Here is a 55,562-nt window from a genome sequence, read left to right as displayed (position 1 = left end):
CGACGGATCGATCTGCAACGCAGGGCTGGGTCAGTTCTCCCAGCTCAGCGCACCCAGGACGCCGTCCGGCGGTGCGTGGCCCACCACCAAGGTGAACGGCGGTCAGAGCTACACCTTCCGCTGGCAGTTCACCGCGATGCACGCCACGACCGACTTCAAGTACTACGTCACCAAGCCGGGCTGGAACCAGAACCACAACCTGTCCCGCTCCGACCTCAACCTCACGCCGTTCTTCACGGTCCCGTACAACGGGCAGCGGCCGCCGTCCACGCTCTCCCACACCGGCACCCTGCCGTCCGGGCTGAGCGGCCACCACGTGATCCTCGCGGTGTGGACGATCGCCGACACGAGTAACGCGTTCTACGCCTGTTCGGACGTCACGTTCTGAGCATGATGTGAGCCATTCCGGCGTCCCCCACGGGTACGGTTCCCCTGCGCCGACATGACCATGACGGTGCGGGGGAGCGGTACTCGATCGCGGGCCTCATGGAAGAAGCGGTGTTCTTCATCACCGTCGCCCACTGGGGCTTCTCGGAAGGCTCCTGGGTCTCCACATCTGACGGTATGTCAACTAACGTGCGCGGCCATGGAGCCCAGGGCACGCACGGTCGCGGAACTCGTCTCGGCGGGCTGGGGTGACCACCGGCCGGGGCTGTGGTGCGAGGACGGGACGCTCACCCGGCACGAGGTGGCCGCCGGTGCCGCCGCCCGTGCGGCGCTGCTGGCCGACCTGCTGCCGCCCGGCGCCGAGCCGCACATCGGGGTGCTCCTCGACAACACCCCGGAGTACCCGATGTGGCTGGGCGCTGCGGCCCTCGCCTCTGCCGCCGTCGCCGGGATCAATCCCACCCGCCGGGGCCCCGAACTCGCCCGCGACATCCGGCACACCGAGTGCCGCGTCCTGATCACCGAGCGGGCCCATCTGCCGCTGCTGGAGGGCCTCGAACTGCCCGGCGTGCGCCCGCTGCTGACGGGGACACCGGAGTACGACGCCCTGCTCGCCCCGTACGCCGACGCCCGGCCCGACCCCTTCCGTGCCGCCCCGCACGACCGGCTCCTGCTGTACTTCACCTCCGGCTCGACCGGCGCCCCCAAGGCCGCGATCTGCACCCAGGGGCGGCTGGCCGCGGCGGGGTACTCCCTGGCGGACCAGTTCCGGGTGCGGCCGGACGACGTGCACTACGTCTGCATGCCGATGTTCCACGGCAACGCGGTCATCGCCGACTGGGCGCCCGCCCTCGCGGCCGGCGCGGGCGTGGCGCTGCGGCGCCGGTTCTCGGCGTCGAACTTCCTCGCGGACGTCCGGCGCTACGGGGCGACGTACTTCACGTATGTGGGCCGGGCGATCCAGTACGTCCTCGCCACCGAGCCGCGCCCCGACGACCGGGACAATCCGCTGCGGCTCGGCTTCGGCACGGAGGCGGGCGCCGTGGACGCCGCCGCCTTCGAGGCCCGGTTCGGGGTGCGGCTGGTGGAGGGGTACGGCTCCTCCGAGGGCGGGGCCGCCGTGCAGTGGTCGCCGGGGACGCCGCCGGGGGCCGTGGGGCGGGCGTCGCCCGGTCTTGTCGTACTCGATCCGCAGACCCGCGCGGAGTGTCCGCCGGCGGTCTTCGACGCGGGCGGGCGGCTGGTCAACGGGGACGCGGCCATCGGTGAGCTGGTCAACCGGGGGCCGAGCCCCTTCGAGGGGTACTGGCGCAATCCCGAGGCGGAGGCGGAGCGGCGGCGCGAGGGCTGGTACTGGACCGGGGACCTGTTCTGCCGGGACGCCGACGGCTATCTGTACTTCGCGGGGCGCGGTGACGACCGGCTGCGGGTCGACGGGGAGAACCTGTCCGCGGCGATGATCGAGAACATCCTCGCCCGGTACGAGGGGGCGGCCGCCGTCGCCGTGTACGCGGTGCCGGATCCGGTGACCGGGGACCAGGTCATGGCGACGATCGCCGGAGAGTTCGACCCGGTTGCCTTCGCCACGTTCCTGCTGGCCCAGCCGGATCTGGGGACGAAGATGGCGCCCCGGTTCGTGCGGGTGGTGGAGCGGATGCCGGTGACGGCCACGAACAAGATCCACCGCGCGGGGCTGAGGCGGGAGGGGCCCCGCTGCGCCGACCCGGTGTGGTGGCGCCCCCCGGGGGAGACGGCCTACCGGAGACTCACCGAGAGGGATGTCCTGACATACGTCGAAGGGCCCCTCGCTCCCACGAGAGGCCCTTCGTCTGTGCGCCGCCAGGGACTCGAACCCCGGACCCGCTGATGCTGCATCTCCCGGGGGATGACCCCCGGACCCCCAGCCGCTCCTGCTCGACCCGGTAATAGCGAAGGGCCCCTCGCTCCCACGAGAGGCCCTTCGTCTGTGCGCCGCCAGGGACTCGAACCCCGGACCCGCTGATTAAGAGTCAGCTGCTCTAACCAACTGAGCTAGCGGCGCATGACTCGTGCCGACCGCGATCGTGTGCCTTTCGCGGTGGCGACGAAGAAAATACTACCTGGTCCGAGAGGGTGCTTCGGACCACCGCGGAGCGGGCCCGTCAAGACTGGATCGCCAGCGACAGCAGTACCGGCGCCGCGCTGCGGTTCAGGGCGTCCGCCGCCTGGCGCAGCCGGTGCGCGTGCTCCACCGGGAGGGACAGGGCGAGACAGCCCACCGAGGAGTCGGCCGTGATCGGGACGGCCGCGCACACCGTGCCCACCGCGTACTCCTGGAGGTCGAGGTGGGGGACCGTCGGCGGCTGGGACTCCAGGCGGGAGAGCAGCACCTTGTCGTTGGTGATCGTGCGCGAGGTGAGGCGGGCCATCTTGTGCCGTGAGAGATGGTCGCGCCGGCCGTTGTGGTCGAGCTGGCCCAGCAGGCTCTTGCCGATCGCGGTGGCGTGGGCGGAGAAGCGGAAGTCGACCCACTCGTTGACCACCGGGGTGGCCGGACCGGCCGCGAACTGGTCGATCCTGACCTCGCCGTCGATGTACCGGCTGATGTAGACGGCGGCACCGACGGAGTCCCGCAGCCGGTCCAGGGTGTGCTGGAGCTTGTCCCGCAGGGCCTGCTCGCGGCCCTGGGCGGAACCGAGGCGGGCCAGGGCGTCGCCCGTGACGTACGCCCCGCCCGCCACCTGCTCGACATAGCCCTCGCGGCGCAGCATCCGCAGGAGGCCCGTCAGACGCTCCGGGTCGATGCCCGTGTGCCGGGCGAGCTCGGCGTCGGTGACTCCGGTGCCGTGCCGTGCCACGGTCTCCAGGACGCGCAGGGCGTCCTGGACCGAGTGGTACGGCGTCATCGACTCGTGCTGGAGCGCCACGGTTCCCCCTGCGGTCGCACGTCGCTTCTCGCGTTCTTGTTGGCTGGGCCGGGTTCGAGCGAGTCAGTCCCCTTCACGATAACGGGCAAGGGGCCCCGATCGAGCGGTTGTTGACGAGATTGCGACGCCCTCAACTGCGGCACCGGCACTCTGGCATATGCCGCAGTCAAGAGCCTCGCGAGGAGTCACAGCACAGCGCTGAGGAACTCCCGGGTGCGGTCGTTCTCGGGGTCGTTGAAGATCTTCTCCGGGGTGCCGGACTCGATGACCCGGCCGGAGTCGAACATCAGCACCTGGTCCGAGATGTCCCGGGCGAAATTCATCTCGTGGGTCACACAGAGCATGGTGATGTCGGTGCTGCGGGCGATGTCCCGCAGCACGTCCAGGACACCGGCGACCAGCTCCGGGTCCAGCGCCGAGGTCACCTCGTCGAGCAGCAGCACCTGGGGGCGCATGGCCAGCGCCCGTGCGATCGCCACCCGCTGCTGCTGGCCGCCGGACAGCTGGGTCGGGCGGGCGTCGCACTTGTCGGAGAGGCCCACCATCTCCAGCAGCTCACGGGCGCGCGCCTCCGCCTCGTCCTTGGACAGGCCGAGCACGGTGACCGGGGCCTCGGTGATGTTGCGCAGCACGGTCATGTTCGGGAACAGGTTGAACTGCTGGAACACCATCCCGATCTTCTTGCGGACCTCGCGGATCTGCTTCTCGGGAGCGGGGAACAGCTGCTGCCCGTCCACCGTGATCCGGCCCTCGTCGGGCTTGGTCAGCGTCATCAGCAGCCGCAGGATCGTCGTCTTGCCCGATCCGGACGGCCCGATCAGCGTGACGTGCTTGCCGGCCTGGACCGAGAAGTCGAGGTGGTCGAGGACGGTGTTGTCGCCGAACCGCTTGGTGACCTGCTCGAGACGGATCAGTTCGCCGTTGGAGCGGTTCTCGGCGGGGTTCTTCTCGGGGTTGTGCTGGATGTCAGTGGACAAGACGTCGCTCCAGGGCTCGCAGGAGGAGGGAGGCCAGGTAGGAGATGAGGATGAAGGCCACGCCGATCACGGTGAGGGGCTCGGTGAACTGGAAGTTCTGCTGGGAGAACAGCCGGGCCCGGCCGAGCATGTCGAGGACGGTGATCGCCATGAGCATCGGCGTGTCCTTGAGCATCGAGATCACGTAGTTGCCGAGTGCCGGCACGACGCGGCGGATCGCCTGCGGCAGGATCACCATCCGCCACGTCCTGACCATCGGCAGGTTCAGCGCCGTCGCGGCCTCCCACTGGCCGACGGGCACCGCCTCGATGCCGGCGCGGTAGACCTGCATCGTGTACGTCGAGTAGTGCAGGCCGATCGCGAAGACGCCGGTGGTCAGCGCCGAGAAGGTCAGACCCCACTCGGGCAGCACGTAGAACAGGAAGAACAGCTGCACCAGCAGGGGAGTGTTACGGATGAACTCGGTGACCACTCCCACCGGCCAGCGCACCCAGCGCGACGGCGTCCGCATCAGCAGCGCCCACACCAGGCCCAGGGCGAACGAGATCAGCGAGCCGAGGGCGAGTGCCTGGAGGGTGACCAGCAGACCGTCCCAGAAGTACGGCATGAAGTCGCCGACGGCGTTCCAGTCCCAGTTCACACCGCACCTCCGACGCCGGTGGTCTGCGCGCGCTTGAACTCATCGGCGGTCACACCGCGCGCCGGGGTCTTCCCGACCCCTGCCTTCAGCTTCTTCTCCAGCCCGCGCATCACACGGGTGAGCAGGAAGGCGATCACGAAGTAGATGAGCAGGATGTAGGTGTAGATCTCCGCGCTCTCCTGGAGCGCCAGGCGCACCAGGTTGCCGCTGAAGGCCAGGTCGCCCATGCCCATGATCGACACCAGGGCGGTGCCCTTGAGCAGCTCGACCAGCAGGTTGGAGAACGGCGGAATCATCTCCGGCACCGCCTGCGGCAGCAGGACCAGCCGCATCCGCTGCCAGGGCGTGAAGCTGAGCGCGATCCCGCCCTCCTTCTGCGCCGGGTCGACCGCGTTCAGCGCACCGCGCACGATCTCCGAGCCGTAGGCGCCGTACGTCAGGCCGAGGGCCAGCGTGCCCGCCCACAGGGGCACCAACTGCCAGCCGAAGGCCGGGGGCAGCACGAAGAAGACCCAGAAGATCATCACGAGTGCGGAGGTCCCGCGGAACACCTCGGTGTAGAAGCCCGCGAGGAAGCGCACGATCCACAGCCGATGGGTGCGCGCGACACCGACCACGAAGGACACCGCGGCGGCCAGCAGCGCGCTGAGGACGAGGAGCTGGACGGTGGTCCATATCCCCTTGAGTACGAGTTCCCAGAGTCCCGGAGTCATCCGCCGCACAGCTCCTTCGCGGTCAGATCCGTCATCTCGTTCTCCGTGAAGCCGAACGGCTTCAGGATGCGGAGCAGTTCGCCGCTCTTCTTGAGCTTGGCCAGCTCGACGTTGAAGGCGTCCCGGAGCTTCGTCTCTCCCGGGCGGAACGCGAACGCGCCGCCGTCGACGTGCGGTTTGCCCTCGACGAGCGGTGCGAAGGCCTTGGTGGACTCCGCCTTGGCCGACTTCTTGACGACCTCACGGGTGGTCAGCGCCGTACCGGCGAAGACGTCCACACGCCCCGCCTCGACGGCGTTCAGCCCCGCGACCTGGTCCTGCACGATGAGGATGTCGCTCTCCTTGTACCCCGCCTCGACGGCGTACTGGATCTCGGCGTAGCCGGTCCCGGTGGCGAACCTGGCCTTCTTCTCGACGACGTCCTTGTAGTCGTGCAGCCCCTTGGGGTTCCCCTTGCGCACGATGAAGGAGTCGAGCATCTGGTAGTCCGGATCGGCGAAGATGACCTGTTCACAGCGCTCGGGGTTGACGTACATCCCCGCGGCGACGACGTCGAACTGCTGGGATTTCAGACCCGGGATCAGCGACCCGAACTCGGTCGGCACGGGCTGCACCCTGTCGACGCCCAGCCGTTTGAAGATGACCTTGGCCAGTTCCGGCGCCTCGCCGGTCAGTTCTCCGTTCTTGTCGATGTAGCCGAAGGGGATCTCCCCCGCGATACCGAGGCGGACGACGCCCGCCGCCCTGAGGCGGTCGAGCAGGTCGCCGCCGTCCTCGGTCGATGCCGTGGCCACGCGCGAGCAGCCGGCGGCCCCCAGCGCACCGAGCGCCGCCACCCCCGCGAGCAGCGACCGGCGCGTGGGCCCAGGTGTGTCTCTGTCGTTCCCATTAGGTGGAGCCATGGCGGCGCGGCTACCCGGGACGATGCGATGTATGCACCCTGGAACGCATGACTGATCGGTTCATCGAGGTGTCACTGGTCAAGCGCGAAATCCACTGCACGGCCAAACTCCTGGACGACCGCGCCCCGCTCACCTGCGCGGCCGTCTGGGACGCCCTGCCCCTGACCGGCGACGTCTATCACGCCAAATACGCCCGCAACGAGATCTACGCCCTCTTCCCGCCCTTCGCGGAAACGGAGCCGCCGCTGGAAAATCCGACGGTCACCCCCATTCCGGGCGATCTGTGCTATTTCGCCTTCGCCGGTACGGAACTGGGCACCAAGTCCTACGGCTACGACCGTGAGGTCCGCCCCGGCACCACGGTGGTCGACCTGGCCCTGTTCTACGAGCGCAACAACCTGCTGCTGAACGGCGACGTGGGCTGGGTGCCCGGCATCGTCTGGGGCCAGGTCGTGGAGGGCCTCGAAGAGATGGCCCGGGGCTGCAACGACCTGTGGCGGTCGGGGGCGCTGGGCGAGTCGCTCAGCTTCCGGAGGGTGTGAGCCGGGCCACGCCGGCCTCGTAGAGCGTGTGGGCCGCCCGCAGGACGAGTTCGTCGCGATGGCGGGCGGCCACGATCTGCAGGCCGATCGGCAGACCGTCCCCGTCCGTGCCGACGGGGACGGTGGCCGCCGGCTGCTGGGTCAGGTTGAAGGGGTAGGTGAACGGCGTCCAGCCGGTCCACCGGCGATGCCCCGAGCCCTTCGGGACCTCGGCGCCCGCCTCGAACGCCGTGATCGGCAGGGTCGGGGTGAGCAGGAGGTCGTAGGAGTCGTGGAAGCGGCCCATCCGGCGGCCCAGCTCCATACGGACGTCCACCGCGGCCAGATAGTCCAGCGCCGACATCCGGGCGCCCGCGCCGCAGATCTCCCGCAACCCCGGGTCGAGCAACTCCCGCTGGTGCGGGCCCAGATGCTGGGTCACCCTTGCCGCCCCGGTGAACCACAGGGTGTGGAAGGCGTCCACCGGGTCCGTGAAGTCGGGGTCGGTCTCCTCGACGTACGCTCCCAGCCCGGCAAGACGCTCCACCGCCCGCCGGACCGCGGCCGCGACCGCCGGGCGCACCGCCACCTGGCCGCCCAGGGACGGCGAGTAGGCGACGCGCAGCCCGCGCACCCCGCCGGACAGGGCCGCGGCGAAGGGGCCGGGCGCCGGCGGGAGCGCCGACCAGTCGCGGGAGTCGGGCGCGCCGATGACGTCCAGGAGCAGGGCCGCGTCGGCCGCGTCACGGGTCATCGGACCGACGTGCGCCAGCGTGCCGAAGGCGCTCGCGGGGTACAGCGGGACCCGGCCGTACGTCGGTTTCAGGGCGAAGATGCCACAGAACGCGGCCGGGATACGGACGCTGCCGCCGCCGTCCGTGCCCAGCGCCAGCGGCCCCGCGCCGAGCGCCACGGCCGCCGCCGCACCACCGCTGGAGCCGCCCGCGGTGCGGGTGGGGTCGACGGGGTTGCGGGTGACACCGGACAGGGGGGAGTCGGTGACACCCTTCCAGCCGAACTCGGGCGTGGTCGTCTTGCCGAGGAAGACGGCGCCGTGCGCGCGCAGCCGGGCCACCGAGGGGGCGTCCTCCTGCCAGTGGCCCTTCTCGGCGATGGTCTTCGAGCCCCGCAGGGTCGGCGCCCCCCGCATGAGCAGGATGTCCTTCACAGTGACCGGGACGCCGTCCAGCAGCCCGGCCGGCTCGCCACGCCGCCAGCGCTCGGCCGACTCGCCGGCCCGCGCGAGCGCCTCGTCCGCAGTGAGCCGTACGAAGGCGTTGACCTCCGGCTGGATCCGCTCGGCCCGCTCCAGGGCCGCGCGGGTGGCGTCGAGGGGGCTGAAGTCTCCCTTGCGGTAGCCGTCGAGGAGTTGTACGGCGGTCAGTGCGGTGAGATCCGTCATGGGGCGCCCTCCAACCGTTGACGTCAGCGTCCGGGTACATACCCGCGCTGTTTGTCGACCACGTTCAGCAGTGGTCTGCCCGCCTCCCACCGCTCGTACAACTCCACGAACTGACGCCCGAGTTCATCGCGCCAGCCGATGGTGTCCCCGCTCATGTGCGGGGAGACGATCAGGCCCGGCAGCTCCCACAACGGGCTGTCCGGGGTGAGCGGTTCATGCTCGAACACATCGAGCGCGGCCCCCGCGATCCAACGCTTGGTCAGGGCCTCGGCCAGCGCCTCCTCCACCACCAGCTGCCCGCGCCCGATGTTGATGAACCGGGCCGAGGGCTGCATCACGCCGAACCGGCGCAGGTCGAACATGCCGTGCGTCTGCTCGGTGAGCGGCGCGGCCGAGATCACCCAGTCGGCGCGGGACATCAGCCGGTCGAGATCGTCGGGGCCATGGATCCCGGTGCGCGGCACCCGGCCGACCAGCGCGGTGGTGATGTCGAGTGCCTTGAGCGTGCGGGCGATCGTCCGCCCGATGGGCCCGGACCCGACGACGCACGCGCGCGTACCGGCCACCCGCATGCTCTCCCGGTGCCGCCACTCCCGGGCGCCCTGAAACTTCAGGGTCCGCGGGAGGTCCTTCGCCATCGCCAGCACCAGCGCGGCGACGTACTCGGCGATCGGCTGGTCGAAGATCCCGCGCGCGTTGGTGACCACGGTGTCGGACTCGGTCAGCTCCGGGCACATCAGATGGTCCACGCCCGCGCTCGCCGTGTGCACCCAGCGCGGCCGCGGGCCCTCGCCGGGCCAGGCGTGGCGCACGGCGTGCGAGGTGAAGTCCCAGACCAGCAGGACGTCGGCGTGCGGCAGCCGCCGCGCGAGCGTCGACTCGTCCGCGTGCTCGACCCGGGCGCGACCGGTCAGGCTGCCGAGGCGCGGCAGGGGCTCGGCGTCGAGGACCAGGAGCGTGGGCGGCGGGCCGGAGGCGGGGGAGGGACCGGGGGCGGGGGAGGTCATTCGGGGTCGCTTCTCCAGGGGGTGCGAGGACTGTGCCCCGGGGGTGTGCGAGGGCTGTGCCCGGGGGTGTGCGGGGGCCGATTCTCGGAGTTTTACTGGAAGGGATGGCCGTCTGACATGCGAGGTTTGACCACGCTCGCACCCGAACCTACCTTCGTCAACACGGGCGTTGTGTACGGTCCGTTCCCCACCTGTTTCTCGTAGTGAGGACGGTGCCTGCCATGGAAGCCATGGACATCTCCTTCCTCGGCGGCCCACGCCCGCAGCGCGGAGTCGGAGTCGTCGCCCCATTCGACTTCGCGCTGGACCGGGAGTTGTGGCGCTGGGTCCCGGACGAGGTCTCGCTGCACCTGACCCGGACGCCCTTCGTCCCGGTCGAGGTCAGCCTGGACCTGGCCCGACTGGTCAGTGAGCACGAGACGCTGAGCGAGGGCGTGCGCACCCTGACCGCGATCTCGCCCGAGGTCGTCGCCTACGCCTGCACCTCCGGCAGTTTCGTCGGCGGCATCGCCGGTGAGCGGGCGATGTGCGAGGCGATGACCCGGGCCGGCGCGGTGCCGTCGGTCACCACGTCCGGGGCGCTGCTGGAGGCGCTGACCGAGCTGGAGGTGCGGCGGGTGGCGCTGGTGACGCCGTACACCGTCTCGGTGACCCGTGCGCTGGAGCAGTACGTCGCCGAGGCGGGCGTCTCGGTCACCGGCTGCGCGTTCATGGGACTGACCCGGCACATCTGGAAGGTGCCCTACCGCGATGTGGCCGACATGGCACGCAGGGCCGTGGGCCGCCGCCGGGTCGACGCGCTGTTCATCAGCTGCACCAACCTGCCGACCTACGACGTGATCCCCCAACTGGAGGCGGAGCTGCGCATCCCGGTTCTCTCCGCCAACCAGGTGACGATGTGGGCTGCGCTGCGCAGGCTGGGTACTCGCGCCGTGGGGCTCTATCAGGCGCTGATCGACCCGACGGCGCGGGTCGATCCGGCGACACCGAGCGGGCCCGTGCTCCCGGACGTGCCGGATGTTCCCGAGCAGGAACAGCAGTAGAAAGGCTGACATGACCGCACTCGGATTTCTCTACCCGGGCCACTCCGCCGAGGACGACTATCCGCGCATCGAACAGCTGCTCGCCAGCGACATCCGGATCGACCTGGTGCACACCGACATCGGCGAGGACGCGCACCGGGTGGACGCCCTGCTGCGGATGGGCTCCGCCGAGCGGCTCGCGGCGGGCGTCGAGGCGCTGCGGCTGACGGGTGCCGAGGCGGTGGTGTGGGCGTGCACGAGCGGCAGCTTCGTCTACGGCTGGAAGGGCGCCCACGAACAGGTGCGCAGCCTCGCCGTCACGGCGGGCATGCCGGCGTCGTCGACGTCCTTCGCGTTCGCGCACGCGGTGCAGGAGCTCGGTGTGCGTCGACTCGCGATCGGGGCGACGTACCCGGACGACGTGGCCGAGCTGTTCGCCCGCTTCCTGACCGACGCGGGCGCGGAGGTCGCGGCGGTGCGCGGCTCCGGGATCATCACGGCGGCGGAGGTCGGCACCTGGGGGGAGGCCGAGGTGTTCGCCCTGGCCAAGGAGGCGGACACGGCCGACGCCGAGGCGGTCCTGCTCCCGGACACCGCCCTGCACACGGCCGCCCACATCCCCGCCCTGGAGGCCGAACTCGGCAAGCCGGTCCTCACCGCCAACCAGGTCACGGTCTGGGAGGCCCTACGCCTGACGGCCCGCCGAGTGAACGCGCCGGCCCTGGGCGCACTGTTCACCAGGGAACCGATCGTCCAGGTGTAGCGGGGGCGCCTTTCAGCCCGCCCGCAGCCCTCTCAGCCGGTCCGCAGTCTTTTCAGCCCGTCCGGCGTTTGAGGACGAGGCCGTTCAGGCCGATGCGGGGGTCCGGGGGCGGCAGCCCCCGGGGGACGGGACGGGTAGGGGCGGCGGGGGCGAGGGAATAAACCGGAGACGGCCTCCTGTTACACGCTGACGCACACCGCACAGCGAATCGGCAGGAGGCACCGGTGACGGCAGACGAGATCCGAGGCGAGGTACAGGGCACCGCCCCCGTCCCCCTCTCCGTGCTGGACCTGGTCACGGTCAGCGCCGGCCACACCGCCACGGACGCCCTGCGCACCAGCGTCGACCTGGCCCGCCTCGCAGAGTCCCGCGGCTTCCACCGCTTCTGGGTCGCCGAACACCACTCCATGCCCGGCGTCGCCTCCTCCTCACCCGCGGTCATCCTCGCCCACCTCGCCGCCCACACGCACCGCATCCGCCTCGGCTCCGGCGGCGTCATGCTCCCGAACCACGCCCCCCTGGTCATCGCGGAGCAGTTCGGCACCCTGGAGGCCATGGCCCCCGGCCGTATCGACCTGGGCCTGGGCCGAGCCCCCGGCACGGACGGCGCCACCGCAGCCGCCCTGCGCCGCACCGACCACCTCAACGAAGGCGCCGACGACTTCCCCGAGCAGCTCGCCGAGCTCACCCGCTTCCTCGACGACGACTTCCCCGACGGCCACCCCTACCGCCGTATCCACGCCGTCCCCGGCCCGGTCCAGGCGACCTCCCCCGGCGGCGTCCAGGCACCCCACCGCCCGCCCATCTGGCTCCTGGGCTCCTCCGGCTTCAGCGCCCGTCTGGCCGCCGTCCTCGGCCTGCCGTTCGCCTTCGCGCACCACTTCTCGGCCCGCAACACCGTCCCGGCCCTGGAGCTGTACCGGGAGTCCTTCCAGCCCTCCGCGGTCCTCGACCGGCCCTACGCCCTCATCGGCGTCTCCGCCCTCGCCACCGACGAGGAGAAGGAGGCCCGCCGCCAGGTACGGGCCGCCGCCCTCGGCATGGTCCGCCTGCGCACCGGACGCCCCGGCCTCATCCCCAGCCCCGAGGAGGCCGAGGCATACGACTTCAGCCCGATGGAGCGCGAGTTCGTCGACTCCTGGAACGCCAACGTCGTCCACGGCACCCCCGACGAGGTCCGCTCCGGCCTCGACGACCTCCAGAAGCGCACCGGCGCCGACGAGTTGATGATCACGAGCAACGCACCCGGCATGGACGCACGCCTGCGCTCGTACGAACTCATCGCGGACGCCTACGGGCTGCCGACCGCCTGACGGGGCGGGCGCACGCGTCAGACGCGTGCGCCCATCAGCTCGGAGATACGATCCGGCGACACCGGCCGTGAGTACAGCCACCCCTGGCCGGTGTCGCAGCCGATCCGGCGCAGCCGTGAGGCCTGCGCCAGCGTCTCCACGCACTCCGCGGTGACCGTCAGACCCAGCCGGTGGGCGAGCTGGATCATCGCCTCGACCACCACCTCGTCGGCCGGGTTCGGCGGAACGGCGGCGCTGTTGTCGCTCTCGTACTGGAAGCCCCGTACGAAGGAACCGTCCAGCTTCAGGACCGACACCGGCAGCCGGCTCAGATAGGCCAGATTCGAGTAGCCGGTGCCGAAGTCGTCGATGGCGATCCGCACCCCCATGTCGCTGAGCGCCTGGAGGTCCTGCAGGGGCCGGCCCGAGGAACCCATCACCGCCGACTCGGTCAGCTCCAACTGGAGCAGATGCGGGGCGAGTTCCGTCTCGTCCAGGATCCGCGCCACGTCCGACACCAGGTCGGAGTCCCAGACCTGGCGCACCGCGACGTTCACGCTCACGAAGATCGGCGGCTCCTCCGGGTGCGCCACCTGCCAGGCGCGCGCCTGCCGGCAGGCGGTCGCCAGCACCCAGCGGCCCAGCGGCACGATCGAGCCGTCTTCCTCGGCCAGTGTGATGAACCGATTCGGCGCCAGTACGCCGAACTGAGGATGATTCCAGCGGACAAGCGCCTCGACGCCGCGCAGCCGGCCGTCCTCCATCCCCACCAACGGCTGGTACTCCAGGGCGAACTCACCGCGATCGATGGCCGCGCGAAGGGTGGCGGCCAGCGCCTGACGGGTGATGAGGTGGGCGTTGCGCTCGGGGTCGAACAGCGTCCAGCGGTCCTTGCCGTCGGCCTTCGCCCAGTACAGCGTCGTGTCGGCGGCCTGCATCAGCGCGGTCGGGGTGGTCCCGGCCGCATGCCGCTCGACGACTCCGATCGACGCCGACACCGACAGCCGCCGGCCGGACAGGTCGAAGGGCTCCCGCAGTGCGGCCAGCAACGACTCGGCCAGATCGGCCAGTTGCTCGGTGCCCGTGGAGTCCTCGACGAGCAGCGCGAACTCGTCACCGCCGAGCCGGGCCACCAGCGGCGGGCTGGAGCGCCCGTACCCCGCCTGCTCGGCGCAGCGCGTGAGCCGCTCGGCCACGGAGGCCAGCAGCTTGTCGCCGACGCGGTTGCCGAGGGTGTCGTTGATCGCCTTGAAGCCGTCAAGGTCCAGGTAGCACAGGCCGATTCGGCCCGTGGTGCCGCTCTCGTCGTACGACTCCACCTCCAGCGCCGCCGTCAGCCGCTCGAAGAACAGCGTGCGGTTGGCCAGCCGGGTCACCGGGTCGTGCATCTGCAAGTGCCGCAGCCGGGCCTGGAGTTCGCGATGGTCGCTGATGTCGGCGACGGAGAGCAGGACGCCGCCGGACCCGTCGCCGGGCAGTGGCGCGACCGTGACCCGGACCCACAGGGAGTGGCCCTCCGGGTGTTTGAGGCGGCGCGTGCACCGCAGTTCGGCCTGACGGCCGCGCAGCACCTCGCGGTAGGCGTGCCAGGTCCGGGTGTCGGAGGCGAGGTCGACCAGGTCGGCGGCGGCCTTGCCGGTCAGTGCCTCGGCGGGTGTGCCGAGCAGTTCGGCGAAGGTGGAGTTGGCCCCGGCCACCGTGCCCTCGCGGTCGACCACCGCCATGGCCAGGGGCGCGGCGGAGAAGGCGGACGAGTAGGGGGTTGTCGCCCCGGTACCGGGCGATGGCTGGGCATTACTCTCTGTGACGGCCGGCCCGATGAGGTCTGCCGCGGGCGTCGGCCCTTCGGACGTTCCGCTCACCGCTCGCTCCCGCAGTGCACTCGATCTTCGGATGGGTCTCATCGGAATGGTCGGCCGGGTGGATGGGGGACGGTCGCCGGGCCGTGTCCGTGCAGGAAAAGTGTCAGGAAAGTGTGCCGATCATAGAGGCTGGTCTCCGGCCCTTCCACCTACTGTCCAGTGTTCCCGCGCAACGCGCGCATCCGACAGATCGTTTCTGCTCGGACCTGGACAGCTTCTTCGAGCCCCCGACCACTTGTGACGTTCCGTGAGCGATTCGGGGGTGTCGATTCTGCGGGAGGCGCGGCCCGCTCACCCGTCCGGTGCAGCACAACAGGACGTAGTACGACAATCCGACAGAGGCTGGAGGCGGTGTCCCGCGAACCGTTTCCGGAGGTCCACGTGCCGCGTCAGAACCCCCTGCTCCGTGGGATGGGTCTGCTGCGGGACCGGCCCCGACTGCGCAGTGCCGCCGCCGTGTTCACCACGATGTCGGCGCTCGCCGCGACCTCTCTGGTCGTCGGCCCGTCGGTCGCGGAACCGTTCGACGCGGCACCCTGCGCCCTGGAGCGCACCGACGCCCACCACTCCGAGGGCCTGGACACCTGGAACGCCGCGTACCCCCGTCCGGCCCGCAAGCTGGACGCCGTCATGGTGTTCCTGTCCTTCCCGGACGCGGCCCCGCTGACGACCCCCGCCGAACTGACGGCCGACCACTTCCCGGCCACCACGCGGTTCTTCGAACGTGCCTCCTACGGCAGATTCACCCTGCGCCCGCATCCGCTGCGGCACTGGCTGCGTATGCCGCGCCCGTCGACGGCGTACGCCATACAGCGCGACTGGCGCGTCTCCGACCGGGCCGCCTATCTGCGGGACGCCCTCGCGGCGGCGGACCGCCAGGTGGATTTCTCCCGCTACGACGTCGTCTACTTCGTCGCCGACCCGGACGCGCCCGGCGTCGACTCGGACGCCACGAAGGTCGTCAATCTGGAGACGCCGCTGCGGGCCGACGGCACGGACATCCGGCGCGTCGTCACGGTGTTCGAGAACCATCCGCCGGACCGTCTGGTCCTCGCCCATGAGACCGGGCATGTCTTCGACCTGCCCGACCTGTACCACCGTCCGGTGGACGGCAAGGGCGACTGGGACACCTACGTCGGCGACTGGGACCTGATGGGCAGCCAGTTCGGCATGGCGCCGGACCTCTTCGGCTGGCACAAGTGGAAGCTCGGCTGGCTGGAGCCACGGCAGGTGGTGTGCGTGCAGGGCGGCAGGACCGGGTCCGCACGGCTGACGCTGGAGCCGCTGTCGGCGGGGCCGGGGCTTGTGTCGCGGACGGGTGCGGCCGGATCGGGCAGCGCCTTCGGCGCGGACGGCCCCTCCGATCCGGCCGGCTCCTCGCGCGGCACCGTGCCGGGCTTCGGCCTGGGCAACGGCACCAAGCTCGCCGTCGTCCGCACCGGCGTCGACAGCGCCCTCGCCTTCGAGGCGCGCGGTCCGCTCGGCAACGACGTGGAGACCTGCCGGCAGGGCGTGCTGGTGTACAGGGTGCGCAGCCGGACCGAGTCCGGAGGCGGCCCGATGGAGGTGATCGACGCCCATCCACACAGCGAGGCCTGCTGGGAGGAGTCCGTGTACCCCCCACTCGCGGACGCCCCGGTCGGCCTCGGCGAGAGCTTCACGGTGCCGGGGGACGACGTCCGGGTGGAAGTGGAGAGCCGGACGGCCTCCGGGGCGTGGACGGTGAAGATCACGACGGCGGGGGGTGTGCGGAGGGCGGCGGGATAGCGGGGGGGGCGGGGAGTGTGCGGAGAGTGGCGGGATCGGTGGAGGGCGGGATGGCGCGGGGGTGGGTGCGCCGGGCTGCTGGGGGCGTGGGTGGTTGCTGGTTGCGCGGGCTGCTGGGCGCGCACGGCGGTCGAATGACGGCCGAACGGCGGTCTGCGCTCGCGGCCCATGCGAAAGGCCCCTCGTTCTCACGAGGGGCCTTCACCGTCTGTGCGCCGCCAGGGACTCGAACCCCGGACCCGCTGATTAAGAGTCAGCTGCTCTAACCAACTGAGCTAGCGGCGCCTGCTGACGTCGTAGACCTTAGCACCCTGATCGGGGTGGGGAAAAATCGATATCCGAACGGCAGCGCGAGCCGCCCGTACGGCCGCCCAGAGCAGCACCTCGGGGCCCGGTAACCAGGGATTACGGGTGTCGGGGGCGACCAGCCAGCGGGAACCGGAGGGGGTGGGGAGCGGCTCGTCGGGGGCGGCCGGTGCCGGGACGGTGACCGCGTCGCCGGTGCCGTGGCACAGGAGCGGCGGGATGCCGTCCGTGCGGCCGAACTCCTCCCAGCGCAGCAGCGACGGCAGCCGCTGGGCGGTGCCCGGTGCGGCGAACATCAGGATCCGCCCGCGACAGACGGCCACCGGCCCTGAGCCCGGGCCCCCGTCCCACAGCCGGTCGAGCATCCGGCGCCCGAAGAGCGCGGGGGCGCTGACGACGTCGAAGGCGGAGCCGCAGGGCAGGACGACCGGGGCCGCGGGGCGCTCCTCCCAGAGGGCGAGCGTGCTGCGCGGATACGTTCCTGCCGAGGCGAGCCAGGCGACGCCGTCAGGCGTGATCCGCGTGGCGGCGTCGACCCCGGTGGCGTGGAACCGGGCGTCGGAGAAGAGTTCGTCCCGTGTGGTGCTCATGACGCATAGATCTACCTGGCGTGAGCATGCGGTCTCGCAGGGTTGTCGAAACGCCGGACAGGTGAGGGTGGGAGCGGGTATCTTGCCCGCCTGGCATATGCCAAAGGGTGGCGGTGGGTGAGCGCCCCGGCCGGGTCGGTCACACCGGGTCGACGTGTTCCGCCCCCTCGACCCCGCGCATCAGATCCCTGCCGAACTCCACCATCTTCTTGGCGTAGTCCTCGGTCCACTCGGCCCGCTCGGCGATGTCGGCGGGCGTCAGCCGGTCGAACCGCCGGGGGTCGGCGAGCTGGGCCGCCGCGATGGCCTGGAACTCCATCGCGCGGTCCGTGGCCGCCCGGAACGCCTGCGTCAGCTCGGTCGCCCGCGAGAGCAGTGCCCTGGGGTCGTCGATCGACTCCAGGTCGAAGAAGTGCTCCGGGTCGGCGGCCGCCTGCGCGGGCTCGAAGAGCAGGGGCGCGGGGCGTAGCCGCGGTTCGTTCCGACGCGGCGTGGGCTCCGCCATGTCTTTGTCCTCCTCGTACGTCACCGATCTCGTCGGTCCCCGGCGACCCGGCTGTGAACCGCTCCACCGTCCATTGTCCCGCGCCCGCGCAAGTGGGCGTCGGGACAGGTCAAACGGGGTGCCGCCCTTCCAGGGGTTTCAAGGCCGCCAGGCCACCCGATGTTCCGAGAGCCTGGCCAGGACCGCGTGATTCGCCTCCCAGCCATCGGGGCTGTATCCATCGGCCGCCTCCGGCGGCGTGCCGGGCTCCGCCCGGCGGGTGGGTGGGGGTGCGGTTGCCGTCGGTTGCGGAGGTGCCGTTCGGTTCATGGTTTCCAGGCCACCCGATGTTCCGAGAGCCTGGCCAGGACCGCGTGATTCGCCTCCCAGCCATCGGGAAACTTCACCAGCGTCCCCAGCTGCACCGGCTCCGTCGACGGGTAGTCGTCCAGGAGGTCGCTCACGCCCGCGCGGCACACCACGATGCATGCGTGCCGGTGGCGGGAGGCGAGCACGCACAGGCGGCCCGTCTCCAGGTGGAAGGCGGTGGCGTCGGGGCGGCCGGAGAGCGGGTGCAGGACCACGGTCACGTCGTACTCGCGGCCCTGGAGGCGATTCGCGGTGTCGACGGTGACGTCCGTCACGCCCAGCTCCGCCAGGGCCGCCCGGACCCCCGCGGCCTGGTCCCGGTGGGCAGTGCCGACCGCGATCCGGTCGGCGGTCAGGGGCGCGGCGTCGGGCGAGCGCTCGGATGTCGCCGCACCGCCCCGGTCCAGCAGCCGCCGTACCACCGTCGCCACCGCCCGCACGGCCTCGGGATCCGTACGCGGGGTGTGCCGGGCGGGCAGTTCCAGCAGCCCCCACCCCGACTCCGCCGCCTCGTCGATCACCCGGTCGGGGCCGGAGCCGTCCGACGGGACCGCGAAGGTCAGGCGACGGTCGCCGTGGTCCGTGCCGCTGCGGAAGGGCGTGTACGGGTAGAACGCGTCGGAGACCAGCGGCGCGGCCGAGGCCGGCAGGCGCCAGGAGACCGGCAGCCGGTGCTGGGGCAGGTCCGGGTTGTGGGCCAACAGGGTCGTCACCGCCGAGGCCGAGGGGTCGTACGACAGGCCCGCCCACTGCTCGCTGCCGACGATGGCGAAGGGATCCAGCTGGCCGGGGTCCCCCACGAACAGCGCCCGCTCGAAGAGACCGGCCACGGCGAGCAGCGAGTCCGAGCGCATCTGGTACGCCTCGTCGACGATCGCGTGCCGCCAGGGCTCCTCGACCTTCACGTGCGCCCACTTGGCCGCCGTGGACAGGACGACCGCGAGGCCCGCGAGGTCGGCCGCCTTCGCGGACTTGCGTACGTTCGGCAGGTCGTCCAGCGCCTTGTCGTACGGGTCGGCGTCGCTGCTGTGCAGGCGCCCCACCGGCAGCTCGGGATCCTTCTCCGCCAGCCTGAGCACCAGGTCGTCCACCTGCGCGTTGGTCTGCGCGACGATCATCAACGGGCGCCCGGCGTCCGCGAGTTCCAGAGCCGCGCGGACCACGAGCGTGGACTTGCCCGCGCCCGGCGGGGAGTCGACCACGACCCCGCGCGCCTCGCTGTGCAGGGTGTTGTGCAGGATCGCGTCGGTGGCCTCGGCCGCCGCGGCACCGGGGTCGAACACGGCGGTCACAGCACGTCCTCCTGAGTCAGCGGATCGGCTGCCTCGGCGACCTGTTCCCCGGGCGGCCCGCCGTGCGTCCACGGTGTCTGCTCCGGCTCGGGCAGCTTCGCGCCGCCCCGCTGCTCGTGCTCGAACAGCGTGAAGCAGACCAGGTCGCCCTTCTGCGGCACCGACCCCTCCTCCGGCTCCTTGCCGCGGCCCATCTTGTCCAGCACCCGCAGCACCAGCAGCGCGCCGCCGTCCGCGTCGAGGGCCTCCTCATGGCCCACGAACTCCGCCGACTGGGGCTTGCCGCCCAGGGAGCGGAACACCTTGGCCCGCTCGCCCAGATGCGGCCGGTCGTCCGTGCGGACGGTGACCAGGGGCCGCGGACTCGGCCGCTTGCCCTCGCTGTACGCCATCACGACATCGGTGACCTCGCCCGCGAACGCCTCCCCGGCCAGCCGCCGCCCCGCCATCACCAGCGGATCGTCCAGTGCCTCCTGGGCCTCCAGACGGGCCTGTTCCCGCTCGCGCGCGGCGAGTTTGTTCGCGGCGGTGACCGCGTCGTCGCGGCGCGGCTGAGGGGGTTCCCCGGCGGTCACACGGTCCCGGTGGGCGGTGAACGACCAGCGGTCGCGGGTCCAGCGCTCCTCCACCCGGCCGGCCACGGGCAGCTCCCGCAGCAGGTCAAGGCCCCGCCACACCGCGTCCCAGGTGGGCCGGGTCCGGCTCGCCACCAGGGCGCGGATCTCCCGCTCGGCAGCGGTGAGGTCGCCCAGCCGGTCGTCGGCCTCCAGACCGTCCTCGGAGGCCGCGAAGGCGGTGCGGGCGCGGTCGTAGCGCTCGATCGCGGGGGCGAGCAGCTTGTTGTCGAACGCCGGGTCGGTGGCGGGCCCGGCCGGCGGGCACAGCAGCTGGCCGTCCCGGTCCCGCGCGAGCTCCGCGCGCAGCGCCGCCTCGGCGCCCGTCTCGCCCTCGGGCGGGTCGATCCAGGCGAGCAGGGCGCCCAGGTGCTGGTCCTCCAGGGTGGACTGGCCGGTCGCCCAGTGCCGGGACAGCAGGTCCGTCATGGCCGGCAGCAGCGAGGAGCCGGGGACGCGGGCACGCTCGCCGAAGTGGGTCAGCCAGCGGCCGAGCAGCGGCACGCGCGGGGGCGCCGGATAAGGGGCCTCCGGGTCCTGCTCCGCCGTACGCCGAAAGCGCATCGAGCGCCCCAGGAGCCGTACGAAGTCCACGCCCGCCCGGCTCGGCATGATCAACTGCGGGGCGTCCGCGCACAGTTCGACCTCGACCTTGACCCGCTTGCCGGTCTCCGGATCGGTCTCGTTGCGCTCGGCCGCCTCCACGTCCTCGGCGAAGGCGTCGATGTACGGCAGGACGATGTCCGCCAGCTCGGACAGGAACGCGAACCTGAGGTCCCGGTCGCGTGGCTGCGGCACGACCAGCAGGTGCGGGGCGTCCCGGTCGGTGCCGACCAGCGCGCCGAGCGGGGCACCGGCCTCACCGGCGGTGGTCAGGGGCACGAACACGAGCGGGCGCTGCGACAGATGCCGATGGCGTACGGTCGCGGCGGGTTGGGCGCGACCGGTGCTGACGGCTTCCAGCCGGGCAAGGGTGGAGATCAGCGACACGCGGCCACCGCCCCCTGACCGAGGGCCTCGGCACGCAGGCGTGCCGCTCTGCGCAGCGCCGCCACCGCCGGGTCGTCGGGGTCGCCGGACTCGCCGCGCGCCGCTGACAGGACGTCCTCGACCGTGGCCAGACCGCCCAGTTCGGCCCGCAGCGAGCGGCCCAGCGACGTCACCGCGCCGGACTCCAGGGAGCGGGCGCGGCAGTGGAAGGCCAGCTCACAGGCGGACAGGCACTCGGGCGCGTACGTCGCCGGGACCGACTCGACGGCGGCCGTCAGCTCGGCCGCGGGCAGCTCGGGGGAGAAGCAGGTGCCGGCGGGGAGCGCGTCGGCGATGTCCTCGATACGGGTGAGCCGGTCCAGCTGGCGGGCGGTCACCGCACGCTGCTTGCGGACGTCGACGGCCGAGGCGGTGGGGAGGTTGGAGAAGTCCTTGGGGCAGACCAGCAGCACGCGGTCGCGCACGCGCGGGGCCGAATCCAGCCGGGCGGCGACCTCCTCCAGCGCCAGCACGTACACCGCCGCCTGCCGCGCGGCGGCGCCCACCTTCGCCGGGTCCGCCGAACCGTCCAGCATCGGGAAGGACTTGATCTCCACGACCGTCCAGCTGCCGTCCGGATGCACGACGACCGCGTCCGGCTCCAGGAAGGCGGGCGAGCCGGCGACGTCCAGCGCGAGCATGGGGTGGTCGAGCAGGGTCCACTCGCCGTGCGCCTCGGTGGCCTCGCGCAGCGCCAGTGCCGTACGGGCCGTGCGGCCCTCGGGGCCGGTCGCGGTGAGCTCGGGCACGCGTGCGTGGGCGGTCGGTTCGGCGCCGCGGTCCAGCTTCTCGCGCACCAGACGCAGCAGCTCCGCGCCGCCGTCCGCCTTGACCTTGGCCTCGAAGGCGTTGCCTCGTGTGAGGGCGAACTGCGACTGACCGAAGGCCGACGGTGAACCCAACGCGCTCGCCAGCGCCGTCTTGTTCACCCCGGCGCCGTCCAGGATCGCGCGGCGCTTGCAGCCGGGGTTGGCGGCGAGGGCGGCCAGGGCGCGCGCGTCCAGCGCCTTGGCCGGTACGTCGGGACCGCGCAGCTCAGCGAGCCGGTGCCGGAGCGCCGTCCCCCGCGTCCTGGGGAGAGGCACTCGACTCTGCTCCGGATCCGATCCGGGACTCGCGCTGCCGTGGAATTCGCTCACCCGCGGAAGTCTGGCATCCGCCACTGACAATCGAGGAAGAAGTGGCACCGGAGCCCACCGTGACGGTGGCGCCCGCGCCCCTGGTGACCGGGCCGGCGGGGGCCGTGACCGGCGTCGCCCCCGCTCCGAACCGGGTCCGTGCCCGGTCCATGATCCGCATCACATACGGCGCCAGCAGCAGACCGGCACCCATCACGGCGGCGCCCGCGACCGCGTCGAGGAAGTAGTGGTTGGCGGTGCCCATCACCACGATCGTCGTGATCAGCGGGTAGGCGACGGCGGCGGCCTTCGTCAGACGCGTCCCGCCGAACCGCCACAGCATGACCCCGCACCACAGCGCCCAGCCCACATGCAGGCTCGGCATCGCCGCGTACTGGTTCGTCATGCCGCCGAGGCCCTTCGGCGCGCTGGCCTCGCCGCCCCACCAGCCGTAGGAGCTGTACTGGGCCATCGTGTCGACGAAGCCATGGCCCTCGGCGAGCAGCCGGGGCGGGCAGGTCGGCAGCAGGGTGAAACCGATCAGACCTATGAAGGTCGACGTCATCAGCCAGGTGCGGGCCGCGCGGTAGTGCACGGTGCGCGATCTGAAGAGCCAGACCAGCAGCACGGGCGTGATCAGGTAGTGCAGCGAGGCGTACCAGAAGTCGGCCGGGACGCCGATCCAGGGCTCACGGGTGAAGAGACGGTTGAGAGGGTGCTCCGCGTTGAGATACAGGGCCTTCTCGATGTCGAGGATCCCCAGGCCGTGGTCGACGGCGGTGGAGACATCACCCCGGGCGAGCAGTCGGCCCGCCGAGTAGCAGGCGTAGACCAGCAATATCAGCGGCAGCTCGGTCCACCAGCGCAGGCGGGTCCGCGGCGTCGCCTCCACGCCAGCTATGTCGGCGTGCGGCATCCGATCGCCTCCCCCTTCTTTCTTTCACGGCGCCCGGTGGACCGGTCGAACCACTTTACGGTGTACGCGCGCGCCCCTTTCGGGCGCCCCGGCCCTCAAGACGCAGAGATCGCCCGGCGGGTTGCCCGCGCCCAGGGTGCGCGATGATGTAGGGGTTCCGCCTCTCATTTCTCCCGGAAGGCCCCGCAATGGCACCGCGCATCCTGCTGGCCCGGCACGGACAGACGGCGTGGTCGCTGTCCGGAAAGCACACCGGCAGGACCGACGTGCCCCTCCTGGAGGAGGGCCGCCGGGGCGCGAAGCTGCTGGGTGAGCGCCTGCACCGGCCGCCGTACGACGGGCTGGACGGGATCGAGGTCCGCACCAGCCCCCTGTCACGCGCGCGTGAGACGTGCGAACTCGCCGGCTTCGGCGACCGCGCCCGCACCTGGGACACGCTCATGGAGTGGGACTACGGCGCCTACGAGGGCATGACTCCGGCCGACATCCAGGCGATCCGCCCCGGCTGGCTCATCTGGCGCGACGGCGTGCCCGAGGGGGAGACCCTGGCCGAGATGACGGCCCGGGCCGACGAGGTGGTGGCGTGGGCCCGTGAGGCGGACCGGGATGTGCTGGTGTTCGCGCACGGGCACATCCTGCGGTCCATAGGCGCGCGCTGGCTGGGGCTGCCGCTCGACTTCGCCGCCCGGATCCGGCTGAACCCGACCTCACTGTCGGTGCTGGGGTGGGCCTACGGCGAGCCGGCGATCGAGAGCTGGAACGACTCGGGGCACCTCGCCGGCTAGCGCGCCCCGCCGGTCACGGCTTACGGGGCGCCGACGCGTGCCGCTCCAGGAACGCCGACACGCCGCTCGCGCGCCGGTGCGGCAGCAGCACCCGGGCCGTGCCGGCCAGCATCGTCTGGACCCGCGACGACTGCACCAGGTCCAGCAGATCCAGCACCCGCATCCCGGCGGCGGCCGCCTCGTCGGGGCGTCCGCCCCGCGCCAGGTCGTCCGCCAGCTGCGCGGTGTACAGGGCGATGTTGCGGGTGAAGTGCGGATCCTGGAGCTGGGCCGCCCGCCCCGCGTGCCGCGCCGCCCGCTGCCAGTTGCCCAGCGTCGACCAGCACTGCGCCTCCAGGACCTCCAGCTCGGCCTCTCCGTAGAAGCTCATCCACTCGGGATCGGCCTCGGAGCGGCCCCGCTGGAAGAGGGCCTGGGCGCGGGCGAGGGACTGTTCGCAGCCGGTGCGGTCGGCGAGCCCCGCCCAGCCGCCGGCCTCGCGCAGCGCGAGCAGCGACATCAGCCGGGACGAGCCGAGGGCACGTCCGACGCGTTGCGCGGCCTGCGCCGCCCGTACCGCCTCACGGGGCCGGCCCGCGTCCCGCGCGAGGAAGGACGTATTGCAGAAGGCGTGCGCCTCCAGGCCCGGGTCGCCCGCCATCCGGGCCGTCGCCAGCGCCTCCGCGTAGTGCGAACGGGCGTCGTCGAACCGCCCCGAGTCGTGCGCCAGCCACCCCACCGAGATGGCCAGTTCACCCGCGCCCGCGTGCAGCCGGTCGCCGGTCGCCTGACGGGTCGTACCGGCGTCGAGCAGCGCGTAGGCGGCCCGCAGCGGGGCAGCGGCGCGCCGGTAGAGGCCGTCGGCGCCGTGCCGGTCGTCGAGCAGCCGGATGCGGCGCACGGCTTCCTCGAGCGCGTCCGCCTCCCGCCCCCCGACACGTCTGAGCGGACGCTCCGCGGCCGCGGCGTCATAGGCGAGCCCCAGGGGGCTCAGTGAGGCGGCGGCCACCGTGGCGCCCCCGCCGGTCATGAATGCGCGACGTAGCACGTCGCTCTCCTCGTGGTTCTCGTCGTTCTGCGCTGTGCCGTACGCGTCACACGGGTCGTACGGGTCCTGCGGGTTCAGTGGGTCATACGGCTCGTGGGTCCCACGCGTCTCACTCGTGGCGTACGCCGGGCTCGTGGTGCGTGCCAGGGGCGCGTCGTCCTCGGCGTGCGCCCGGCGTCCGCGTACGGACGAGCGGGGCGCGAAGCCCAGGTCGGTGAGGCTGCGGCCGGGGAACATGTGCAGGAACACCCGTTCGTACGCGTAGTTGGGGCAGCGGATCTCGCCGGCCTCGACCCTGCCGATGTAGCGAGCGTCACAGCTGACCCGCTCGCCGATCTCGCGAGCGGCCCGTCGCACCACCGCGGCGAACTCGGCCGGCGAGCGCTGTCCGCGCAACCGCCGGAACGCGAGGTTCGGCCGTGGCGGCCTGGTGGGCTGGGACGAGGTCAGCTCTGACGACGCCATGGCCGGGTCCTCTCGTGCGAACCGTCGAACCATGCCGGGACGAGGACGAGTTGAACCGAAAATCCGTGTGGTGCCCTTGCGTCCGGCGGGCAAGAACGTACCTGCTGTAGCGGAGTCGCCACGCAGGGTTTGGCTACAAACCGGATATCTCATACGTGATCTGCCATGAACTGCCATCCTTTGCGGCGGACTTCCGCCGTAGCCGTTGACGACGCGACGCGTTGAACTCTTCGGACTGCAAAAGGGGTTCCGTGGTGGAGGTCGGGATGGAGACCAGCCAGAGCGTCGTTCCTCGCACACCGTCGACAACGGCGAGGCACGCGCCGACCGCAGAGTGCAGCGCGCCGCCGGGCGTCGCCTGCGACCCGGAGTCGGGGTGCGACGTGGTCACCGTCCCTGCGCGCCAGGGCCTGGAGGCCGTCGACATCCTGCGCCGGGGCGCCTGCGAGGCGGTGGGTCCCGTCCTGCACGACGACGGCGGCGACACCCTCGGCTTCGTGGTCCCACCGGGCACCGCCGCCGCCTGGGACGTACCGGGCAGCACCTGCACGGAGACCGACGGGCGGGGCCTGAGCCTCGACCTGAACCCCGAGCCGCCGGTCGAGGGCTCGGACTGGCTCCTGCCGCCCGGGGAGGCGGACCTGGCGACCGATCCCGCGGTGCTGCGGGCGGCCCTCGGCGAGGCGGCACGGCTGATCGAGGCGGCCGACAACTGTCGGTGACCGGTGACCGGTGACCGGTGACCGGTGACCGGTGACTGGTGACTGGTGACCGGTGACTGGTGATTAGTGACCGGCGCGATGTCGCCGTCCGCCTCCGCGGCGGGTGGGACCGCCCGAACCCGCTGATAATGGCCGAGTGGGAAAGTCCAGAAAGCCCCGGCGCTCAGCCGCGGACCTCGCCTCCGTCGTCGAGAGTGTCGACGGCGGCCTCGCCGAGCTCATACCCGACCGCGACCGGGCGCGGGCCTGGACGCTGCTGATAGACGGGGCGCCGCAGTCGCACGTCGACCTGGACGACCCCGCCCACCTCTCCTTCGAGTACCAGCGCCGCCTCGGGCACGTCATCGACCTCGTCGCACCGCCCGGCAAACCGGTACAGGCCGTGCACCTCGGCGGCGGGGCCCTCACCCTCGCCCGCTACGTCGCCGCCACCCGCCCCCGCTCCACCCAGCAGGTCGTCGAGCGCGACGCCACCCTCGTCCAGCTGGTCCGCCGCGAACTCCCCCTGGACCGCGCCGCCCGCGTCCGGGTGCGCTCCGCCGACGCCCGCGAAGGGCTCGCCAAGGTGCCCGACGGCTGGGCCGATCTCGTCATCGCCGACGTCTTCAGCGGGGCCCGCACCCCGGCCCACCTCACCTCCACGGAGTTCCTCGACGAGGTCCGCCGCGTGCTGCGGCCCGGCGGCTGGTACGCCGCCAACCTCGCCGACGGTCCGCCGCTCGCGCATCTACGGGGCCAGATCGCCACCGCCGCGGCCCGGTTCGCCGAACTGGCGCTGGTCGCCGACCCGACGGTGCTGCGCGGCAAGCGGTTCGGCAACGCGGTCCTGCTCGCCGCCGACCTCCCGCTGCCGGTCGCCGAACTGACCCGCCGCGCCGCCTCCGACCCGCACCCCGCCCGGGTCGAACACGGCCGCTCGCTCACGGACTTCACCGGGGGCGCCGTACCGGTGACGGACGCGGCAGCGGTGGCCTCACCGGCACCACCGGCATCCGTCTTCAGATGAGCCTGTCCGCAGGTGAGCTTGTCCGCGCGGTGAGTCAGTAGTTCCCGATCTCCACCCGCGGCGGTCCGTCGTGCCAGGTGCAGAACACCGACACCCGGTCCGCGCCCGCGCCGAACTCCACCCGGATCCACGTCTCCGTCTTCCACACCTGCATCGACCAGCCCGAACCCGGCGTGGCCGAGACAAGGGTGGCGGAGGCGTCGCCGATGTCGAAGACGACCCGGCCGCCGTCGGTGTCGTAGCTCTTGACCTGGCCGGACGCGGTGGGGGAGGCGTCCGGGGTTTTCGCCGGCGGCTTCGAGGAGGTCGGCGTGCGGGGTGTCCCGGTCGGCTTCGGCGACGTGCTCTTCGACGGGGACGGCGGCTTCGGGGATCGCGTCGAGGACGCCAGCGGCTTCGACTGCTGTGTCGTCACGTCGGCCGCCGTGATGGGCAGGGCGCGCGGGCGGTCGTAGACCGTGCCCGCCATCACCGTGTGGACACCCCACCACGACAGCGTGACCGCCGCGCCCGTGGCGAGCGACCAAGCCAGTACGTGTACGAGTCCTCTGCGCATCGCGGGCCATACTGCCTCACGCGTCCCAGTAGTGTCGCCCGGTTGTCCACAGGCAGTGAGTTGTCCACAGGTCCGGACCGGGCTCGGCGGCATGGCGTACGGTGCGGCGCATGGCAAGTGTGCTCGTGGTCGAGGACGACCCGTTCGTTCGCTCGGCGCTCATCCGGCACCTGACCGACGCGGCGCACACGGTTCGCAGCGTCGGGACGGCGCTGGAGGCGCTGCGCGAGGTCGCCCATCTCCGTTTCGACGTGGTCATCCTGGACCTCGGTCTGCCCGATCTGGACGGCTCCGAGGCCCTGAAGATGCTGCGCGGGATCACCGACGTCCCTGTGATCATCGCCACCGCACGGGACGACGAGACGGAGATCGTCCGGCTGCTGAACGCGGGCGCGGACGACTACCTCACCAAGCCCTTCTCGGTCGAGCACCTCTCCGCCCGCATGGCGGCCGTCCTACGGCGCTCCCGTGCCGCCGCCGGAGACCTGCCGTCGGAGACCGTGCTGCGCGTCGGCGGCCTCACCGTCGACCCGCTGCGCCGCCAGGCCGAGCTGGACGGCGTCCGACTCGACCTCACCCGGCGCGAGTTCGACCTGCTCACCTTCCTGGCCACCCGGCCCGGAGTGGTCGTGCCCCGCAAGGAACTGCTCGCCGAGGTGTGGCAGCAGTCGTACGGCGACGACCAGACGATCGACGTCCATCTGTCCTGGCTCCGCCGCAAGCTCGGGGAGACCGCGGCCAGTCCGCGCTATCTGCACACCCTGCGCGGCGTGGGCGTGAAGCTGGAACCGCCCGGTGGGGAGCAGTCGCGATGAGATGGGCCCTGGTCAAGGTCTGCCTGGCGGTCACCACCATGGTCGTGGTCGCCTTCGCCGTGCCGCTCGGACTCGTCATCCGGGAGATGGCCCGCGACCGCGCCTTCTCCAACGCCGAACGGGAGGCCGCCGCCGTCGCCCCGGCGCTGTCCATCACCACCGACCGGGACCAGTTGGAGCGGGTCGTCGCCTCGGCGGGCTCGGACGCGGGCATGGCCGTGCACATACCGGCGTCCGCCGACAAGACGTCCGGTGAGACGGCCGCCGTCGACCTCGGCCGGCAGCGCGCCGCCGCCGGCGACATCGCGACCGTACGGCGGCTGGGCCGCGCCTCGACCACCGAGGTCCCCGGCGGGTCCACGCTGCTCCAGCCGGTCGCGCTGAGCTCCGGCGAGATAGCCGTCGTCGAGGTGTTCGTGCCCGACGCGGAGGTCACCAACGGGCTCACCACGGCCTGGACCGTGCTCGCCGGGGTCGGTCTCGCGCTGATCGTCGGGTCGGTCGCCGTCGCCGACCGGCTGGGTGTGCGGATGGTGCGCCCCGCGCAGCGCCTGGTCGAGGGCGCGCACGAACTGGGGGAGGGCAAGCTGGGCGCCCGGGTGCCCGAGGCCGGACCCACCGAACTGCGACTGGCGGCGGTGGCGTTCAACTCCATGGCCGACCAGGTCGTCCAACTCCTCGCGAACGAACGGGAGCTGGCGGCCGACCTGTCGCACCGGCTGCGTACCCCGCTGACGGTGCTGCGGCTCAACGCGGCCTCGCTCGGGGAAGGTCCGGCCGCCGAGCAGACCCGGACGGCCGTCGCCCAGCTGGAGCGCGAGGTGGACACCATCATCCGTACCGCCCGGGAGGCCAAGCCGCAGACGGTGGCCGCCGGTCCGGGCGCCGGTTGCGACGCGGCCGAGGTGGTGCGCGAGCGCATGACGTTCTGGTCGGCGCTGGCGGAGGACGAGGGCCGCAAGGTGCGCGTGGCCGGCGTGGACCGGCCGGTGCGGATACCGGTGGCCCGGGCGGATCTGGCGGCCGCGCTGGACGCCCTGCTCGGCAATGTCTTCCGGCACACGGCCGAGGGCACGGCGTTCGCCGTCGATGTGCACAACGGCGAGGACGCGGTGATCGTGCTCGTCTCGGACGCGGGGCCCGGCATATCCGACCCCGAGGCGGCGATGGCGCGCGGGCAGGGCTCGGGCAGCGCCGGCTCGACCGGGCTGGGCCTGGACATCGTGCGCCGGCTCGCGGAATCCACCGGTGGGGACGTGCGGATCGGGTCGTCGGTGCTCGGCGGGACCGAAGTGCGGATCTGGATCCAGCTGGACGGCAGGGAGCCGGTGCGCCGGGGACACCGCGGATCCGTCCGCCGTCGCCGGCCCGGCAGATTGGTCTCGACCTTTAACCGTCCCCGATCCCTTCCTTAAGGGCGCCATAAGCTCCTCAACCCCCGCCCGGATCAGGCACTTTGCCCGATTCGGGGTCGCTAGCGTGCTGCCGCACCCCACCCCCGAAACAGCAAAGGCAGACAGCGATGAGCACGCACCGGCGCAGGTTCAGCGGCAGGAGCAAGGCGATCGGCGGTCTGGTCGCGGCGGCCGCGGTCGGCGGTGGCGCGATCGTGTTCACCGGCACGGCCCAGGCGGCCGGCATCGGAGCGGCGTACACCAGGACCAGTGACTGGTCGACGGGTTACACCGCGCAGTATGTCGTCACGAACAACAGCGCCGGGACGAAGAAGGACTGGACGCTGGAGTTCGACCTGCCGTCCGGCACGAAGCTGAGCTCCCTGTGGAACGCCGAGTCGAGCGTGAGCGGCCGGCACGTCACCGTGACGCCGCCGAAGTGGGACACGGACGGCCTGGCCGCAGGCGAGTCGGTGACGGTCGGCTTCGTGGTCAACGGCACGGCCGCCCCGACCGGTTGTCTGATCGACGACGCCAAGTGCTCCACGGACGACACCGCGACCCCGGAGCCGAGCGGCCGCCCGACGCAGCCGCCGTCGCCCTCACCGACGCCGACCGCGTCGGCCGAGCCCACCGGGACACCCACCCCCACGGCGACCCCCACCGCCAAGCCCACAGAGAGCACCGGCACCGGCACGAAGGCATCCGCCGGCTTCGCCCCGTACATCGACACCTCCCTCTTCCCGGCCTTCGACATGGCGGCGAGCGCCGAGGCGACCGGCGTGAAGAACTACAACCTCGCCTTCATCACCGACGGCGGCGGCTGCACCCCGAAGTGGGGCGGCGTCACGGACCTCGGCGGCGACGCGGTGGCCGCACAGATCGGCGACCTGCGGGCCAAGGGCGGCGACGTCCGGGTCTCCTTCGGCGGCGCGGCCGGCAGCGAGCTCGCGACGACCTGCTCGTCGGCGGACGCGCTGGCGGCGGCATACAACAAGGTCGTGAACGCCTACAAGCTGACCAAGGTCGACTTCGACGTGGAGGGCGGCGCGCTGCCGGACAAGGCGGCCAACACCCGCCGCGCCCAGGCGATAGCCAAGCTCCAGCAGCAGCACCCCGGCCTGGACGTCTCCTACACCCTCCCCGTCATGCCGGAGGGCCTGACCCAGCCGGGCGTCGACCTCCTCGCCGACGCCAAGCAGAACGGCGTGAAGATCGACGCCGTCAACATCATGGCCATGGACTACGGCCCCGCCTACAGCGGCGACATGGGCACCTACGCCGAACAGGCCGCCACCGCCACCCAGGCCCAGATCAAGAGCGTCCTCGGCCTCTCCGACAGCGCCGCCTGGAAGACGGTCGCCGTCACCCCGATGATCGGCGTCAACGACGTCACCACCGAGATCTTCAAGGTCGACGACGCCACCCAGCTGGTGAACTTCGCCAAGTCCAAGGGCCTCGGCTGGCTCTCGATGTGGTCGGCCACCCGCGACAAGCAGTGCGCGGGCGGCGAGAAGCCGGCGGCCGACGCGACCTGCAGCTCGATCCTCCAGGACAAGTTCGCCTTCTCGAAGGCGTTCGCGGCCTTCAACTGACCCGGCAGGCCTCCTGAACCACGGGGGGCGCGCCCCGGCCGGCCTTCCCCCCATCCGGCCGGGGCGCGCATTTCTGTGCAGGCGCCCGGGAACGACCGCGCCCGGGAACGACCGCGGCGCCCGGGAACGACCGCGGCGCCCGGGAACGACCGCGGGGCGCGGCACGCTCCCTCTGCGTGCCGCGCCCCGTCCCCCGGACCCCCGTCGGCTAGAAGACCTCGTCCACCTCGGGCAGCGTGCCCGTCCGGGCCGCCTTCGCATACCAGTGGGCGCTCGACTTCGGCGTCCTCGTGAGGGTCGCGTAGTCGACGTACACCGCCCCGAACCGCTTCTCGTACCCGTACGCCCACTCGAAGTTGTCCAGCAGGGACCACAGGTAGTAGCCGCGGACGTCCGCGCCGTCGGCGATCGCACGGCGGACCTCCGCGAGGTGGCCGTGCAGATAGGCGATGCGCTCCGGGTCGTGGACCCGGCCCTCGGAGTCGGGCTTGTCGTCGTAGGCCGCGCCGTTCTCGGTGATGTACAGCGGCAGGCCCGGCGCTTCCCTGGTGTACCGCATGATCAGCTCGTGCAGGCCGGTCGGGTCGATGGACCAGCCCATCGCCGTGCGGTCGCCGGGGGTCAGGTGGAACAGCACATCGTCCGCGCCGGGCCACGGCGAATGCTCGCTCGCCCCGTGGCCGTCGGCGCGCGGGCCGGTCGGCTCGGCGTCGGTCGCGGAGACCAGAGCGGGGGTGTAGTAGTTCAGGCCCAGCGCGTCCAGCGGCTGGTTGATCGCCGCCAGGTCGCCGTCCAGGACGTACGACCAGTCCGTCACCGGCTCGGTCGCCGTGAACAGCGACTCCGGGTAGGCGCCGTGCAGGATCGGACCGTGGAAGATCCCGTTGGCCAGGTCGTCGATCTTCCGGGCCGCCGCCAGGTCCGCCGGGTCCTGCGAAAGCGGCCGTACGGTCGAGGAGTTGAGACTCAGCGCCACCGTGTTGCGGGCGGGCATGACCGAGCGCAGCGCCTTGGCGCCGAGGCCGTGCGCGAGGTTGAGGTGGTGGGCCGCGCGCAGCGTGGCGAGCGGCTCGGTGCGGCCCGGCGCGTGGACGCCGGAGCCGTAGCCCAGGAAGGCGCTGCACCACGGCTCGTTGAGCGTGATCCACTGCTCCACGCGGTCGCCGAGCGCCTCGCCGACGATCTGCGCGTACTCGGCGAAGCGGTAGGCCGTGTCGCGCTCCGGCCAGCCGCCCGCGTCCTCCAGCTCCTGCGGCAGGTCCCAGTGGTAGAGGGTGACGGCGGGCTTGATGCCCTTGGCCAGCAGTTCGTCCACCAGCCGGCGGTAGAAGTCCAGGCCCCGCTGGACCGCGGGCCCGCGCCCGGTGGGCTGCACCCGCGACCAGGAGATCGAGAAGCGGTACGCGCCCAGGCCGAGGTCGGCCATCAGCGCCACGTCCTCGCGGTAGCGGTGGTAGTGGTCGACAGCGATGTCACCGTGCTCGCCGCCGGCCGTCTTGCCCGGGGTGTGGCTGAAGGTGTCCCAGATCGACGGGGTGCGGCCGTCCTCCCGGACCGCCCCTTCGATCTGGTACGCGGAGGTCGCGGCACCCCAGAGGAAGGCCGGGGGAAAGGACACGGAGGTCATGGGCTCAGGCATGGAAGCGCTCCCATAGGAGGTCGTGGAGACCGACGAGTACGAGTAGGAAGGGGAGGGGGAGGGGGGGAGGGTTGAAGGCCGGGGCCGAGGCGGCGGTGACCCGGCCCCCGAAGCCGTATGGACGAAAACGGAGCGGGCGGCGTCAGCCCTTGACCGCGCCCTGCATGATGCCGCCCACGATCTGCTTGCCGAACAGCAGGAAGGCGATCAGCAGCGGCAGCGTGCCGAGCAGCGCGCCCGCCATGATCACCGCCTGGTCGGGAACGTAGCCGGTACCCAGGGAGTTGAGGGCGACCTGCACCGTCGGGTTCTCCTGGTTCAGGGCGATGATCGGCCACAGGAAGTCGTTCCAGGCGAATACGAAGGTCAGCAGACCGAGGACCGCCATCGCCGGCCGCGCCGCCGGGAACACCACGTGCCAGACGACCCGCAGACTGCTCGCGCCGTCCACCCGCGCCGCCTCGATCAGCTCGGTCGGCAGCGCCTGCACCAGGTACTGGCGCATGAAGAACGTGCCGAAGGCCGTGCACAGCGTCGGCAGGATGACCGTCTGGAGCTGGTTCGACCAGCCGAGGTCCGCCATCCACAGATACAGCGGTACGACCGCCAGCTGCGGCGGGATCATCATGGTGCCGATCGTCAGCAGCAGCAGGACGCCGGAGAACTTGAAGCGGAGTTTGGCGAAGGCGAAGCCGGCGAGCGTGGAGAACAGCACCGTGCTGATGGTGATCATGCCCGCCACGAAGATGGTGTTGAACATCGCCGTGCCGAGCCCGCCCTCCTCCCAGGCCCGTTCCATGTTCTTGAACAGGTTCCCGCCGAACCACAGCGGCGGGGGCGTCTCCGCCAGGCGCTGGTTGGTGCGCGAGGCCGCGATCGCCGTCCACACCAGCGGGGCCAGCGACACTAGCGCGAAGAGGGACAGCACGACATAGGTGAGCGGGCCGGCGTGCAGCTGCTTGCCCGCGCCCATCACCCGGGGCCGCTCGCGCGGGGTCTTCGCGGGCTCCGTGGACTGGGGTGCCGTCAGTTCGGTCGCGGTCATTGGGACTTCCTCAGCCGTCGGGAGATCAGCAGCTGGATCACGGCGACGATCAGCAGGATCAGGAACATCGACCAGGCGATCGCGGACGCCTTGCCGAGGTTGCCGATGATCCAGCCCTGGTCGTACATGTACAGACCGAGCGTCTGGTACTGGTGCTCGGAGCCGCCCTTGGAACCGGAGACCCCGCCGAACAGCAGGGGCTCACCGAAGAGCTGGGTCGCGCCGATCGTGGAGACGACCACCGTGAACAGGATCGTCGGCCGCAGCTGCGGGATCGTCACATGGATGAACTGCTGCCAGCGGTTGGCGCCGTCGATCGCCGCGGACTCGTAGAGGTCGACCGGGATCGCCTGCATCGCCGCCAGATAGATCAGCGCGTTGTAGCCCGTCCAGCGCCAGATCACGATCGAGGACACCGCGAACTGCGAACCCCAGTCGGACTCGCGCCAGTTGACCGGGTCGATGCCGACGAAGTCCAGCAGCCAGTTGATCATGCCGCCGTCCCACGAGTACAGCAGCACGAACACCAGCGTCGCCGCCGCCACCGAGGTGGCGTACGGGGTGAGCATCACGACCCGCCACACGGTCGACCCGCGCAGCTTGTAGTTGAGCAGATGCGCCAGGCCGATCGCCATCAGCAGCTGCGGCACCGTGGAGATCACACCGATGGTGAAGGTGTTCCACAGCGCGTTCCAGAAGAAGTCCGAGGACAGCAGGTTCCGGTAGTTGTCCAGGCCCGCCCAGGACTGGCCGTCCAGGTTCGCCAGCTGCACGTTGTGCAGCGAGTACCAGGCCGTGTAGAGCAGCGGGACGAGCGAGAACGCCCCGAAGACGATGAAGAAGGGGGCGATGAACGCGTACGGCGACGCCTTCATGTCCCAGCGGTACAGCCGGCTCCGCCAGGAGCTGCTCCCCGGCGGTGGGGTACCGCGACCGTGCGCGCGGCCGGCCGCGCCCGGCTGGTCACCGGGCGCGGCGTCGGCACTCGGCGCGGGATGCGCGAGGGCCTGCTTGGAACTGCTCACTGGCCGAGCACGTCCTTGATCTCCGCGGTGGCGGCGTCCCAGCCCTCGTCGGCGGACTTGCCCTTCTGCTCGACCTGGAGGATGCCGATGTCGGTGATCGCGGTGCCGATCGGCTGGTCCTTCGCGCCCAGGTACTGGGTCGGGATGGTCTCGGCCGAGGCCGAGAAGATCTCCGTGATCGGCGCGTTCGAGAAGTACGCCTGGGTCTCGGCGGCCGGCTTCAGGGCCGAGTACGCCGACGGGGTCGACGGGAAGCTGGCCTGCTTGGCGAAGACCTTCGCCTGCTGTTCAGGGGCGGTCAGCCACTTCGCCAGCTCGACGGCCTCCTTCTGGTGCTTGCTCGCCGTCGGCACGCCGATGAACGAACCGCCCCAGTTGGCCGCGGTGGGCGCCGCCGCCACGTCCCACTTGCCCTTGCCCGATTCGCCGGACTTCTCCTGGATGTAGCCGACCATCCAGGCCGGGCAGGCCACCGTGGCGAAGGTGCCGTTGGCGTAGCCCTGGTCCCACGGCTTGTCGAACTGCTTCAGCTTCGCCGACATGTCGCTGGTCGCCACCTCCATGGCGACGTTCCAGGCCTTCTTCACACCCGCGGACTTGTCCCAGACGACGTTGCCGTCCTTGTCGTAGTACCGCTCGGTCTCGCCACCGAGGGCGGCGTTGTAGACGGAGGAGGCCGAGTCCACGAACTTGGTGCCGCTGGGCGCCTTCTTCATGTACTCCTTGCCGAGGTCGACGTACTTGCCCCAGTCGCCCTTCCACTGCTCGGCGAGCTTGGCGCGGTCGGTCTCCAGACCGGCCTTCTCGAAGAGGTCCTTGCGGTAGCAGATCGCCATCGGGCCGACGTCGGTGCCGAGCCCGATCAGCTTGCCGTCCTTGGTGGTGGCCTGGGCGTTCTTCCAGTCCAGCCACTGCGACTTGTCGACGTCCTTGCCGAGGTCGACGAACTTCTCGGCCTGCGTCTGCACGGCCTCGGTGATGTTGCCGACCTCGATCGCCTGGATGTCGTCGGTGCCGGACCCGGCCTGGAGGCGGGTGAGGGTCTTGGGCCAGTAGACGTCGGTACGGGTGGTGACGTTCTCCTTGATGTTGATGTCGGGGTGGAGCTTCATGTACTCGTCGTAGAGGCCGGCCTGCTTGTAGCCGAAGACACCGAAGGTGCCGATGGTGAGCGTGGTCTTGCCTCCGCCGCCGTTGCCACCGCCCTCGTTCGAAGAGCCGTCGTCCGAGTCCTCGGCGCAGCCGGCGAGCAGCCCTGTCGTCAGCGCGGCTGTGGCTGCGAGAGCCATCAGCCGGCGGGACCTGCGGGTACTCGTGCGCATTGCGTCCTCCTGTTGCCTGACGTGCCGACCCCCCGGCCAACTGCACTGTTGGGCCCGTTCATTGTTCACGCTGCGGCTCGGGCGGGGAACGTGCGGGATGTGTATGTGTCAGGTACTGTGGGAGCGCTCCCACATGTGATGTGTTGAAGGTTCGCCGGTCCGGGCGGGGGTGTCAAGGGTGGGGGAGCGGAGTTCTGCGTTCAGTTATCGGGCCGTTAACTGGAACCGGGTCGGCCGGTCGTGGGGGTCCCCCGCTCGAGCGGAGCCGTGAGTGGGGGAGTTCGAGGACGAGGCCGGTCCAGGGCCGGAGCGGGGGTCTGGGGGCGGCAGCCGCCGGGGCGCTCAGTGCAGCATGCGGGACTGTTAGATTCCAGGCCAGGTGAGGATACGGCGGGAAGGCGGAGCCCATGGCAAGCCACGGAGCGCGGGGCCGGAGCGGTGGTCGGCCCACCCTCGAAGAGGTGGCGGCCCGCGCGGGTGTCGGGCGCGGCACCGTCTCCCGGGTGATCAACGGCTCGCCCCGGGTCAGCGACGCGACCCGCGCGGCGGTGGAGGCGGCGGTCGCCGAACTCGGTTACGTCCCCAACACCGCGGCCCGTGCCCTCGCGGCGAACCGCACGGACGCCATCGCGCTGGTCGTGCCCGAGCCGGAGACCCGGTTCTTCGCGGAGCCGTACTTCTCGGACATGCTCAAGGGCGTGGGCGCCGAGCTCTCGGACACCGAGATGCAGCTGCTGCTGATCTTCGCGGGCAGCGACAAGGAGCGGCGCCGCCTGGCCCAGTATCTGGCCGCCCACCGGGTGGACGGCGTCCTGCTGGTCTCGGTGCATGCGGACGACCCGCTGCCCGACCTGCTGGCCCAGCTGGAGATCCCCGCGGTGATCAGCGGCCCCAGATCGGCCGCTGAGACGCTGACCTCGGTGGACTCGGACAACTACGGCGGCGCCCGCTCGGCGGTCGAGCACCTGATGGACCGGGGCCGCAGCCGCATCGCCCACATCACCGGCCGCCTCGACGTCTACGGTGCCCAGCGCCGCGTCGACGGCTACCGCGACGCTCTGCGTGACGCCGGCCGCCCGGCGGACGACGGGCTGATCGAGCCCGGCGACTTCACGGAGGAGGGCGGCGCCCGCGCGATGCGGGCCCTGCTGGAGCGCCGCCCCGACCTCGACGCGGTCTTCGCGGCATCGGACGTCACCGCGGCCGGCGCCCGCCAGGCCCTGCGCGAGGCGGGCCGCCGTATCCCCGACGACGTGGCGCTCGTCGGGTACGACGACTCCGCGATAGCCCGCCACATGGACCCGCCGCTCACCAGCGTGCGCCAGCCCATCGAGGAGATGGGCCGCCGCATGATAGACCTCCTCCTCACCGAGATCGCGGACCGTCGCCCGGCGGCGTCGAGGGGGCTGGAGCGGACCCAGGCGGTGCTGGCCACGGAGTTGGTGACCCGGGCGTCGTCCTGAACGGACCGGCCGGCGGTCGGCGTACGGGATGTGACGCCAGGTCGGTCACCGCGCCGGCGCCGCCAGCGGATCTCCCCGTCCTGCCGCTCCTCGGTCGGCCCGAGGCCGGCCGCCGCGGCGACCGCCGCCGAGGCGTGGTGGTCGGGGTGGACATGGGCGACGACCGTGTGGACGGGGCCCTGCTCCAGCCATACGACGAGGGCGCGGGCCGCTTCGGAGGCGAGGCCGTGCCGCTGCCATGACGTGCCGATCACCCAGGCGATCTCGGCGGTGCCGTCCGCGGTGACCGTCGCCTGGACCGTGCCCACGAGGCAGGCCCCGGCGCGCAGTCGCAGCACCCAGTTGCACCAGGACACGGCCGGGTCGGGGGAGCCGGCGACGAGACGTTCGTAGCGGGCGCTCAGGGAGTCGGGGGAGAGCGGGGCACCGCCGATGAAACGGTGCAGCGCCGGGTCCGACAGGACCGCGGCCATCTCCACGGCGTGCTCGACGCGCAGCGGGAGCAGGTCCAGCCGGTCGGTGCGGAGGGGTTCGGCGCGTACGCGGGGCTCGGTCATCGTCGGCAGCCTAGGGCGGCCGCGGCCGGAACTGCCGGGAAACGCGATCAGCCGGTGACTCCATCGCTGAAGTCACCGGCTGATCAACAAGGGTGAGTGACGGGACTCGAACCCATTTTTGTTACATACCTGACCTGCAAGGATGCAGGGATAACGGACATACTGACCCCGTTCGATGACGCTGAATGACGCTCGATATCCCCTGAATGAGGGGCCGTGTTCCCGTGGGAACACGGCCTGACGAAGGTTGCCCAGGGCGGGCCTGGGTGAGTGCAAAGCGCCGTAACCGCGTACTAAATGACAGCGGCACCCCCGTCTACACCGGGGGTGCCGCGCGGCCGTACGCCGGTGAGCCTGGGAAGCGATACCGACGATGGCCGTCCTTGGGGCGAACGGACGTCCGCCATATTCAAACACTTGTTCTATGTGGGTGGGGTGGGCTGAGTGGTGATCCCGAGTAAGACCGGCGACCGCGACCCATCCCCGATGCCCGGGAATCAAGATCACAAAAAGCGGAACGCAGACCGCAGACAACCTATCTTGATCACTCCAGCGTGTGACTGGTGCGAGACCTGCCCGACGATGACGACTGGACGCCCGACCGCCTGAAGGTCATCGGCGAGCGCGTCCGCGCCGAGCGCCGGCGCCAGGGCCTCACTCAGGACCAGGTCTGGCAGGCCGCTCGCGTCGACCGTCGTACCGTCCAGAACGTGGAGTCCGGACGTGAGATGAAGGTCGGCACGCTGCTACGCATCGCCTGGGTCCTCGAGGTCTCGCTCGCTGACCTCGTCACGTGAAGGAGCGACCACCCCCGACGGGGGGCAGGGGCGGCCGCCTCTCACTCCGCTACCGGCGCGATCGACGTCGCGGCCGGGAGCGGGGTTCGGATATCGCTGTGAGGTGGACGGGCGGCCCTGGCGCTGACGGGTGCCACGTGCGTTTGCACCACCCCCTGCAGACGTAGATCTCCGCGCCGGGCCCGGATGCGCCAGGGTTGGTGATGACGTCGCAGCGGCCGATGCTGATCTGCTTGTCGCATCGCGCGCAGTTCATGTTGTCGCCGCCGCTCGGCGGGCCTTGCGCCACTGTTCATACAGACTGTTGGCGACCGCGCATGGCCGGTGCACGGGAGTCTCGCCATGCCACTCCGGCTTGCAGGTGGGGCACCGGACGGAGTGGTCACCCAGCGCGAAAAGCGCCTCTTGTACGGGAGTCATCATCGCGGGTACTCCCTGAACAGCCGATTCAGAGCGATCGCCGTCTCGCACGGGTCGACGGTCTCGTGCTGGCAACTGCGGCACGAGGCCGCGTGCACAGTGATCTGCGCCAGTGCAGCGGCGGCTACACACGGGCGGCAGCCGCGCGGGTACCACGCCACAGGCTTGCCGGCGCGACGAGTGTGGCGTGCGCCCAGATCGATGGCGTTGTGGGGGTGGAGGGGCGCGGAGTTCCATACGCAGGTGATGCCGCGGACCTGGTGCTCGGTGAGGGTGCTGAGGCGTGGGACGGGGAGCAGGGCGGCGCCTTCGAGGGCGGGCTTCACGTCCGGGGCCGCGGTCATCAGCGTTCCCCTTCAGCGGCACGGTGGAGGGCCCTCGCGGTGTCGCACGGGTCTGCGCTGGTGCAGTGCCTGCAGTTCCGGGTGTGTGTGGTGTGGACGCGAGCTGCTTTGGCGCAGACGCAGGAGCCGCAGCCGCGGGGGAAGATGTCGCCGCCGGCGGGCTGCGGCCGCTGTCCGAGGCTGCGTGCGGTCTGCGAGTTGAGGACGATGCCACACCAGACGCAGTTCACGCCGCGGCGTTGTGCGTCCGACAGAGTCGCCGACTTGGGGAGCGGCAGCACCTCGAGGATGCTGGCGGTGGGAGCCGCTGCGGTCCATTCAGTGGGGGTGATGTTCATGCCGACCGCTCCGATGCGGGCTGCTGGCCGCATGCGTCCTCGATCGCTGCACGCAGAGCGTCCGGATCCGTCAGCCAGCCATCCTCCCCAGGACACACGCGCCATCGCGGCCCGGGTCCTGTGGTGCAACGGCTGGGCGGGATCGTCACGCTTGCTCCCGTGCCGAGTGCACGGGTGCCCTCAAGGTCCCAGTCGACGGCAGTGCCGCACGGGACGAAGTAATAGACGGCTGCGCTGAGGGGGTCCTCAACGACGGCCCCGCCCCGCGCACCGAGGATGGCCATTGCGGCGAGGCCGACGGTGCGCGATACGCGAATCGCGTCCCAGTCCTGCCCGGCTTCGTAGAGGCTGCATCCTGCGGCAGACGGTAAACGAGTGGTGGGCATCGCGGCTCCTCGGACACCTGCAACGGATCGGACGTCCCAAGAGTGGCCCTCGCAATCCGGCGAGCCGAGGACTTCAAGGGGTCTTTTTGCGGCCCGTAATGGGACTTTCATTGGCCTGCGTGGGTGACAGGTGGCCAACGGTAGGACTTCCCGCGACACTTGGCGCAGCGCTCGATATGGAGGTACGCGCAGTGGCACGCCCTGCAGGAAACACCCGCCTCAAGGCCGCCCGGCTGGCCGCCGGATACCACTCGCAGCAGGCCCTGGCTGATGCGCTCGGCGTCGGTGTCCGCCAGGTGCGACGTTGGGAATCCGAGGAGCCGCCGTGGCCACAGCCCGAGATGGCACAGACTCTCACGCGGCTCCTCGGCCAGGACCTGGAATCCATGGGATTCACCCCAGCCGGCGGCGCGCCTGACCGGGGTCGGCGCACCGTCCTCGCCGCCACGGCCGCCATAGGCTTGGCGGCCGTGCCCACCCGCGCAGTTGCTGTGCAGCCGGCGTCGGCGGCCGACGACTACGAGGCGGTGACCCGCTCGCACCGGCGCCTGTACTGGTCCGTTGCCCCCGCCACGCTGCACCCGGCCGCGGTCGCGCACGCCACCCTCGGCTGCGCCCTACTTCCTGAGACTGCTGGGCAGACCCGGGCCCGTACCGCTGCGGCCCTCGCCGAGACCTGGCTGTTGAGCGGCAGGATCGAGTTCTTCGACCTTCGCGACGCCGACCGGGCACAGCAGACGCTGCTGCGTGCGCTGCAAGCCGCGAGTGAGGCAGACGACCCGCTGCTCGGCAGCGCGGTCCTCGCGCACACGGCATTCATCCCTGCGTGGGAGGGCGAGCGCGATTTGGCCGTCGAGCGGATGGTGGCCGCCCGGACCTACGCCCGGCGCGGGCCGGCGTCCGCCGAACTCCTCGCGTGGCTAGATGCGGTGGAGGCGGAGTGCGAGACCCGCTGCGGCAACACCCGGACCGCGCTGCACTTGATCGGACACGCCGAGGACGTCCTCGCCCGCGGCAGTGAGCACCAGTCGCCGGAGTGGCTGGACTGGTTTTCGCCGGTGCGGCTGGCTGCGTTCAAGGGGAACACGCAGCTGCGCGCCGGGCATCTGCCGCAGGCGCGGGCCACGCTGCTCAGTGTCCTGGACGACCTCAATCCAGCCGAGGAGAAGCAGACGACCGTGGTCCTCGGTGACCTTGCGGCCGTAGAGGTTGCAGCCGGTGATCCGGACGCCGCGTGCGGGTACGCAGTCCGCGCGCTCGACCAGCTCGAGCGGACCTGGTACGCGATGGGCATGGACCGGATCCGGGAAGTCCGCCGGGCGCTCGCCCCCCATCAGCATGAGCGGTGCGTGCGCGAGCTCGACGACCGGCTGTACGGCTGGTCGACGACGGTCAGTGCTCTCGCCCGTTGAACCTCTCGATCATGGGCGGCAGTTGGAGAAGGCTCTCGACCCGGAAGGTCGGGAGCTTCTCCGCTTCCTCGGTCCGCCACTGGATCGTGGCCCACGGTCCCCGGTGGACGAGCGCGGTGTGCATCCCCGCGGCGACCGCCGGCCGCAGGTCGTTGTCGACCCGGTCACCGACGTAGAGGATCTCCTCGACGGGGACCGGCGCGACCTCGGCTACGCGGTCGAAGAACGCGATGTCCGGCTTGCTGGCCCCCCAGTCGTCCGAGGTGCCGATCAGGTCAACATCATCCGTGAACAGCCTGCGCAGCAGGCCGCCGGCGCGTACGGTCTGGTTGCCCGCGATGCCGAGCCACAGCCCATTGCTGCGCAGCTGGGCGAGCGCGGGCCGAACGTCCGGGTATAGATCGTCCTCGCCGAACGTCTCAGGCTTCCCGGCCTCCGCGCGGCGCTCTCGCTCGGCGTACAGGTCGAAGCCGGGTTGGAACTCCTGGAAGGTGTCGCGGTAGTCGCGGCCCTGGGCGATGACTGCGCCGAACATGGCGGCGAAGGTGTGGCGGGGGACGCCGAGCCAGTCGGCCCACGTGCCGTATTCCCGGGTCTCGTCTACGAGGCATTCACCGACGTCGAAGATCACAGCGCGAATCATGCGGGCAGCGTACCCGCGCCATCACAACGAAAGCGGCCCCGCCCTCCCGAAGGAGAGCGGGGCCGCGGTGGTTATGGGTACTGCCGTCGGTACGGATCGAGGGCCATGGAGAGCACGCCGCCGCCGTCGGTCGGCTCGGGTGCCGGCGCTCCGGTGCGCCGGCAGACAAGCGCGTCCGGATCCCACTCTGGTGCCTGGAGGGTGTACCCGTCCGGGCAGTTCTGTCCGTCCTCGCCGTCGACGCCGTCTCGGCCGTCGCGGCCAGGGGGACCGCTCGGCCCCGGCACGGTGGAGTCAGCGCCGGGCGGACCCTGTGCCCCTTGTGGCCCCTGCGGGCCGGGCACGGTGGAGTCGGCGCCGGGCTGCCCGGGCGCGCCCGAGGCGCCCGGTGAGCCGGTCGCGTCTGCCCCGGGGCTCCCTGGTTCCCCTTGCGGCCCGCGAGGTCCTGCGGGACCGGGGATCGGTACGGGAACCTCCGCCCGTGCGGGAAGGTCGTCGACTGCCCTCGCCGGGTCAGGGGCTGCCGGCGTCTTCCCAGCCGCCTTGACCTGCTGGCGGAGCACGCGTACATCGCTGGCGAGGACGCTGACGGCCTCGCCCCTGAGATTGGCCTCGGCGACCGCGTCCTGGCGGGCAGTCGACTCGGCGTCGATGCGTCCCCAGATGATGACGACCGCGCCGGACAGGGCGACGAGCCAGAACAGCAGCGCCAACGGGCGCCAACGGCGGGCCAACGCTCGCTCTGTTCGGGTCACGGTTGTCCTCCGAGTTGGATGGTGAGATCGCGCAGCCTGGCGTTCTCTTCACGCAGCCGCGCGATCTCAGCCTGGTCATCGGCGCGGAGGCGTGCGGCGTCAGCCAGCTGCGTGTGGAGCTCAGTGACCTTGCCGTCGAGCCGGTCACGTTCCTTTTGCAGGGTGCCGGTGAGCGAGGAGTAGCCGGTGAGGGCGGTCTCGCCGCGCTTCCCGAGGTACGCCACCACCGCCGCGGCGACCGCGCCCACACCAACGAGCAGGCTGCCGATCGTGGTGGCGTCCAAGGTGGCTCCCTACAGCGGGTCGCGCGAGGAGACGGTGCCGGTCAACGGCGGCAGGCTGCCGCCGGCGTCCGGATACTGCGGCGGCCGGGCCCAGCCCAGCAGGATGCCCGAGAACCTTTGGAGAGCGGTGCCTCGGAGCCTGCTGCCGAGGACCTCGAGCAGCCGGAAGACCACGTAGTAGACGAGGACCAGGGCGACGGTGACGGCGTACGTCACCGCGTCGGAGTCGATGGTGACTCCGGTCTTCACGGCCAGGGTGAGCAGCCACCCCGCGACGAGCGGGACGCCGGTACGCATGACGGAAATGAACAGAGCGGGCATCAACGGCCCCCTTCTGTGAGCAGGTCAGGCGGGGATCCACACCCCGCTGCGGACGAAGCCGTGAGTGCCGCAGCAACGCCACAGCAGGCTCGGCTCGAGGTGCAGGGGCTCGCGGGACACGAGGGTGTGCGCGTTCGTACCGGCCGCTACCCAGCAGCCGGCGTACACCTTGTGCTCTTCGGGCACGTTCTCCAGCGCGGTGCACCAGTGCCAGAACGTCGGGTTGGGCTCCGAGGCCAGCCAACCGAAGTAGATGTCGTCGGTCAGCTTCGTGACCCGGTCAACTCCAGACCTGGCCAGTCGGCCGGCGGCGTACCGCGGTCGTGGCTCATCACACGTTGGGGACCTGGAGCCTGTCCCAGGTGCTCTTGCCGGGCGGCCACTTCGCCGCCGCCCCGCTGTAGCCGCACTTGCGCTGCCACGCCTCGTAGGAGGCCACGTCGGCCTGGCCCAGCTTCGGGCCCGGGCCGACCTGGTAGCGGCCGCAGCCGACAGCGATGAGACGTTTCCCCATCGCGGTGAAGATCGCCGATTGCTTGCCGAGGGCCGGCCCGTTGCCTCGCATGAAGAAGTCGGCGCCCGGGTACGGCTCGTACTTCGGCTTGGCCGGAGTGGTCGCGGGCTTGGTCGTACCTGCCGGTCGGGGCGCGCCCTTCTGCACCCACGCGTACAGCGGGCCGCCCGGGCAGGCGGTGGCGTAGCCGTCGCGATGACCCTTGATTTCGGTGCCGGCGCCGTGCTTGCGCAGCAGCTCGATGCCGTCGCGGATCGCGCCGAGCATGGCGTCCGTCGGATCGGTCAGTCCCTCGCTGCCGACGAGCCCGACGATCGCGTAGTGGGCGCGGTTGAGTTCCTGGCTGCCATTTGCTCCGGTGCGCTTGCCCAGGCCGCGGCCCTCGAGCAGGTAACCGTGCGGGCAGGCGCCGTAGTTGTAGGCGATGTCGGAGTAGTTCTCCTTCGCGTTGGCCAGGTGCGACTTGCGGATCGACTTCCACTCCGAGAGGCACGCGCTGTGGTTGGTGAGCAGGCTCCTGCTCACGGCCGTGCCCTCGTAGTGGATCTTGACGCCCTTGGCGGATGTCTGTGTGGGGGCGGCCGATGCGGGCCAGCCCAGCTGTTCTCTGGTGACGAGCTTCAACGTGGGTGCTCCAGACATAAAAGAGGCCCCGGCCGGCAGGCGCGGGGCGGCGGTGAACGAGTGGCCTACAGGCTCTCTCCGGCGACGGTGAGGCGGGTGACGCTCACGACGGACGCGCCGGGAACGGAGCCGAGGCTTTCGGCGAACGCCTGGACGGCGGCGGTCAGAGCCTCGGGAGTGACGCCGCCAGGCTGTCCGCCGATGAAGAACTGGCAGGTGCTGCCGCCGTCCATGCCGCCATCGTTGACGCGGACTTCGAAGGCGGGGCGGCTGCCGTCGTTGGCAGTGAGACGGAGGTCGAGCTCAGCCATCGGGGTCTCCTATGCGGCGGCTTCGTACAGGAACGTCATGCGGGTCTGTCCGCCGGAGGCGAGGGTCTCCGGCTTGCTGTTGGTCATGAAGTCGATGCGGGTGTCGTTGTTCGCGGTGCTGAAGAACGGGCTCATGGTGGTGGCGTTGGCGCTGATGACGGTGGTGCCGTTCCATCGGGCAGTGCCGAGGTAGTGGGCGAGGCCGATCAGGTTGGCGCCGGCGTTGGCGGCCTGGAAGGGCAGGGTCCAGTTGTAGTTGCCGGTGCCGTAGGTGGTCGTCGAGCCGTTTGTCTGGTTGATGGTGGCGATGACGGTGCGGCCGATCTTCATGTGGCGGCCGACGATCGTGCCGTTGCTGAGGTTCGGTGCGGTGCCGCTCGACTGCCAGGTCGGGGTGTAGCTGGTCCAGGCCGCCAGCATGCTGTTGATCTGGTCGCGGATCTCCTGGTTGAGCAGGGCCGCGGTGACGACCTCGCCGACGACCCAGGTCCTGGGCGCAAACGTCACCGGGTCACCTCCTCAACGAGTGAGGCAAGGGACTCGCGCGGGGCGCCGGACAGCACCGCGGACGCGAGGGCGTTCGCCAACTCCATCCCCTCAGGCTCCGGTTCCTTCGGCGGAGGCGGCCGGTCCCACGATGTGTCCTCGGGGTGCCACCAGTTCCGCTCGTGCGGCAGGTCGTCGGCGACCTCTGCCTCGGCGGCGGCCGGGTCCTCGGGGAAGATCAGCCGGAACCAGCCCGCGCCGCACTCGGTACACGCAATCCTCGGGTCGGTGGGGGTAACAACCTGCGCGCTACCGCACGGGCAGTCCGCCACCCAGCGGCCTTGGTTGATGCGGGCGTAGATCGTGTGCCCGATGATGAAGCCGTCCGGTGGCTGGAGGCGGCGCTGCTGGCGCAGCTCGACCCAGCGGAACACCCTCTCGGCCGGCGGCACCAGCGCCCAGGAGTCGGCGGGCTGGGTGGGCGGTGGCAGGTAGAACGCTTCGGCCCGCACAACGGGGATGAGCACAGCGCACCTCCTAGTAGGCGAGTCGCGTGGTGGAGCCGAGGACCGAGTACGTGGAGTCGTCGAGGACCCACACCGTGTCGGTGTCCGCCCGGCTGGTGTGGAAGTCGAGCTTGTGCTGGCGCAGGCCGATGTTCTCGGTGTAGCCCTCGACGACGACGGTGGCCGTGCTGGCGGGCGCCTGATCCGGCAGCACGGTCAGGCTGAGCACCGTGGACACGTCGGCGTCCAGCAGGGCGCGGTAGGTGGCGACCGGCATGCTGTACGCCTCGATCGGTACCTGCCGCACCTCGGGCGGCGGGTCGGCGTACCGGCTGATGACCCAGTTCGCGGCGTCCGCCGCGGCGTTGTCGGTGTTCTTCAGCAGGTCCAGGGGCTGTGGCTTCTCGCCGTAGGCGTCGATCGATGCCTGGCTGATGACCCGCTGGGTGGCGCCGCCGGGCCGGGACGCGGTGACCGCATTGATGACCTTCTGGTCGTCGTAGGCGTACTCGACGCCGTCGGTCTCCAGGTCCGCGTACTCCAGGGTCAGGGCTGCCACGGGGTTGTAGCGCAGGTCGCGGGACTGGAAGATCAGCGGGATCCCGCTGGAACGGTTGGTGAGTAGCTTGCCGGACTCGGTCCGTGCGATGTCGCGCATGTGCTCCAGCGCGCTGCGGCCGAGGTCGGCCTGTGACGCCACGGCGTCGAAGGCGGACCCCTGGGCGGTGACGGCCAGGCCGGCGTAGGACGCGAGGCGGGACATGCGGGCCGATGCGCTCTCCCCTGCGTGACCGGTCGTGCCGGTGGTGTAGTGCGGGGTGAGGTCGGCCGTGGTGACCGAGCGCACGTACAGCGCGACGTGGGAGATCAGTCCGTTCCACAGACGGGTGTTCTGGAAGCCGCCGATGTACAGCAGGCGCTGGTCGTTCGGGCTGAAGTTGGATGCCGAGTAGGTGACGCCGTCGACCGCGACTTCGCCCGTGAACTCGTTGTAGACGAGGTGGTGCAGCTGGCCGTCGGCCAGGTCCGGCGTTCCCCACAAGGTTGCCACCAGTCCGGAGCCAGGGCTCTGGACCTGGACCTGTAGGCCGCCCGTCCCGCTGTTCAGCGAGATGACCATCTTGGTCTCTGCATCGGACGAGGTCATCGCCAGCAGTACACGGTCCTTCGTGCTGGTCGAGAACCAGCACTCCGCCCGGATCCGGAAGGAGGCGTTGGCGTCGGTGAAGCCCGGCCCCAGGTCCGCCGAGAGGTACTTCCCTGCTGAGGACGAGGCGGGCGTGAACACCGGGCAGGGCTGCCCGTTCGGGCCCATTCCGCCGGCGAATTCCAGGGTGCCGCCGGATCCGGCCTGCACGAGGGACAGGCTGCCGACGCCGGCAGTGCCTGAGATGTTGCCGGCGCTGGAGCTGTCGGCTGGCTCAGTCAGCGGGAAGAACACGGTCGGCCGGTCGAGGAGGACTTCCTGGACCAGCATCGACTGGAGTTCCTTGACGATGCTGGACCAGGTCAGCAGGTCCGTGCACGTGATCGCGGCGGTGGAGGCGAGGCCCTTCCAGGTGGTCGGCCAGTTCTGGACCGTGCCGAAGAATCGCGGGTGCACCGTCGCGCCGACGTAGTCCCACTCGATGTAGTCGCCGGTGCCGCCGGTGCGGGCCGACGGCATCTCGACCGTGAGGGTCTGGCTGGTCACCCAGGCTGGCGTAGCCAGGCTGCGGCGCACCGTCCAGCTTGCGCCGTCGCTGCTGGTCTCCCAGAACACCGTGCCCGCCGTCTCGCGGATGCGCAGCCAGGCGTGGCTGAACGGGGAGTAGGTGAGGGAGACGGCGCTGCCGTCGAAGAAGCTGGTCTGGTTCTCGGCGGACAGGTTGCCGGTGAGTGCGTTGTACCGCCAGCCGAGACGAGTGCCGGACGTGGTCGAGTTGACGTAGATGCCCGCCGCGGCGGACGAGGATCCGTTCGCGGCCGGGACGGTGACGAGCCGAGCGGTGAGCTGGCTGCCTGGCAGGGTCCATTCCCGGGCGGTGAGGTAGCCGGCGCTCACGCCCGGAGTGAGGGGCACGCGGGCCCTGCCGCCGGTTTCGGTGACGCCGCCGTAGCTGTTCGGCCACAGCGTCGTGCTGATCCGGTTGTCGTCGAAGTCGTCGCTGAGCATGGCGGCGGGGTAGGGCGCCGATCCGGTCCGCGGTGTGTACGTCGCCACGGACACCCGGATCGGTACCCCCTTCTTGACGTTCGGGTAGTACGGCGACGCGGCCCGGGCAGGAGTGAAGCGGCCGTCAGAGTTGTCGAGCGGGATCCGGCACGAGCTCGGCTGGATCTCGGACAGCTCGTCCTGCGCACCGCGGTTGATTTCGATGCCGCGGATCAGGTCGACGTGCTGGCTGACGTCCGTGGCCACCGGCCCCGAGGAGGTCAGCGTGGAACCGAAGAAGACATCGACGATGGCATTCGTCACCGTCCCTCCCTTCAGGCGATACCGAGTTCGCCGCCGCCGAGATCGCGCTTCAGGGTGAGCAGCATCGTGCGGACCTGCCGGGCCACGGCCTGCGGGTCGAGGGCGCCATCGATCTGGATCTGGATGACAGTCCCGCCGCCACGGCCGGCCACAGCCGCACGGCCCATCACCGGTTGGATGCCGGACACGCGGCCGGACACGGCGGCCAGGGAGCGGTCGAGGGCGGGCATGCCGTCGACCAGGCCGCGGGCCAGGCCCTCGGTCGAGAACGCGCCGAGCTTGGCCATGACCGTGCTGGGGCTCTTGATCCCCAGGCTCTTCTTGATGGCCTTCTGCATCCCCTGGGCGATCTTCAGCATCAGCTTCTCGATGTCCTTCTGCTGGCCCTCCAATCCCTTGAGGAAGCCCTTGCCTGCGTTCTTGCCGGAGTCGTAGAGGATGTCGGCGCCCTTGTTGCCGAGCTTCTTCGTCTCGGTATCGATCGCCGCCTGGGTCTTGTTGATCGATGAGATCGTGGACTTGTCGGCGCCCGCCAGGGCTGACGCGTAGGCGTAGCCGGCCTCCGGACCCATGTTGAGGATCTGCCGGATCAGGCCCTTGTTCAGCCCGCGTTTAGCGAGGATGTCGACGTACTTGCTGAACTGCTTGATCTGGGCCAGCTTGGCCGCGAGCCCGCCCTTGATTCCGCCGGCCGTGACCTGGTCGGCGTCCATGCCGAGACCGGACAGACTCGCCTGATCCCGGGCGGTCTTGGTGACGTCGGACGCGTAGGCCTTCGCGTCGGCGATCTTCTTGGCGATCGCGTCCCGTTTGGCGGCAGCGTCCAGCAGCTTCTTCGTCTGCTTGTCCACGGCCTTCAGGAGGTTGGACTCCTTCTTGCCGGTGAAAGCGGTCTTGATGTCCCGGGCGAGGTCCGCCGCCACCGACTTGATCTTGTCGCGGGAACCGGTCAGGCCGGTGATGAAACCCTTCCCGACGTCCTGCGCCAGAGCCTTGGTCTTCTTCGACGGCGACCGGATCTCCAGCTCGTCGCGGATCCCGGAGACGACGGCGGCCGCCATGACCCGTGCCGCTGCCCCGACTTGCCCCGTGCTGCCAGCCATACCGACGGCGAGGCCGCCGGCCACGGCCGCCCCGGCGGCGGTCGCGCCGCCATCGGCGAGCCCGCCACCGAAGGCAGCCATGCCGGGCAGCATCAGCCGTCCGGCGTTGAGGGCATCGAAGAACGGCACCCCGTACTTGCGCACGATGGCCGACCGGATCACGTACTCCGTGTCGGCCACCCGGCCCCGGGCGCCCGATCCGAACAGCGCCAGGATGGAGTCCGACGTTGCCGTGCCCGGCCCGCGGACGTAGCCGCCCTCCGGGAACGCCTGGATCTCACCACCGCCCGCGTAGCCGCGGACACGGCCGCCGGACGCGTACCGGCCCGACGCACCGAGGAAGCTGGCGCCGTCCTTGCGGTAGTGAGCCGTGATGGTGATCGACTTGCTGTAGAGGGAGTCCACCGCGTTCTTGACGCCGCGGACGTCGGTCAGCGCCTTGCCGGCCTTGGCCGAGACGGTGACGCTGCCGTTCGGCAGCCGCTTCACCTTCAGGCCGAAGCCCTCGAGGATCTGCTCCGCTCCCTTGGACAGGGTCTTGAGGGTGACGCTCTTGCTGCCCGGGGACCGCTTGACCGCGGCGTTGAACGAGTTGAGGTCGCGCTCGGCGTCCTCCTTGTTCATCGTGACGCGGGTCTTCTTGTCCGGGATCTTCAGGATCTGGTCGGCGAGCTGCGCGGCCTCGGAGCGGCTCAGGCCCATGGCCTGAGCGTTCTTGATCAGTGCGTCCCGGCCCCTGGTGTAGATGCCGTTGACGGTCTCCCACGACGAGCCCGACTCCCGGGCGCTGGCCGCCGCGTCGTCGGTCTTCGACGCCAGGTCCTGCAGCGCCGAGGCCGCGTTCCTGGCCTTCTCGGAGTTGAGGTTGAGCTTGCCGCCCGTCATGTCCAACGCGCCGGCGTTCTCCTGCGCCGCCTTCGCCGCGGCGTCGATCGCCGACTCGAAGCCGATCATCCCGCCGAGGCCGGCGCGCTGCACGTCGTTGAGGGCCTGGATGCTCTGCCTCAGCCCGTCCGTCGAACGCTTCTGCGCGTCGAGCTCCCTCTGAACCTTCTGCGCCTGGGCACCGAACAGCCCCATCGAATCGGCCGCGAGCTGCTGCTCGAACTTGGCGTCGGCCAGAGCCGACTTGTAGTCGCCGAGCTTGCTCGTGAACTGATCGGCGTCGCCGCCGCTCTTCACGTAGGCCGCGGTGTACCGCTTGAGTGCGGCCGCCGCCAGGTCCGCGTCGCCGTTCTGCACCAGGCTGGCGAGGCTCTTGTCGACGCTGTCGATCCACTCCTTGGCGTCCTTCACCGGAGTGGAGTCCCAGCCGGTCCAACCGACCAGGAACTGCTGCACCTTGTCGGTGGTCGACGGATCGGTGAGGGCGCGCACCTTCCCGTACAGCTCGCCGAGGTCGCTGCCGAACTTGTCCGCGGCCTCGCCGGTGACCTGCCCCGTCGCACCCAGGCGCTTCAGGGAGCTGGTCAGTTTGTCGACGTCCGGCGGTGTTTCCTTGCCCCGCTCCGACAGCTCCGACAGTGCGATCAGCAGCAGGCCGATCCCGGTGCCGGCCATCGCGATACGGGTCGTCCGGGACAGGGCCATGATCCCGGCCCGGACCGCGGCGAGCCGTGTCGGCGCAGCGGACGCCGCGGTGTTGACCGCGACCAGGCTGATCCCGAAGCCGGCCAGCGCGGAGCGCGCGGCGACCAGGCCGAGCGCGGCGGCTTTGGTGAGCTTCATCGCGATCGCCAGCTGCAGGAACATGGCGATCGCCTGGGGCGGTACGGCCGACACCAGACGGGCGATGACCTCGACCGCCTGGAGCAGGCCCACCCCCACGTCGCTGCCCGCCTCCAGGACGTTCAGCAGAGCCGTGGTCACGCTCTTGAGCACGCTCGCCACGGTCGGCCCCTGTGCCCGGGCCCAGTCGAGGAACTGCCGGGTGTTGCCGCCGACTTCGCCGCTGCCGGAGAGGCGGAGCAGGTGGACGATCTGGTCGTTGACTCCGCGCAGGGTCTTCTGTGCGAACGTGGTGAAGTTCGAGTTCAGGCGGTCCAGGCCGGGCGAGGACATTTCCCCGCCGAGGATCGTCATGAGGCGGTCGGCCTCAGCCGACGTGACCTTGACGAGACCGCTGGTCTTCGGCAGCAACGTGTTGGTGAGGGCGATGCCCTTGTTGAAGGGCGCCATCGTGTCGGCCGACAGCTCGTCGGACCAGTCCTGATAGGTGTCCTTCAGGAGGCCGAGGGCAACGGCCGCCTTGCGCGTCTCCGGCGGCAGCTCGGCCATGGCCTGCACGGCGGCGGCCTGCTTCTTGACCGCATCCTCCGAGCGGGCCCCGCTCTTGGCGACCGCGTCGTCGTAAGCCTTCTGCGCGTCGGACGCCTCGCCCAGCTTGGAGATCTGCGGGCCGAGCGCGGCGCCCATGACGCCCAGGGCGACCGCGACCGTTCCGGCGCCGGCCGCGATCGGCGCCAGCGAGGCGGCCGCCGGGATCGCGGCCGGCGCCAGCAGCATCGTCGCCCGCTTCAGGGCGTCGACCGCCTTGCCCCCGGCATCGGTGTCCCGCTGCAGCTGCGAGAGCTGGTTGCCGGCGTTCGTGGTGAACGTGTTGAGGCTGTTGCCCGCGTCCCGCGTGGCGTCCCGGATTCGGTTCCGCAGCTGGGTGGCGTGGTGACCGACCTGGTCGAAGATGTGGGACAGGCCGTCCTGGCCGGTGAGCAGGAAGTTCATCGACGGCATGCCTCATCCACCCCCTTCCGCCTGGAGTGCTGCCTGGTGCTGATCGATCCAGGCGGCGAGGTTGTAGAAGTCGCCGACGGTCAGGTCGTCAACGTCTCGGGGTGGGATGTGGAGGATGTGGGCGAAGAGTCCGAGGTAGACGTCACGGGCGTACTCGATGTCGGGCTCGGGCTCTCGGGCTCGGCTGTCACCGCCGGCGGGCTGGGCTCGGGCACGTCCTCTTTTGGGGCCGCCGTCTTCTCCGCGATCAGGGCGCGCGCGTACTCAGGGTCGGCGGAGATGCCGGGCAGCTCCTTGAGGACGATCTCGGCGAACTTCTCAGGGGTCACGCCCGGGTCGCCCTCGGTGGAGTCCCACGCCCGGTCGAGCCAGGCGGCCACCTCCTTGTTGTCCATCAGAGTCGTCAGCTCGGTGATGATGGGGTCGAAGTCGCCGAACCGCAGCGTGGGCTGGCTGCGCTTCTTGATCACCCAGACGATGCCGCGCATCGCGTCGAGGTCGTCCTGCTCCAGCCCAAGGGCGATCTGCTGCCACTTCATATCGACCGTGCGCTGCACGATCGCTGCCTCCGACACCCGCAGGGTGGTGGCGTCGTAGTGCTCGGGTTCGCCGTCCTCCGGCGTGTAGACAACGATCATCGGATGCTCCTATTCCAGATGACGTCGCACGTCATCGACGACGCGCTCTATCTCTCGGGTGATGCGTGGCTGGTGGGCTCGCACGGTCTGGTCCCACCACAGGGGTGTGGTGTTCTGCTGCGCCCAGCGGCGTCTGTTGGCGAACACGGGGTGGCGCACCCTGCCCTCGTTGAGCCGGTTCACCAGGCCCACCGGGATGTCTGCCGGGAGGCGGGACCGGTCGAGCCACACGCGGGCGCCCGGGCTGCTGCCGGTCCGTACCGAGATGCGGACGGCCTCCGCGATGGTCGCCCGTAGCGGACGGGTCGTCGGTGACGGTCCGCCCCGCTTGCCCGACCCCCGGCCCTGCGAGGTGATGTTCAGGCCGCGGATGGTGTCCTGCAGATCGTTGCGGAGCGGCTCAGCCGCCCGGCGGATGCGCCGGTGGAAGCTGCTGCGGATGTTCTCGTGACCGGCCCGGCGCAACTTGGCTGACAGCTCGAGCAGCTGGCCGGTGCCGGTCACGCGGATGTCCCGCACCATGAGGTCACCTCACAGCGCGGTGTCCGTCGACATGTACTCGATGCGCGGCTGGTTGGTGCCGTCGAACAGGCCGGTGAAGTTGAAGCTCGGCTTCACGACGCCGAACCCGTCGACCGTCGGCGGGCCTTCGTCCAGCTTGATCGCGGGCAGCACGATCCGGAAAGCCTCGTCGAACGTAGACGCGATGTTGGGGCCGATGAACTCCCACACCAAGCTGGTCGCAGCGTCGCTCGTGTGCAGATCGTCCAGGGTCGTGTGGGTGTAGTCCGTCTCCAGCGTGCCGCTGATCTTCACCTGATCGTTTTCGATCGGCTCGCGCTTGAGGCCTGCCTGCCCGGCGTAGAACCGCTCCACATCCTGCGGCCGCTCGATCTTCACCGACACCTTGCGGATGCCGTCCAGCGCGGCCTCCGAGGCGTACGCGCCGGCCTTGACCGCCATCTGCCCGAAGTGAAACGGGCTCATGGCGGAGTAGCTGGCGACGGCCAACGTCTGGCCCTCGTCGCAGTCCTTGCCGTCGATCTCGAAAGTCGCAGTGAGCATTCCAGGCGACTCGCAACTGAACTCGGCGCTGATGATCTTGCAGCCGACGAAGGTCTTGTCGGTGACCACACCCGAGGTAAGCGGCACGCCCTTCTGGATCGTGAGGGACTTGCCCGCCACCGATGCGAGTGTGTGCGTCTGCAGGTAGGCCGTCGTGACGCCCTGCTGCACAGGAGTAGCCGGACTGCCCATCAGGCCCTGGAGCAGCAGACCCATGGCCTTGTTGGTGACCTCCATGTCGATGCTGCCGGAGGCCTCCTTACGCGTCAGCACACGCCGCGAGGACAGGGGCAGGAGGCGTCCGGCCGCGATGCCCGCGCTCTGGGCAGTCGACTTCTTGAGGACCAGGCTCTCCTTGGTGAACTCCACGAACTTGCTGGGCGCCTGGTAAGTGCCGTAGCTGGACTCGGCCGCGATACCGAGCTGGGCGCCGAGCCCGGATCCGATCGCCATGGATCAGTCCTCCGTCTTCTGCGGCGCCTTGGCCGCGGTCTTCTTGGCCGGAGCCGACGTCGGCTTCGGCTCCTCGACGGCCTCCCAGTTCACGGACTGGCAGACGTAGCCCTCGAACCGCTCGTCCGGTACCTCGACCACCTCGTCGGGGTGGACGACACGCTCGGGGCCGAGCTCGGGCACGGTCACCGGTTCCGCGCCCAGGTAGCGCACACGCGCCATGGGTCTCTCCCTCTCAGATCCGGGCGTGGCAGGTCACCGTGAAACCCAGCGCGGCCCGTGCGCCCTGGTCGGTGAAGAACTGGCGCAGCACGCCATTGGTCAAGTGCGCCCACAGCACGGAGCCGTTGAGCGTTGGCGCGGTCGGGTTCGCGCCGGAGGCGCGGATCGCGTCCTCGATGACGCCGAACAGCTCGAAGGCCCGGGCCCGTACAACGGTCATCTCGCGGTCGCCGGTCCAGACGTCGATGACGCCGTGGATCGCGAAGTCCTCGTCCCGGGTTCGGGCGCCGGCCGAGTTGAAGGTCTGGGCGATCTCTACGGCCTGGTCGCCCTCGGCCGACCAGCCCACGGCGATCACGTCGTCCCGTGAAATGTCCTCCGCGGGCGGGCCATCGAGGATGTGGACGCCCTTCTGGAGCTCGGCCCGGGCGCGGAGAATCGCGAGCAGCTCCGTGAT

53 protein-coding genes, 2 tRNA genes and 1 pseudogene (2 of these 56 cut by a window edge) are annotated in these 55,562 nt (G+C 70.8%); 16 read left to right on the top strand and 40 right to left on the bottom strand.

Going from position 1 to position 55,562, the window contains the following annotated elements; translation table 11 throughout:
• Nucleotides 1-388: the 3' portion of a lytic polysaccharide monooxygenase auxiliary activity family 9 protein gene (locus ACFPQ9_RS26460; RefSeq protein ID WP_380858107.1), read on the top strand. 218 nt of this gene lie to the left of the window's left edge; only the last 388 of its 606 coding nucleotides appear in the window; its start codon lies off the left edge, out of view; it ends in the stop codon at nt 386-388.
• 198 nt (nt 389-586) lie between these two features.
• The gene (locus tag ACFPQ9_RS26455; protein WP_380858104.1) at nt 587-2,254 is read left to right on the top strand and encodes an AMP-binding protein; all 1,668 of its coding nucleotides are present in this window, start codon (nt 587-589) and stop codon (nt 2,252-2,254) included.
• A gap of 100 nt (nt 2,255-2,354) precedes the next feature.
• Here ACFPQ9_RS26455 and ACFPQ9_RS26450 read toward each other — a convergent pair.
• The 6 genes from ACFPQ9_RS26450 to ehuB form a co-directional block, all read right to left on the bottom strand.
• Nucleotides 2,355-2,428: transfer RNA gene (locus tag ACFPQ9_RS26450), tRNA-Lys, on the bottom strand.
• A 100-nt stretch (nt 2,429-2,528) separates the two neighbouring features.
• The gene (locus ACFPQ9_RS26445) at nt 2,529-3,293 is read right to left on the bottom strand and encodes an IclR family transcriptional regulator (protein WP_380858101.1); all 765 of its coding nucleotides are present in this window, start codon (nt 3,291-3,293) and stop codon (nt 2,529-2,531) included.
• A 185-nt stretch (nt 3,294-3,478) separates the two neighbouring features.
• Nucleotides 3,479-4,270 carry an ectoine/hydroxyectoine ABC transporter ATP-binding protein EhuA gene (gene ehuA / locus ACFPQ9_RS26440; protein WP_380858098.1) on the bottom strand — a complete coding sequence of 264 codons (792 nt, stop codon included), beginning with the start codon at nt 4,268-4,270 and terminating at the stop codon, nt 3,479-3,481.
• A complete protein-coding gene (gene ehuD / locus ACFPQ9_RS26435) occupies nt 4,260-4,910 on the bottom strand; it encodes an ectoine/hydroxyectoine ABC transporter permease subunit EhuD (protein WP_380858095.1) in 651 nt (216 codons plus the stop codon). The genes ehuA and ehuD overlap by 11 nt, the downstream gene beginning before the upstream one ends.
• Complete coding sequence (gene ehuC, locus ACFPQ9_RS26430) at nt 4,907-5,623, bottom strand: ectoine/hydroxyectoine ABC transporter permease subunit EhuC (RefSeq protein WP_380858092.1); 717 nt, start codon at nt 5,621-5,623, stop codon at nt 4,907-4,909. The genes ehuD and ehuC overlap by 4 nt, the downstream gene beginning before the upstream one ends.
• The gene (gene ehuB / locus ACFPQ9_RS26425; protein ID WP_380858089.1) at nt 5,620-6,525 is read right to left on the bottom strand and encodes an ectoine/hydroxyectoine ABC transporter substrate-binding protein EhuB; all 906 of its coding nucleotides are present in this window, start codon (nt 6,523-6,525) and stop codon (nt 5,620-5,622) included. Before ehuB ends, ehuC begins: the two co-directional genes overlap by 4 nt.
• Before the next feature lie 47 nt (nt 6,526-6,572).
• On the opposite strand from ehuB, the gene ACFPQ9_RS26420 reads away from it, so the two are divergent.
• A complete protein-coding gene (locus ACFPQ9_RS26420) occupies nt 6,573-7,067 on the top strand; it encodes a DUF3830 family protein (protein ID WP_380858086.1) in 495 nt (164 codons plus the stop codon).
• Here the strand turns inward: ACFPQ9_RS26420 and ACFPQ9_RS26415 are convergent.
• The gene (locus ACFPQ9_RS26415; protein ID WP_380858083.1) at nt 7,048-8,448 is read right to left on the bottom strand and encodes an amidase; all 1,401 of its coding nucleotides are present in this window, start codon (nt 8,446-8,448) and stop codon (nt 7,048-7,050) included. The genes ACFPQ9_RS26420 and ACFPQ9_RS26415 overlap by 20 nt on opposite strands.
• A 23-nt stretch (nt 8,449-8,471) precedes the next feature.
• Entirely contained in the window at nt 8,472-9,455 is a 984-nt protein-coding gene (locus ACFPQ9_RS26410) for a D-2-hydroxyacid dehydrogenase (protein WP_380858080.1), read from the bottom strand.
• A gap of 230 nt (nt 9,456-9,685) precedes the next feature.
• Between ACFPQ9_RS26410 and ACFPQ9_RS26405 the strand changes: the two genes are divergently transcribed.
• The 3 genes from ACFPQ9_RS26405 (at nt 9,686) to ACFPQ9_RS26395 (ending at nt 12,553) form a co-directional block, all read left to right on the top strand.
• Nucleotides 9,686-10,498 carry a maleate cis-trans isomerase family protein gene (locus ACFPQ9_RS26405; protein WP_380858686.1) on the top strand — a complete coding sequence of 271 codons (813 nt, stop codon included), beginning with the start codon at nt 9,686-9,688 and terminating at the stop codon, nt 10,496-10,498.
• Between the two features lie 10 nt (nt 10,499-10,508).
• Complete coding sequence (locus ACFPQ9_RS26400) at nt 10,509-11,240, top strand: maleate cis-trans isomerase family protein (protein WP_380858077.1); 732 nt, start codon at nt 10,509-10,511, stop codon at nt 11,238-11,240.
• A 224-nt stretch (nt 11,241-11,464) separates the two neighbouring features.
• On the top strand, nt 11,465-12,553 hold the full coding sequence (locus ACFPQ9_RS26395; protein WP_380858074.1) for an LLM class flavin-dependent oxidoreductase: 1,089 nt from the start codon (nt 11,465-11,467) through the stop codon (nt 12,551-12,553).
• Between the two features lie 17 nt (nt 12,554-12,570).
• On the opposite strand, the gene ACFPQ9_RS26390 is transcribed toward ACFPQ9_RS26395, so the two are convergent.
• On the bottom strand, nt 12,571-14,436 hold the full coding sequence (locus tag ACFPQ9_RS26390) for a putative bifunctional diguanylate cyclase/phosphodiesterase (RefSeq protein ID WP_380858071.1): 1,866 nt from the start codon (nt 14,434-14,436) through the stop codon (nt 12,571-12,573).
• Nucleotides 14,437-14,745: 309 nt separating this feature from the next.
• Between ACFPQ9_RS26390 and ACFPQ9_RS26385 the strand changes: the two genes are divergently transcribed.
• Nucleotides 14,746-16,161 carry a M6 family metalloprotease domain-containing protein gene (locus ACFPQ9_RS26385; protein WP_380858068.1) on the top strand — a complete coding sequence of 472 codons (1,416 nt, stop codon included), beginning with the start codon at nt 14,746-14,748 and terminating at the stop codon, nt 16,159-16,161.
• Nucleotides 16,162-16,372: 211 nt separating this feature from the next.
• Here the strand turns inward: ACFPQ9_RS26385 and ACFPQ9_RS26380 are convergent.
• From ACFPQ9_RS26380 to ACFPQ9_RS26350, 7 genes are all read right to left on the bottom strand, one after another.
• A tRNA-Lys gene (locus ACFPQ9_RS26380) sits at nt 16,373-16,446 on the bottom strand.
• Entirely contained in the window at nt 16,437-17,057 is a 621-nt protein-coding gene (locus ACFPQ9_RS26375) for a bifunctional DNA primase/polymerase (protein ID WP_380858064.1), read from the bottom strand. The genes ACFPQ9_RS26380 and ACFPQ9_RS26375 overlap by 10 nt, the downstream gene beginning before the upstream one ends.
• A gap of 139 nt (nt 17,058-17,196) precedes the next feature.
• On the bottom strand, nt 17,197-17,562 hold the full coding sequence (locus ACFPQ9_RS26370) for a hypothetical protein (protein WP_380858061.1): 366 nt from the start codon (nt 17,560-17,562) through the stop codon (nt 17,197-17,199).
• A gap of 305 nt (nt 17,563-17,867) precedes the next feature.
• Nucleotides 17,868-19,202: an AAA domain-containing protein gene (locus tag ACFPQ9_RS26365; protein ID WP_380858058.1), complete on the bottom strand. Its 1,335-nt coding sequence runs from the start codon at nt 19,200-19,202 to the stop codon at nt 17,868-17,870.
• Entirely contained in the window at nt 19,199-20,806 is a 1,608-nt protein-coding gene (locus tag ACFPQ9_RS26360) for a hypothetical protein (protein WP_380858055.1), read from the bottom strand. The genes ACFPQ9_RS26365 and ACFPQ9_RS26360 overlap by 4 nt, the downstream gene beginning before the upstream one ends.
• On the bottom strand, nt 20,797-21,930 hold the full coding sequence (locus ACFPQ9_RS26355; protein WP_380858053.1) for a hypothetical protein: 1,134 nt from the start codon (nt 21,928-21,930) through the stop codon (nt 20,797-20,799). The genes ACFPQ9_RS26360 and ACFPQ9_RS26355 overlap by 10 nt, the downstream gene beginning before the upstream one ends.
• Nucleotides 21,881-22,879 (bottom strand): phosphatase PAP2 family protein, encoded by a 999-nt coding sequence (locus tag ACFPQ9_RS26350; protein ID WP_380858050.1) that lies wholly within the window; start codon nt 22,877-22,879, stop codon nt 21,881-21,883. Before ACFPQ9_RS26350 ends, ACFPQ9_RS26355 begins: the two co-directional genes overlap by 50 nt.
• A gap of 188 nt (nt 22,880-23,067) precedes the next feature.
• Between ACFPQ9_RS26350 and ACFPQ9_RS26345 the strand changes: the two genes are divergently transcribed.
• Nucleotides 23,068-23,664: a histidine phosphatase family protein gene (locus tag ACFPQ9_RS26345; RefSeq protein ID WP_380858047.1), complete on the top strand. Its 597-nt coding sequence runs from the start codon at nt 23,068-23,070 to the stop codon at nt 23,662-23,664.
• A gap of 13 nt (nt 23,665-23,677) precedes the next feature.
• Here ACFPQ9_RS26345 and ACFPQ9_RS26340 read toward each other — a convergent pair whose 3' ends face one another.
• On the bottom strand, nt 23,678-25,156 hold the full coding sequence (locus ACFPQ9_RS26340) for a hypothetical protein (protein WP_380858045.1): 1,479 nt from the start codon (nt 25,154-25,156) through the stop codon (nt 23,678-23,680).
• A 266-nt stretch (nt 25,157-25,422) separates the two neighbouring features.
• Here ACFPQ9_RS26340 and ACFPQ9_RS26335 point away from each other — a divergent pair, with 266 nt between their 5' ends.
• Both ACFPQ9_RS26335 and ACFPQ9_RS26330 read left to right on the top strand, forming a co-directional pair.
• Nucleotides 25,423-25,878 (top strand): hypothetical protein, encoded by a 456-nt coding sequence (locus tag ACFPQ9_RS26335; RefSeq protein ID WP_380858042.1) that lies wholly within the window; start codon nt 25,423-25,425, stop codon nt 25,876-25,878.
• Between the two features lie 136 nt (nt 25,879-26,014).
• Nucleotides 26,015-26,884: a spermidine synthase gene (locus tag ACFPQ9_RS26330; protein ID WP_380858040.1), complete on the top strand. Its 870-nt coding sequence runs from the start codon at nt 26,015-26,017 to the stop codon at nt 26,882-26,884.
• Nucleotides 26,885-26,918: 34 nt separating this feature from the next.
• Here ACFPQ9_RS26330 and ACFPQ9_RS26325 read toward each other — a convergent pair whose 3' ends face one another.
• Complete coding sequence (locus ACFPQ9_RS26325) at nt 26,919-27,440, bottom strand: hypothetical protein (RefSeq protein WP_380858038.1); 522 nt, start codon at nt 27,438-27,440, stop codon at nt 26,919-26,921.
• Between the two features lie 110 nt (nt 27,441-27,550).
• Here ACFPQ9_RS26325 and ACFPQ9_RS26320 point away from each other — a divergent pair, with 110 nt between their 5' ends.
• The 3 genes from ACFPQ9_RS26320 to ACFPQ9_RS26310 all read left to right on the top strand — a co-directional run bounded on the left by ACFPQ9_RS26320 (nt 27,551) and on the right by ACFPQ9_RS26310 (nt 31,244).
• Complete coding sequence (locus ACFPQ9_RS26320) at nt 27,551-28,255, top strand: response regulator transcription factor (RefSeq protein ID WP_380858036.1); 705 nt, start codon at nt 27,551-27,553, stop codon at nt 28,253-28,255.
• On the top strand, nt 28,252-29,670 hold the full coding sequence (locus ACFPQ9_RS26315) for a sensor histidine kinase (protein ID WP_380858034.1): 1,419 nt from the start codon (nt 28,252-28,254) through the stop codon (nt 29,668-29,670). Before ACFPQ9_RS26320 ends, ACFPQ9_RS26315 begins: the two co-directional genes overlap by 4 nt.
• A gap of 107 nt (nt 29,671-29,777) precedes the next feature.
• Nucleotides 29,778-31,244 (top strand): glycoside hydrolase family 18 protein, encoded by a 1,467-nt coding sequence (locus ACFPQ9_RS26310; protein ID WP_380858031.1) that lies wholly within the window; start codon nt 29,778-29,780, stop codon nt 31,242-31,244.
• Between the two features lie 208 nt (nt 31,245-31,452).
• Here ACFPQ9_RS26310 and ACFPQ9_RS26305 read toward each other — a convergent pair whose 3' ends face one another.
• The 4 genes from ACFPQ9_RS26305 to ACFPQ9_RS26290 form a co-directional block, all read right to left on the bottom strand.
• On the bottom strand, nt 31,453-32,871 hold the full coding sequence (locus ACFPQ9_RS26305) for a GH1 family beta-glucosidase (protein ID WP_380858683.1): 1,419 nt from the start codon (nt 32,869-32,871) through the stop codon (nt 31,453-31,455).
• Between the two features lie 154 nt (nt 32,872-33,025).
• The gene (locus ACFPQ9_RS26300; RefSeq protein WP_380858028.1) at nt 33,026-33,928 is read right to left on the bottom strand and encodes a carbohydrate ABC transporter permease; all 903 of its coding nucleotides are present in this window, start codon (nt 33,926-33,928) and stop codon (nt 33,026-33,028) included.
• Nucleotides 33,925-34,953 carry a carbohydrate ABC transporter permease gene (locus ACFPQ9_RS26295; RefSeq protein WP_380858025.1) on the bottom strand — a complete coding sequence of 343 codons (1,029 nt, stop codon included), beginning with the start codon at nt 34,951-34,953 and terminating at the stop codon, nt 33,925-33,927. The genes ACFPQ9_RS26300 and ACFPQ9_RS26295 overlap by 4 nt, the downstream gene beginning before the upstream one ends.
• Nucleotides 34,950-36,275, bottom strand: coding sequence for an ABC transporter substrate-binding protein (locus tag ACFPQ9_RS26290; RefSeq protein WP_380858022.1), 1,326 nt, complete (start codon nt 36,273-36,275; stop codon nt 34,950-34,952). The genes ACFPQ9_RS26295 and ACFPQ9_RS26290 overlap by 4 nt, the downstream gene beginning before the upstream one ends.
• A 407-nt stretch (nt 36,276-36,682) precedes the next feature.
• On the opposite strand from ACFPQ9_RS26290, the gene ACFPQ9_RS26285 reads away from it, so the two are divergent.
• The gene (locus ACFPQ9_RS26285; protein ID WP_380858019.1) at nt 36,683-37,738 is read left to right on the top strand and encodes a LacI family DNA-binding transcriptional regulator; all 1,056 of its coding nucleotides are present in this window, start codon (nt 36,683-36,685) and stop codon (nt 37,736-37,738) included.
• A gap of 59 nt (nt 37,739-37,797) precedes the next feature.
• Here ACFPQ9_RS26285 and ACFPQ9_RS26280 read toward each other — a convergent pair.
• Nucleotides 37,798-38,295, bottom strand: a pseudogene (locus tag ACFPQ9_RS26280) (GNAT family N-acetyltransferase); the annotation flags it as partial.
• A gap of 563 nt (nt 38,296-38,858) precedes the next feature.
• Here ACFPQ9_RS26280 and ACFPQ9_RS26275 point away from each other — a divergent pair.
• The gene (locus tag ACFPQ9_RS26275) at nt 38,859-39,092 is read left to right on the top strand and encodes a helix-turn-helix domain-containing protein (RefSeq protein ID WP_380858016.1); all 234 of its coding nucleotides are present in this window, start codon (nt 38,859-38,861) and stop codon (nt 39,090-39,092) included.
• 419 nt (nt 39,093-39,511) lie between these two features.
• Here ACFPQ9_RS26275 and ACFPQ9_RS26270 read toward each other — a convergent pair whose 3' ends face one another.
• A complete protein-coding gene (locus ACFPQ9_RS26270) occupies nt 39,512-39,856 on the bottom strand; it encodes a hypothetical protein (protein ID WP_380858013.1) in 345 nt (114 codons plus the stop codon).
• A gap of 915 nt (nt 39,857-40,771) precedes the next feature.
• Here ACFPQ9_RS26270 and ACFPQ9_RS26265 point away from each other — a divergent pair.
• Nucleotides 40,772-41,992: a helix-turn-helix transcriptional regulator gene (locus tag ACFPQ9_RS26265; RefSeq protein WP_380858010.1), complete on the top strand. Its 1,221-nt coding sequence runs from the start codon at nt 40,772-40,774 to the stop codon at nt 41,990-41,992.
• Here the strand turns inward: ACFPQ9_RS26265 and ACFPQ9_RS26260 are convergent.
• The 16 genes from ACFPQ9_RS26260 to ACFPQ9_RS26185 form a co-directional block, all read right to left on the bottom strand.
• On the bottom strand, nt 41,973-42,635 hold the full coding sequence (locus ACFPQ9_RS26260) for an HAD family hydrolase (protein WP_380858008.1): 663 nt from the start codon (nt 42,633-42,635) through the stop codon (nt 41,973-41,975). The genes ACFPQ9_RS26265 and ACFPQ9_RS26260 overlap by 20 nt on opposite strands.
• Nucleotides 42,636-42,706: 71 nt before the next feature.
• A complete protein-coding gene (locus tag ACFPQ9_RS26255; RefSeq protein ID WP_380858005.1) occupies nt 42,707-43,390 on the bottom strand; it encodes a collagen-like protein in 684 nt (227 codons plus the stop codon).
• Nucleotides 43,387-43,674 carry a hypothetical protein gene (locus ACFPQ9_RS26250; protein WP_380858002.1) on the bottom strand — a complete coding sequence of 96 codons (288 nt, stop codon included), beginning with the start codon at nt 43,672-43,674 and terminating at the stop codon, nt 43,387-43,389. Before ACFPQ9_RS26250 ends, ACFPQ9_RS26255 begins: the two co-directional genes overlap by 4 nt.
• A 9-nt stretch (nt 43,675-43,683) precedes the next feature.
• Nucleotides 43,684-43,995, bottom strand: coding sequence for a hypothetical protein (locus tag ACFPQ9_RS26245; RefSeq protein ID WP_380857999.1), 312 nt, complete (start codon nt 43,993-43,995; stop codon nt 43,684-43,686).
• 24 nt (nt 43,996-44,019) lie between these two features.
• Entirely contained in the window at nt 44,020-44,181 is a 162-nt protein-coding gene (locus tag ACFPQ9_RS26240; protein ID WP_380857997.1) for a hypothetical protein, read from the bottom strand.
• Nucleotides 44,182-44,326: 145 nt separating this feature from the next.
• Nucleotides 44,327-45,133: a peptidoglycan-binding protein gene (locus tag ACFPQ9_RS26235; RefSeq protein WP_380857994.1), complete on the bottom strand. Its 807-nt coding sequence runs from the start codon at nt 45,131-45,133 to the stop codon at nt 44,327-44,329.
• A 65-nt stretch (nt 45,134-45,198) separates the two neighbouring features.
• Nucleotides 45,199-45,444 carry a hypothetical protein gene (locus ACFPQ9_RS26230; RefSeq protein WP_380857992.1) on the bottom strand — a complete coding sequence of 82 codons (246 nt, stop codon included), beginning with the start codon at nt 45,442-45,444 and terminating at the stop codon, nt 45,199-45,201.
• A gap of 9 nt (nt 45,445-45,453) precedes the next feature.
• On the bottom strand, nt 45,454-45,951 hold the full coding sequence (locus tag ACFPQ9_RS26225) for a hypothetical protein (RefSeq protein WP_380857989.1): 498 nt from the start codon (nt 45,949-45,951) through the stop codon (nt 45,454-45,456).
• On the bottom strand, nt 45,948-46,457 hold the full coding sequence (locus tag ACFPQ9_RS26220; RefSeq protein ID WP_380857986.1) for a hypothetical protein: 510 nt from the start codon (nt 46,455-46,457) through the stop codon (nt 45,948-45,950). The genes ACFPQ9_RS26225 and ACFPQ9_RS26220 overlap by 4 nt, the downstream gene beginning before the upstream one ends.
• A 10-nt stretch (nt 46,458-46,467) precedes the next feature.
• Nucleotides 46,468-48,894 (bottom strand): LamG-like jellyroll fold domain-containing protein, encoded by a 2,427-nt coding sequence (locus ACFPQ9_RS26215; protein WP_380857983.1) that lies wholly within the window; start codon nt 48,892-48,894, stop codon nt 46,468-46,470.
• An 11-nt stretch (nt 48,895-48,905) separates the two neighbouring features.
• On the bottom strand, nt 48,906-52,727 hold the full coding sequence (locus ACFPQ9_RS26210; protein ID WP_380857980.1) for a hypothetical protein: 3,822 nt from the start codon (nt 52,725-52,727) through the stop codon (nt 48,906-48,908).
• Nucleotides 52,728-52,807: 80 nt separating this feature from the next.
• Complete coding sequence (locus ACFPQ9_RS26205; protein ID WP_380857977.1) at nt 52,808-53,365, bottom strand: hypothetical protein; 558 nt, start codon at nt 53,363-53,365, stop codon at nt 52,808-52,810.
• A gap of 9 nt (nt 53,366-53,374) precedes the next feature.
• A complete protein-coding gene (locus ACFPQ9_RS26200; protein WP_380857974.1) occupies nt 53,375-53,887 on the bottom strand; it encodes a hypothetical protein in 513 nt (170 codons plus the stop codon).
• Between the two features lie 9 nt (nt 53,888-53,896).
• Entirely contained in the window at nt 53,897-54,883 is a 987-nt protein-coding gene (locus ACFPQ9_RS26195) for a phage tail tube protein (RefSeq protein ID WP_380857971.1), read from the bottom strand.
• 3 nt (nt 54,884-54,886) lie between these two features.
• The gene (locus ACFPQ9_RS26190) at nt 54,887-55,105 is read right to left on the bottom strand and encodes a hypothetical protein (protein WP_380857968.1); all 219 of its coding nucleotides are present in this window, start codon (nt 55,103-55,105) and stop codon (nt 54,887-54,889) included.
• A gap of 13 nt (nt 55,106-55,118) precedes the next feature.
• On the bottom strand, nt 55,119-55,562 hold the 3' portion of the coding sequence (locus ACFPQ9_RS26185; RefSeq protein ID WP_380857965.1) for a hypothetical protein. Its footprint extends 27 nt past the window's final position; only the last 444 of its 471 coding nucleotides appear in the window; its start codon lies off the right edge, out of view; the stop codon is at nt 55,119-55,121.

Origin of the sequence: Streptomyces coerulescens, assembly GCF_042657965.1 — a bacterium.
GTDB lineage: Bacteria > Actinomycetota > Actinomycetes > Streptomycetales > Streptomycetaceae > Streptomyces > Streptomyces coerulescens.
This window is presented reverse-complemented; position numbering and strand designations above follow the sequence as displayed.

What these genes read in the sequence shown, in the direction of transcription:
- ACFPQ9_RS26455 (WP_380858104.1), top strand. Translation starts at nt 587, where the DNA reads ATGGAGCCCAGGGCACGCACGGTCGCGGAACTCGTCTCGGCGGGCTGG.
- ehuC (WP_380858092.1), bottom strand. Translation starts at nt 5,623, where the DNA reads ATGACTCCGGGACTCTGGGAACTCGTACTCAAGGGGATATGGACCACC.
- ehuB (WP_380858089.1), bottom strand. Translation starts at nt 6,525, where the DNA reads ATGGCTCCACCTAATGGGAACGACAGAGACACACCTGGGCCCACGCGC.
- ACFPQ9_RS26420 (WP_380858086.1), top strand. Translation starts at nt 6,573, where the DNA reads ATGACTGATCGGTTCATCGAGGTGTCACTGGTCAAGCGCGAAATCCAC.
- ACFPQ9_RS26415 (WP_380858083.1), bottom strand. Translation starts at nt 8,448, where the DNA reads ATGACGGATCTCACCGCACTGACCGCCGTACAACTCCTCGACGGCTAC.
- ACFPQ9_RS26410 (WP_380858080.1), bottom strand. Translation starts at nt 9,455, where the DNA reads ATGACCTCCCCCGCCCCCGGTCCCTCCCCCGCCTCCGGCCCGCCGCCC.
- ACFPQ9_RS26405 (WP_380858686.1), top strand. Translation starts at nt 9,686, where the DNA reads ATGGACATCTCCTTCCTCGGCGGCCCACGCCCGCAGCGCGGAGTCGGA.
- ACFPQ9_RS26400 (WP_380858077.1), top strand. Translation starts at nt 10,509, where the DNA reads ATGACCGCACTCGGATTTCTCTACCCGGGCCACTCCGCCGAGGACGAC.
- ACFPQ9_RS26390 (WP_380858071.1), bottom strand. Translation starts at nt 14,436, where the DNA reads ATGAGACCCATCCGAAGATCGAGTGCACTGCGGGAGCGAGCGGTGAGC.
- ACFPQ9_RS26375 (WP_380858064.1), bottom strand. Translation starts at nt 17,057, where the DNA reads ATGAGCACCACACGGGACGAACTCTTCTCCGACGCCCGGTTCCACGCC.
- ACFPQ9_RS26370 (WP_380858061.1), bottom strand. Translation starts at nt 17,562, where the DNA reads ATGGCGGAGCCCACGCCGCGTCGGAACGAACCGCGGCTACGCCCCGCG.
- ACFPQ9_RS26350 (WP_380858050.1), bottom strand. Translation starts at nt 22,879, where the DNA reads ATGCCGCACGCCGACATAGCTGGCGTGGAGGCGACGCCGCGGACCCGC.
- ACFPQ9_RS26345 (WP_380858047.1), top strand. Translation starts at nt 23,068, where the DNA reads ATGGCACCGCGCATCCTGCTGGCCCGGCACGGACAGACGGCGTGGTCG.
- ACFPQ9_RS26340 (WP_380858045.1), bottom strand. Translation starts at nt 25,156, where the DNA reads ATGGCGTCGTCAGAGCTGACCTCGTCCCAGCCCACCAGGCCGCCACGG.
- ACFPQ9_RS26335 (WP_380858042.1), top strand. Translation starts at nt 25,423, where the DNA reads ATGGAGACCAGCCAGAGCGTCGTTCCTCGCACACCGTCGACAACGGCG.
- ACFPQ9_RS26325 (WP_380858038.1), bottom strand. Translation starts at nt 27,440, where the DNA reads ATGCGCAGAGGACTCGTACACGTACTGGCTTGGTCGCTCGCCACGGGC.
- ACFPQ9_RS26320 (WP_380858036.1), top strand. Translation starts at nt 27,551, where the DNA reads ATGGCAAGTGTGCTCGTGGTCGAGGACGACCCGTTCGTTCGCTCGGCG.
- ACFPQ9_RS26315 (WP_380858034.1), top strand. Translation starts at nt 28,252, where the DNA reads ATGAGATGGGCCCTGGTCAAGGTCTGCCTGGCGGTCACCACCATGGTC.
- ACFPQ9_RS26310 (WP_380858031.1), top strand. Translation starts at nt 29,778, where the DNA reads ATGAGCACGCACCGGCGCAGGTTCAGCGGCAGGAGCAAGGCGATCGGC.
- ACFPQ9_RS26305 (WP_380858683.1), bottom strand. Translation starts at nt 32,871, where the DNA reads ATGACCTCCGTGTCCTTTCCCCCGGCCTTCCTCTGGGGTGCCGCGACC.
- ACFPQ9_RS26300 (WP_380858028.1), bottom strand. Translation starts at nt 33,928, where the DNA reads ATGACCGCGACCGAACTGACGGCACCCCAGTCCACGGAGCCCGCGAAG.
- ACFPQ9_RS26290 (WP_380858022.1), bottom strand. Translation starts at nt 36,275, where the DNA reads ATGCGCACGAGTACCCGCAGGTCCCGCCGGCTGATGGCTCTCGCAGCC.
- ACFPQ9_RS26285 (WP_380858019.1), top strand. Translation starts at nt 36,683, where the DNA reads ATGGCAAGCCACGGAGCGCGGGGCCGGAGCGGTGGTCGGCCCACCCTC.
- ACFPQ9_RS26270 (WP_380858013.1), bottom strand. Translation starts at nt 39,856, where the DNA reads ATGACCGCGGCCCCGGACGTGAAGCCCGCCCTCGAAGGCGCCGCCCTG.
- ACFPQ9_RS26260 (WP_380858008.1), bottom strand. Translation starts at nt 42,635, where the DNA reads ATGATTCGCGCTGTGATCTTCGACGTCGGTGAATGCCTCGTAGACGAG.
- ACFPQ9_RS26245 (WP_380857999.1), bottom strand. Translation starts at nt 43,995, where the DNA reads ATGCCCGCTCTGTTCATTTCCGTCATGCGTACCGGCGTCCCGCTCGTC.
- ACFPQ9_RS26230 (WP_380857992.1), bottom strand. Translation starts at nt 45,444, where the DNA reads ATGGCTGAGCTCGACCTCCGTCTCACTGCCAACGACGGCAGCCGCCCC.
- ACFPQ9_RS26210 (WP_380857980.1), bottom strand. Translation starts at nt 52,727, where the DNA reads ATGCCGTCGATGAACTTCCTGCTCACCGGCCAGGACGGCCTGTCCCAC.
- ACFPQ9_RS26205 (WP_380857977.1), bottom strand. Translation starts at nt 53,365, where the DNA reads ATGATCGTTGTCTACACGCCGGAGGACGGCGAACCCGAGCACTACGAC.
- ACFPQ9_RS26200 (WP_380857974.1), bottom strand. Translation starts at nt 53,887, where the DNA reads ATGGTGCGGGACATCCGCGTGACCGGCACCGGCCAGCTGCTCGAGCTG.
- ACFPQ9_RS26195 (WP_380857971.1), bottom strand. Translation starts at nt 54,883, where the DNA reads ATGGCGATCGGATCCGGGCTCGGCGCCCAGCTCGGTATCGCGGCCGAG.
- ACFPQ9_RS26190 (WP_380857968.1), bottom strand. Translation starts at nt 55,105, where the DNA reads ATGGCGCGTGTGCGCTACCTGGGCGCGGAACCGGTGACCGTGCCCGAG.